Source organism: Petrotoga sp. SL27 (assembly GCF_002924605.1).
Lineage (GTDB): Bacteria > Thermotogota > Thermotogae > Petrotogales > Petrotogaceae > Petrotoga > Petrotoga sibirica.
The window spans coordinates 8,942-66,612 of the sequence record NZ_JAIP01000009.1 but is presented as its reverse complement, the minus strand read 5'-3'; the positions used below and the strand labels follow the sequence as shown (position 1 = coordinate 66,612).

General features: G+C 33.5%; 57 protein-coding genes, 5 tRNA genes and 2 pseudogenes (1 of these 64 cut by a window edge). 31 read left to right on the top strand and 33 right to left on the bottom strand.

The genetic code is table 11. The annotated features are described in order from the left end of the window. The 9 genes from oraE to AD60_RS03395 all read left to right on the top strand — a co-directional run. Positions 1-108, top strand: the end of a protein-coding gene (oraE, locus tag AD60_RS03435; RefSeq protein WP_103876777.1) for a D-ornithine 4,5-aminomutase subunit OraE. It extends 2,091 nt beyond the left edge of the window; the window shows 108 of its 2,199 coding nt (coding positions 2,092-2,199); the start codon falls outside the window, past its left edge; it ends in the stop codon at positions 106-108. Between the two features lie 90 nt (positions 109-198). Then, positions 199-1,311, top strand: coding sequence for a DNA polymerase III subunit beta (gene dnaN / locus AD60_RS03430; RefSeq protein ID WP_103876778.1), 1,113 nt, complete (start codon positions 199-201; stop codon positions 1,309-1,311). 3 nt (positions 1,312-1,314) lie between these two features. Then, entirely contained in the window at positions 1,315-1,803 is a 489-nt protein-coding gene (ispF, locus tag AD60_RS03425) for a 2-C-methyl-D-erythritol 2,4-cyclodiphosphate synthase (protein ID WP_103876779.1), read from the top strand. Beyond that, the gene (gene nfi / locus AD60_RS03420; RefSeq protein ID WP_103876780.1) at positions 1,793-2,452 is read left to right on the top strand and encodes an endonuclease V; all 660 of its coding nucleotides are present in this window, start codon (positions 1,793-1,795) and stop codon (positions 2,450-2,452) included. Before ispF ends, nfi begins: the two co-directional genes overlap by 11 nt. An 11-nt stretch (positions 2,453-2,463) precedes the next feature. Then, the gene (locus AD60_RS03415; RefSeq protein WP_103876781.1) at positions 2,464-3,603 is read left to right on the top strand and encodes a sugar MFS transporter; all 1,140 of its coding nucleotides are present in this window, start codon (positions 2,464-2,466) and stop codon (positions 3,601-3,603) included. A gap of 30 nt (positions 3,604-3,633) precedes the next feature. Then, positions 3,634-5,133, top strand: coding sequence for a YifB family Mg chelatase-like AAA ATPase (locus tag AD60_RS03410; RefSeq protein WP_103876782.1), 1,500 nt, complete (start codon positions 3,634-3,636; stop codon positions 5,131-5,133). Then, a complete protein-coding gene (locus tag AD60_RS03405) occupies positions 5,130-5,990 on the top strand; it encodes a thermonuclease family protein (RefSeq protein WP_103876783.1) in 861 nt (286 codons plus the stop codon). Before AD60_RS03410 ends, AD60_RS03405 begins: the two co-directional genes overlap by 4 nt. Further along, positions 5,983-6,552, top strand: coding sequence for a GNAT family N-acetyltransferase (locus tag AD60_RS03400; protein WP_103876784.1), 570 nt, complete (start codon positions 5,983-5,985; stop codon positions 6,550-6,552). The genes AD60_RS03405 and AD60_RS03400 overlap by 8 nt, the downstream gene beginning before the upstream one ends. After that, positions 6,549-7,196, top strand: coding sequence for a hemolysin III family protein (locus tag AD60_RS03395; protein WP_103876785.1), 648 nt, complete (start codon positions 6,549-6,551; stop codon positions 7,194-7,196). Before AD60_RS03400 ends, AD60_RS03395 begins: the two co-directional genes overlap by 4 nt. 3 nt (positions 7,197-7,199) lie before the next feature. Here the strand turns inward: AD60_RS03395 and AD60_RS03390 are convergent, their stop codons facing one another. The 4 genes from AD60_RS03390 to AD60_RS03375 form a co-directional block, all read right to left on the bottom strand. Next, the gene (locus tag AD60_RS03390; protein ID WP_103927328.1) at positions 7,200-8,084 is read right to left on the bottom strand and encodes a bifunctional enoyl-CoA hydratase/phosphate acetyltransferase; all 885 of its coding nucleotides are present in this window, start codon (positions 8,082-8,084) and stop codon (positions 7,200-7,202) included. Between the two features lie 26 nt (positions 8,085-8,110). Next, positions 8,111-9,478, bottom strand: a complete 1,368-nt coding sequence (locus AD60_RS03385; protein ID WP_103927327.1) for an MATE family efflux transporter — start codon at positions 9,476-9,478, stop codon at positions 8,111-8,113. A gap of 179 nt (positions 9,479-9,657) precedes the next feature. After that, positions 9,658-11,820: a Tex family protein gene (locus AD60_RS03380; RefSeq protein ID WP_103876788.1), complete on the bottom strand. Its 2,163-nt coding sequence runs from the start codon at positions 11,818-11,820 to the stop codon at positions 9,658-9,660. Positions 11,821-11,876: 56 nt separating this feature from the next. Continuing rightward, positions 11,877-12,947, bottom strand: coding sequence for an aldose epimerase family protein (locus AD60_RS03375; protein WP_103876789.1), 1,071 nt, complete (start codon positions 12,945-12,947; stop codon positions 11,877-11,879). A gap of 292 nt (positions 12,948-13,239) precedes the next feature. On the opposite strand from AD60_RS03375, the gene AD60_RS03370 reads away from it, so the two are divergent. Continuing rightward, the gene (locus tag AD60_RS03370) at positions 13,240-13,428 is read left to right on the top strand and encodes a hypothetical protein (RefSeq protein ID WP_134080038.1); all 189 of its coding nucleotides are present in this window, start codon (positions 13,240-13,242) and stop codon (positions 13,426-13,428) included. A gap of 303 nt (positions 13,429-13,731) precedes the next feature. Here the strand turns inward: AD60_RS03370 and AD60_RS03365 are convergent, their stop codons facing one another. The 12 genes from AD60_RS03365 to frr all read right to left on the bottom strand — a co-directional run bounded on the left by AD60_RS03365 (position 13,732) and on the right by frr (position 23,931). Further along, positions 13,732-14,313 (bottom strand): hypothetical protein, encoded by a 582-nt coding sequence (locus AD60_RS03365; protein ID WP_103927326.1) that lies wholly within the window; start codon positions 14,311-14,313, stop codon positions 13,732-13,734. Then, positions 14,310-14,720, bottom strand: a complete 411-nt coding sequence (locus tag AD60_RS03360) for a hypothetical protein (protein ID WP_103927325.1) — start codon at positions 14,718-14,720, stop codon at positions 14,310-14,312. Before AD60_RS03360 ends, AD60_RS03365 begins: the two co-directional genes overlap by 4 nt. After that, the gene (locus AD60_RS03355; RefSeq protein ID WP_103927324.1) at positions 14,701-15,150 is read right to left on the bottom strand and encodes a hypothetical protein; all 450 of its coding nucleotides are present in this window, start codon (positions 15,148-15,150) and stop codon (positions 14,701-14,703) included. The genes AD60_RS03360 and AD60_RS03355 overlap by 20 nt, the downstream gene beginning before the upstream one ends. Before the next feature lie 28 nt (positions 15,151-15,178). After that, on the bottom strand, positions 15,179-15,604 hold the full coding sequence (locus tag AD60_RS03350) for a hypothetical protein (protein WP_103927323.1): 426 nt from the start codon (positions 15,602-15,604) through the stop codon (positions 15,179-15,181). Next, entirely contained in the window at positions 15,582-16,730 is a 1,149-nt protein-coding gene (locus tag AD60_RS03345; RefSeq protein WP_103927322.1) for a type II secretion system F family protein, read from the bottom strand. Before AD60_RS03345 ends, AD60_RS03350 begins: the two co-directional genes overlap by 23 nt. Positions 16,731-16,744: 14 nt before the next feature. Continuing rightward, positions 16,745-17,383: a hypothetical protein gene (locus AD60_RS03340; RefSeq protein WP_103876796.1), complete on the bottom strand. Its 639-nt coding sequence runs from the start codon at positions 17,381-17,383 to the stop codon at positions 16,745-16,747. After that, positions 17,380-18,183: a patatin-like phospholipase family protein gene (locus tag AD60_RS03335; protein ID WP_103876797.1), complete on the bottom strand. Its 804-nt coding sequence runs from the start codon at positions 18,181-18,183 to the stop codon at positions 17,380-17,382. The genes AD60_RS03340 and AD60_RS03335 overlap by 4 nt, the downstream gene beginning before the upstream one ends. A 2-nt stretch (positions 18,184-18,185) precedes the next feature. Continuing rightward, positions 18,186-20,816: an alanine--tRNA ligase gene (gene alaS / locus AD60_RS03330; protein ID WP_103876798.1), complete on the bottom strand. Its 2,631-nt coding sequence runs from the start codon at positions 20,814-20,816 to the stop codon at positions 18,186-18,188. Between the two features lie 428 nt (positions 20,817-21,244). Next, a complete protein-coding gene (locus tag AD60_RS03325) occupies positions 21,245-21,640 on the bottom strand; it encodes a prepilin-type N-terminal cleavage/methylation domain-containing protein (RefSeq protein WP_103876799.1) in 396 nt (131 codons plus the stop codon). A gap of 9 nt (positions 21,641-21,649) precedes the next feature. Next, complete coding sequence (locus AD60_RS03320; RefSeq protein ID WP_158248360.1) at positions 21,650-22,495, bottom strand: phosphatidate cytidylyltransferase; 846 nt, start codon at positions 22,493-22,495, stop codon at positions 21,650-21,652. Positions 22,496-22,652: 157 nt separating this feature from the next. Next, a complete protein-coding gene (gene uppS / locus AD60_RS03315) occupies positions 22,653-23,351 on the bottom strand; it encodes a polyprenyl diphosphate synthase (RefSeq protein ID WP_103876801.1) in 699 nt (232 codons plus the stop codon). A gap of 16 nt (positions 23,352-23,367) precedes the next feature. Beyond that, positions 23,368-23,931: a ribosome recycling factor gene (gene frr, locus AD60_RS03310; protein ID WP_103876802.1), complete on the bottom strand. Its 564-nt coding sequence runs from the start codon at positions 23,929-23,931 to the stop codon at positions 23,368-23,370. Positions 23,932-24,071: 140 nt separating this feature from the next. On the opposite strand from frr, the gene AD60_RS03305 reads away from it, so the two are divergent. Next, a complete protein-coding gene (locus AD60_RS03305) occupies positions 24,072-26,114 on the top strand; it encodes a metallophosphoesterase (protein ID WP_103876803.1) in 2,043 nt (680 codons plus the stop codon). Positions 26,115-26,136: 22 nt separating this feature from the next. Here the strand turns inward: AD60_RS03305 and rsxA are convergent, their stop codons facing one another. From rsxA to rsxC, 6 genes and pseudogenes are all read right to left on the bottom strand, one after another. Continuing rightward, a complete protein-coding gene (gene rsxA / locus AD60_RS03300) occupies positions 26,137-26,712 on the bottom strand; it encodes an electron transport complex subunit RsxA (RefSeq protein WP_103927321.1) in 576 nt (191 codons plus the stop codon). Further along, positions 26,709-27,329 (bottom strand): electron transport complex subunit RsxE, encoded by a 621-nt coding sequence (gene rsxE, locus AD60_RS03295; RefSeq protein WP_103927320.1) that lies wholly within the window; start codon positions 27,327-27,329, stop codon positions 26,709-26,711. The genes rsxA and rsxE overlap by 4 nt, the downstream gene beginning before the upstream one ends. A 4-nt stretch (positions 27,330-27,333) precedes the next feature. Further along, positions 27,334-28,032 carry an RnfABCDGE type electron transport complex subunit G gene (locus AD60_RS03290; RefSeq protein WP_103927319.1) on the bottom strand — a complete coding sequence of 233 codons (699 nt, stop codon included), beginning with the start codon at positions 28,030-28,032 and terminating at the stop codon, positions 27,334-27,336. A gap of 95 nt (positions 28,033-28,127) precedes the next feature. Further along, the gene (locus AD60_RS10695; protein WP_370445630.1) at positions 28,128-28,505 is read right to left on the bottom strand and encodes an FMN-binding protein; all 378 of its coding nucleotides are present in this window, start codon (positions 28,503-28,505) and stop codon (positions 28,128-28,130) included. A 321-nt stretch (positions 28,506-28,826) separates the two neighbouring features. Next, positions 28,827-29,789, bottom strand: a pseudogene (locus AD60_RS10690) (RnfABCDGE type electron transport complex subunit D); the annotation flags it as partial. A 1-nt stretch (position 29,790) separates the two neighbouring features. Continuing rightward, positions 29,791-31,113 (bottom strand): electron transport complex subunit RsxC, encoded by a 1,323-nt coding sequence (rsxC, locus tag AD60_RS03280; RefSeq protein WP_103927317.1) that lies wholly within the window; start codon positions 31,111-31,113, stop codon positions 29,791-29,793. Positions 31,114-31,442: 329 nt separating this feature from the next. Between rsxC and AD60_RS03275 the strand changes: the two genes are divergently transcribed. Both AD60_RS03275 and AD60_RS03270 read left to right on the top strand, forming a co-directional pair. Further along, positions 31,443-32,717, top strand: a complete 1,275-nt coding sequence (locus AD60_RS03275) for an RNA polymerase sigma factor RpoD/SigA (RefSeq protein ID WP_103066969.1) — start codon at positions 31,443-31,445, stop codon at positions 32,715-32,717. Between the two features lie 87 nt (positions 32,718-32,804). Beyond that, positions 32,805-32,879: transfer RNA gene (locus AD60_RS03270), tRNA-Glu, on the top strand. A 103-nt stretch (positions 32,880-32,982) separates the two neighbouring features. On the opposite strand, the gene AD60_RS03265 is transcribed toward AD60_RS03270, so the two are convergent. From AD60_RS03265 to rpmH, 6 genes are all read right to left on the bottom strand, one after another. Continuing rightward, a complete protein-coding gene (locus AD60_RS03265) occupies positions 32,983-33,810 on the bottom strand; it encodes a hypothetical protein (protein ID WP_103927316.1) in 828 nt (275 codons plus the stop codon). A gap of 111 nt (positions 33,811-33,921) precedes the next feature. Continuing rightward, positions 33,922-34,575, bottom strand: a complete 654-nt coding sequence (gene jag, locus AD60_RS03260) for an RNA-binding cell elongation regulator Jag/EloR (protein ID WP_103927315.1) — start codon at positions 34,573-34,575, stop codon at positions 33,922-33,924. An 8-nt stretch (positions 34,576-34,583) separates the two neighbouring features. Further along, a complete protein-coding gene (gene yidC, locus AD60_RS03255; RefSeq protein WP_103927314.1) occupies positions 34,584-35,972 on the bottom strand; it encodes a membrane protein insertase YidC in 1,389 nt (462 codons plus the stop codon). Between the two features lies 1 nt (position 35,973). Next, positions 35,974-36,243 carry a membrane protein insertion efficiency factor YidD gene (yidD, locus tag AD60_RS03250; protein WP_103927313.1) on the bottom strand — a complete coding sequence of 90 codons (270 nt, stop codon included), beginning with the start codon at positions 36,241-36,243 and terminating at the stop codon, positions 35,974-35,976. Further along, positions 36,240-36,596: a ribonuclease P protein component gene (gene rnpA, locus AD60_RS03245; protein WP_103927312.1), complete on the bottom strand. Its 357-nt coding sequence runs from the start codon at positions 36,594-36,596 to the stop codon at positions 36,240-36,242. The genes yidD and rnpA overlap by 4 nt, the downstream gene beginning before the upstream one ends. After that, entirely contained in the window at positions 36,596-36,730 is a 135-nt protein-coding gene (gene rpmH / locus AD60_RS03240; protein WP_103066975.1) for a 50S ribosomal protein L34, read from the bottom strand. Before rpmH ends, rnpA begins: the two co-directional genes overlap by 1 nt. Before the next feature lie 306 nt (positions 36,731-37,036). On the opposite strand from rpmH, the gene AD60_RS03235 reads away from it, so the two are divergent. Both AD60_RS03235 and AD60_RS03230 read left to right on the top strand, forming a co-directional pair. Continuing rightward, positions 37,037-37,918 (top strand): DUF89 domain-containing protein, encoded by an 882-nt coding sequence (locus AD60_RS03235; RefSeq protein ID WP_103927311.1) that lies wholly within the window; start codon positions 37,037-37,039, stop codon positions 37,916-37,918. A 55-nt stretch (positions 37,919-37,973) separates the two neighbouring features. Next, positions 37,974-39,485, top strand: a complete 1,512-nt coding sequence (locus AD60_RS03230) for a 5'-nucleotidase C-terminal domain-containing protein (protein WP_103927310.1) — start codon at positions 37,974-37,976, stop codon at positions 39,483-39,485. A gap of 39 nt (positions 39,486-39,524) precedes the next feature. Here AD60_RS03230 and mutL read toward each other — a convergent pair whose 3' ends face one another. Further along, a complete protein-coding gene (mutL, locus tag AD60_RS03225) occupies positions 39,525-41,390 on the bottom strand; it encodes a DNA mismatch repair endonuclease MutL (RefSeq protein WP_158248359.1) in 1,866 nt (621 codons plus the stop codon). 127 nt (positions 41,391-41,517) lie between these two features. Between mutL and AD60_RS03220 the strand changes: the two genes are divergently transcribed. From AD60_RS03220 to AD60_RS03180, 9 genes are read left to right on the top strand one after another with little or no spacing between them, the layout of a single operon-like run. Then, positions 41,518-42,675, top strand: coding sequence for a glycosyltransferase (locus AD60_RS03220; protein WP_103066979.1), 1,158 nt, complete (start codon positions 41,518-41,520; stop codon positions 42,673-42,675). Further along, complete coding sequence (locus AD60_RS03215; protein WP_103066980.1) at positions 42,672-43,091, top strand: Mini-ribonuclease 3; 420 nt, start codon at positions 42,672-42,674, stop codon at positions 43,089-43,091. Before AD60_RS03220 ends, AD60_RS03215 begins: the two co-directional genes overlap by 4 nt. After that, entirely contained in the window at positions 43,064-43,792 is a 729-nt protein-coding gene (gene rlmB / locus AD60_RS03210; RefSeq protein ID WP_103066981.1) for a 23S rRNA (guanosine(2251)-2'-O)-methyltransferase RlmB, read from the top strand. Before AD60_RS03215 ends, rlmB begins: the two co-directional genes overlap by 28 nt. Before the next feature lie 28 nt (positions 43,793-43,820). Then, positions 43,821-44,309 carry an OmpH family outer membrane protein gene (locus AD60_RS03205; protein WP_103067036.1) on the top strand — a complete coding sequence of 163 codons (489 nt, stop codon included), beginning with the start codon at positions 43,821-43,823 and terminating at the stop codon, positions 44,307-44,309. Positions 44,310-44,314: 5 nt separating this feature from the next. Further along, positions 44,315-45,025 (top strand): LPS export ABC transporter ATP-binding protein, encoded by a 711-nt coding sequence (gene lptB / locus AD60_RS03200; protein ID WP_103927309.1) that lies wholly within the window; start codon positions 44,315-44,317, stop codon positions 45,023-45,025. A 5-nt stretch (positions 45,026-45,030) separates the two neighbouring features. Next, positions 45,031-45,558: a TIGR00725 family protein gene (locus tag AD60_RS03195; RefSeq protein WP_103927308.1), complete on the top strand. Its 528-nt coding sequence runs from the start codon at positions 45,031-45,033 to the stop codon at positions 45,556-45,558. Beyond that, positions 45,555-46,958 (top strand): glutamate--tRNA ligase, encoded by a 1,404-nt coding sequence (gene gltX / locus AD60_RS03190; RefSeq protein WP_103876824.1) that lies wholly within the window; start codon positions 45,555-45,557, stop codon positions 46,956-46,958. The genes AD60_RS03195 and gltX overlap by 4 nt, the downstream gene beginning before the upstream one ends. A gap of 7 nt (positions 46,959-46,965) precedes the next feature. Continuing rightward, positions 46,966-48,165: a bifunctional phosphopantothenoylcysteine decarboxylase/phosphopantothenate--cysteine ligase CoaBC gene (gene coaBC, locus AD60_RS03185; protein ID WP_103876825.1), complete on the top strand. Its 1,200-nt coding sequence runs from the start codon at positions 46,966-46,968 to the stop codon at positions 48,163-48,165. Continuing rightward, entirely contained in the window at positions 48,098-49,306 is a 1,209-nt protein-coding gene (locus AD60_RS03180; protein ID WP_103876826.1) for a L,D-transpeptidase family protein, read from the top strand. Before coaBC ends, AD60_RS03180 begins: the two co-directional genes overlap by 68 nt. 21 nt (positions 49,307-49,327) lie before the next feature. Here AD60_RS03180 and AD60_RS03175 read toward each other — a convergent pair. The 4 genes from AD60_RS03175 to AD60_RS03160 all read right to left on the bottom strand — a co-directional run bounded on the left by AD60_RS03175 (position 49,328) and on the right by AD60_RS03160 (position 49,651). Next, positions 49,328-49,402: transfer RNA gene (locus tag AD60_RS03175), tRNA-His, on the bottom strand. A gap of 8 nt (positions 49,403-49,410) precedes the next feature. Next, positions 49,411-49,486: transfer RNA gene (locus AD60_RS03170), tRNA-Arg, on the bottom strand. Next, positions 49,487-49,562: transfer RNA gene (locus AD60_RS03165), tRNA-Gly, on the bottom strand. It lies immediately after the preceding tRNA gene. Between the two features lie 13 nt (positions 49,563-49,575). Continuing rightward, positions 49,576-49,651: transfer RNA gene (locus tag AD60_RS03160), tRNA-Pro, on the bottom strand. A gap of 237 nt (positions 49,652-49,888) precedes the next feature. Between AD60_RS03160 and AD60_RS03155 the strand changes: the two genes are divergently transcribed. The 7 genes and pseudogenes from AD60_RS03155 to AD60_RS03130 all read left to right on the top strand — a co-directional run bounded on the left by AD60_RS03155 (position 49,889) and on the right by AD60_RS03130 (position 57,519). Further along, entirely contained in the window at positions 49,889-50,659 is a 771-nt protein-coding gene (locus AD60_RS03155) for a DUF4912 domain-containing protein (RefSeq protein WP_103876827.1), read from the top strand. A gap of 2 nt (positions 50,660-50,661) precedes the next feature. Beyond that, positions 50,662-52,257 (top strand): annotated as a pseudogene (locus AD60_RS03150) (glycoside hydrolase family 57 protein); the annotation flags it as partial. Positions 52,258-52,260: 3 nt separating this feature from the next. Beyond that, on the top strand, positions 52,261-52,890 hold the full coding sequence (locus tag AD60_RS10685) for a 2-oxoacid:acceptor oxidoreductase family protein (RefSeq protein ID WP_370445629.1): 630 nt from the start codon (positions 52,261-52,263) through the stop codon (positions 52,888-52,890). A gap of 1 nt (position 52,891) precedes the next feature. Next, positions 52,892-53,185 (top strand): 4Fe-4S binding protein, encoded by a 294-nt coding sequence (locus AD60_RS03145; RefSeq protein ID WP_103876831.1) that lies wholly within the window; start codon positions 52,892-52,894, stop codon positions 53,183-53,185. A gap of 26 nt (positions 53,186-53,211) precedes the next feature. Further along, entirely contained in the window at positions 53,212-54,381 is a 1,170-nt protein-coding gene (gene porA, locus AD60_RS03140) for a pyruvate ferredoxin oxidoreductase (RefSeq protein ID WP_103876828.1), read from the top strand. 13 nt (positions 54,382-54,394) lie between these two features. Continuing rightward, entirely contained in the window at positions 54,395-55,375 is a 981-nt protein-coding gene (locus AD60_RS03135) for a thiamine pyrophosphate-dependent enzyme (RefSeq protein ID WP_166667785.1), read from the top strand. 149 nt (positions 55,376-55,524) lie between these two features. Next, entirely contained in the window at positions 55,525-57,519 is a 1,995-nt protein-coding gene (locus AD60_RS03130) for a peptidylprolyl isomerase (protein WP_103876830.1), read from the top strand. Positions 57,520-57,671 lie beyond the last annotated feature (152 nt).

Genomic DNA, 57,671 nt, shown 5'->3' with positions numbered 1-57,671 from the left:
TTAGCGACAAATAATTACATGGACGCAGGCTTTGGAAGAGGTACCAAAGGGAATCACGTTGCCACTTTTTTGGCTAAGAAACTAAAAGAAAGAGAGGAAAGAGAATAATTTTTAATTAATTTATTCTTGCTTTAAATCTTTTTTTAGTGTAAAATTAAAATAGTGAAACCCTAATTCTTCCAAAGGGAGGAAAATTTGATGTCTTTTGAAATAGATACGAGGGTTTTAAAAAATGCTGTCCAATTAACCAGTAATGCTGTTTCAAGAAAAACGGCTAACCCTATTTTGAAAGGAATAAAGTTGGCTGTAGAAGAAGATGAGTTACATATTTATGCCACAGATTTGCAGACTGGTTTTCACAAATGGATGAAGATTAAAGATAGCGATGAAAATTTTTCCACTGTGGTAGAACAGACGATTTTTTTGGAAATATTATCAAATCTCACTTCTGATACAATTACGATCACTTTGGATGGGGTTTTGAAGATTTCAGGTGGAAATTCTGTATTTCGATTACCTACCATGGATCCTGAGGAATTTCCCTCCTTGGCTTTCGACGTTAAAGGAAATTCTATTACATTGGATAGAAAAATCATCACTAACATGATCGATAAGGTTATTTTTTGCGCACTAAAAGATTCTTCTTCCCTTTCACGTAATTTAAATGCCGTTTACTGGGACTTTAGGCAAGGTGGGTTTTTGAATTTAGTCGCCACGGATTCATATAGATTAGCCCTATCTGAAAGTAAACTGGAAGATGATAATGTTCTTTCACCATTTCTTTTATCCTTAAAAAGTATGGATGAATTAAAAACGATACTTTCATCTGCAAAGACAGAGAAGATAAAAGTAGTTCAAAGTGGCTCTCAAGTTCTCTTTGATTTTGAAGAAGATAATAACCGGCTTATTTTTAACGTTATAGATGCCGAGTTCCCTAATTATTTGGGTATAATTCCCCAGAGTTTTATAACAAAGATCAGAGCTAAAACCTCAGAATTTTTGGCTATTATGAAAAGGATGTCTATCACAGCGGGAAGTGAGGAATATACTTTATTAAATATTGAAGATGGGAAAATAATATTTTATGCGAGTTCACCGGATGTTGGTGAGGCAAAAGAATCAATTGATGTTGAGCAAGAGGGAAGAAATCTTGAGATCGCTTATTCACCTAGATATTTCAGGGAAGTGTTAGAAAGAATAGAGACTGTAGAATTTGAGTTTGATATATCGGATGAGGAAAAACCTACCATTTTAAAACCTGTAGAAGACAACAGTTACATGTTTATAATAATGCCAAAAAGGAAAAGTTGAAACATGTTAAAAATTGGCTTTGGTTACGATGTTCACCCATTTATTGAAAATAGAAGATTGATATTGGGTGGAGTTGTAATATATCATCCAAAAGGTTATGGATTGTTGGGTCATTCGGATGGAGACGTGTTTTTTCATGCAATAATTGATAGTTTGTTAGGGATGTGCGGTTTGGGGTCGATAGGGGAATACTTTCCTGAAAGTAAAGAATTTGAAAATATCAGTAGCTCAATCCTATTAGAAAAGACTATAGATTTGATTAATAAAAGATATATTGTTAAGATAAATAATATAGATGCGGTAATCATATCTAATAGTGTGAAGATCAGTTGTATATCTGATCAAATAAAAAATAATACCTCCAGTATCTTAAATTTAGAAGTGAGCCGAATAAACTTAAAAGGCAAGAGTGGCAATGGTCTGGGAATAGGTGGAAAAGACGAAGGTATAGAAGTTTATTGTACCATATTAGGTGAGGTTGATGAAATATAAATTCGTTCATAGCTTCGATATGTCTCCCAAAGAAATGATCAAAATTCAGAAACAGTTAGCTAAAGAGGTTAAATTAAGTCATTTCTCTGATGTACCAAACTTAGTAAGCGGTGTTGATCTTTCCTTTCAAGAAGACGAAGGATTAGCTGTTATAGTAACTATGGATTTTAAAAAATTATCGGTGATCGATGTAACATATGCCGTGGATAAGGTTACCTTACCATATATTCCTGGACTTCTTGCTTTTAGAGAGCTTCCTATCTTTTTGAAGGCTTGGGAAGAACTTGAAATTGAACCTGATATAGTTTTTTTTGATGGCCAAGGCTATGCCCATCCTAGAAGGATGGGCATAGCTACTCATGCATCTTTTTTTATTGAAAAACCTACTATAGGAATCGCTAAATCTAAGTTAATTGGCAAATACGAAGAACCTGGAAAGAAAAAAGGTGAATTCACATTTTTGTACCATAAAGATGAGAAAATAGGAATAGTGTTGAGAACAAGAGATAATGTGAAACCCGTATTTGTATCTCCGGGTAACTTGGTAGATTTCGATAACGCTTTGGATTTTACTTATCATTTTGCTACGAAGTATAAAATTCCTGAGATAACTAGAAAGGCACACTTGTACACCAAAAGTTTAAAATAGAGGTGACGTTGTTGACCCAAAAAAATACTAGAAATTTTATATACCTCTCAATGATTGTATTTTCTATGGTTATGAACACTCTTGCTCCTCTCATGACTTCCATTCAAGAAAGATTTTCTGTTTCCATAACTATTTCTTCTTCGTTACCGTTTATAAGTACCTTTGGTACTATGCTATCTAATTTTATAGGTAGTTTTTTTATCGCCCAGATAGGTTATAAAAATTTTTTGACAGGTGGTTTTATTGTTCAAATTTTGGGTTTGTTTTTATTTGCAACTGCATTTAATTTTCCTATGGTTGTATTATCAGTTTTCTTATTGGGGGTAGCCACAGGAGCTACTTTTATGACTTTAACCTCTGCTTTTTCTCACCTAGACAGAGAAATCCAAAATTTTGGATTTTTAAATGCAAGTTTTGGAATTGGAGGTATAATAGCCCCCCTTTTGGTCAGCTTATTTTTAGTTATGAACTTAGATTTTAGATTTGTGTATTTTATTCACTTAATTTTAATTTCTTTACTTTGGGTTTTTGTTTTAATTTATAAACCGATTCAAAACATAAAGTATGAGGCGATTAAATTTAAGGAAGCCACAGGTATAATAAGAAAAAGATTTGTTTATTTATCATTGTTGATATTTTTATTCTATTCCGGAAGTGAAATTGGCATAATAACATGGAGCGGAAACCTTTTCCATAATGTTTTTAACTATTCTAAAGAATTTTCATCTGTAATTATAAGTTTGTTTTGGGTAGTTTTTACATTCGGTAGGGTTATTACCGAGTTTTTAAACAGAAAATTAACGGAATTAGGTACCATTTTGTACTTCTCTATTTCTCTTATAATGAGTCTTGCATTGTTACTAATATTTCGACACTTTATTTTCTTTCTTTTCATTGGTTTTAGTCTAGCTGCTATTTTTCCAAGTATTCAAAAATACACCAATCAAAATCTCCCAAAGAGAATCTTAGGGATGTACAATGGGTTGGCTTTTGGTTCTACTGGGATTGGGGCTATGATAATAGCAACTTCTATGGGGGTAATTGGTGATATTAATTTTAATATCTCCTACGCCATTCCTTTTTTAACTTTTGCTGTCATCATTTTTATCACCCAAAAATTGGGTAAGGAAAAATTAGATAATGGAAATTGAAATTAAGAAGCGTACCCAAAGGGGGGGAAGATGAAATATTCTAAGATAAAAACTGGTTGCATAGACGGTTTTAAAGTAGAAAATATCTTAGTAGAAATCGACGTAAACTCTCGTTCTACCCAACAAACATTTAAAATAGTAGGGATGCCCTCCACATCAGTTTTAGAAAGTGAGAAGCGAGTTACTAGTGCCATTAGAAATACTGGGTTTACCATCCCCAACGGATCTATAGTTGCGAATCTTTCACCCACCTCTATGAGAAAAGATGGTTCACATTTTGATTTACCAATTGCCGTATCCTTGTTGGAGGCTTCAGGCCAGATAAAAGAATTAAGTGAAGATTACTATATATTTGGTGAACTTGGTTTGAATGGAGAAGTTAGACCAGTTTCTGGGATATCTCTTTTCTTGATGTACATAAAAGAAAGAAATCAACAAGCAAAATTCATAATTCCACGTGGAAATCAGGGGGAGAGCAAGTTTGTAGCAAAGAATGAGGTTGTTGTTATAGATAGATTGAAGGATATCGAAAATATATCTCTGGGTATCTTGGATGAATACTCCCCTAAGTATGAGGATATTGTACAACAATCCTATAATTTAGATTTTCATGAAATCAAAGGTCAGATCTTTGCCAAAAGGGGAATAGAGATAGCAGCCAGTGGGTTTCACAACGTTTTAATGAGAGGATCTCCCGGTTCAGGAAAGACAATGATCGCAAAAAGGGTTCCAACAATATTACCAGATATGACTAAGGAAGAAATTATCGAATCTACAATGATTTATTCAGTTGCTGGATATATGAACACGATAATCGACAAAAGACCCTTTAGATCTCCTCACCATACGGCCTCAAGTGCTTCAATAATAGGAGGAGGAGCCGTTCCAAAACCGGGTGAAATAAGCTTGGCTCATAATGGAGTTTTATTCATGGATGAATTCCCTGAATACCGTACAGATGTAATTGAGTCCCTAAGGCAGCCTCTAGAAGATGGAGAAGTGACAGTAACAAGGGCAAAATCTGTTGCTAATTTTCCTGCCAGATTCATGCTTATAGCCTCCCAAAACCCATGTCCATGTGGATATTACGGAGACAAAGAGATAGAATGTACATGTAGTTTGAACCAAATCTTAAATTACAACAGAAAAATCTCAGGGCCCATATTGGATAGAATAGATATAAGAATAGATACACCGAGGGTAAGAATAGATGAACTTATGTCCAAAGAAGATGGAGAGAGCTCCGAAAAGATAAAAGAAAGAGTTTCAAAGACTTTCCAAATACAGATAAAAAGGCAAAACAAATTGAATGGAAAACTTAGTAATAAAGAATTGAAGAAATTTGCTGCTCTTTCTGAAAAAGCTGAAGACTTTCTAAAACAAGCTGCAATTAATTTGAAATTAACCGCAAGGTCTGTAAACAGGGTAGTACGAATTTCTCGAACAATAGCGGACACTTTTGATTCAAAGAATGTGGAAATAAGTCATGTTTCTGAAGCTCTGAATTACAGGGGGAGAAAAATCATATGAGAAAAATATCTTCTTTTTTTCTGTTACTTTTGTTGCTATTAAGCTCAGTTTATGCTAATTCACAAGAATTAATAACAATACCAGATATAGAAAACCTAGAAAAATCAAAAGTTTCTTCTATATTGGATGGAGACACAATTAACACTTACCAATACGATGAAAGTATCAGGTTGATAGGGATAGACGCTCCAGAGACCAAAGCCGGTAGTAAGCCCATTGGTGAGTATGGCTATAAGTCGTACCAATTTGTTAGGGATAGACTAATAAATATTGCAAAAAGAAACGTATATTTAGAGTTTGATGATGATAAGTTTGATAATTATGGAAGAGTTTTGGCTTATGTTTATTATGAGGATGAAGAAGGTAACTTAGTATTATTAAACGAAGAAATATTAAAAAATGGATTAGCAAGACCTTTGTTTTACGAAGACACTTCAAAAAAGCAAGAAATATTTGTTAAAGCTTATATCCAAGCGTATGAAGATAGAAAAGGGATCTTTGAAAATTACGATGATGAAAGCATAGTGGTGGAATCTGATGCCTTAACTCAAAAGGATTTAGGTAGAATGAGGTGGGTGAAGGTCAAAGTAAAGGATGTTATAAAAGAAGGCGAAAATTATTACAAAATTATCTCTGAAGGCGAAGATTTTTACTATGGAATAAGAAAACAGGAGTTTGATGCTTTTTTTGATGGTTACGATATCTATGATTTAGTTGGGGAAGAAGTTATGTTCTGGGGAGAAATATGGTTTGATAAGCGAACTGGGCAATACGAAATACTGGGAAGGGCTCCTTTTGAGATAAAAAGATTTGTGAATGGAGTGCAGGGAGAAGAAGGGGATAAACAGTATGGGTAAATATTTTAAAAAAGTAGTAGGAGAAAAATGCTTTTTGTCACCAGTTAATCCTGACGATTTTGAAAAATACACGGAATGGTTAAATGACCCAGAAATATCAGAAAACATGATGGTAGAGGATAATATTATTTCTTTGCTTAAAGAAAGAGACATTTTAGAAAAAATGGCTAAGGGCAACGATGTTTTTTTTGCCATAGTGGATTTAGAAACGGAAGAGCTGATAGGTAATTGTGGGTTGCATGACATTAATAGAATTAATCAATCGGCTGTCCTTGGAATTTTTATTGGGAATAGAGAATATCTGTCTAAAGGATATGGTACCCAAGCCATTAAGTTGCTTTTGAATTATGGATTCAACGTTTTAAATTTAAATAATATCATGTTGGAAGTTTTTGAATATAACAAAAGGGCAATAAGATCTTACCAAAAAGCTGGATTTAAAGAAATAGGTAGGCGAAGGCAAGCAAAGTTTTTTAAAAACAATAGATTCGATATAATATTTATGGACATTTTGAGAGAAGAATTTCTTGAAATAAAAGATGCGAAAGGAGCATTAGGGTGAAAGATTTGGACAATATCGAAAAATTTACCACTGGTGAAGAAATATCTAATGCCGTTATACACGGTATAGGGGCACTGTTGAGTATAGCTGCTTTAGTGTTATTGGTAGTTTTTTCAGCGATTCATAGACAACCTTGGAGTATATTTAGTTCGGTTATATATGGTTCATCGTTGATCATTCTTTATTTATCTTCAACACTATATCACAGCTTTCAACGTAAAAAAATAAAAGATCTTTTTGAGATCTTCGATCATTCGGCAATTTATATTTTAATAGCAGGTACTTACACACCTTTTGCACTAATTACGTTGAGCGGAAGGCTAGGTTGGATTATATTTTCTGTGGTATGGGTTTTGGCAGCTATAGGCATTATTTTTAAAATATTTTTCGTTAAAAGATTTAGGATTCTTTCAACAATTTTATACATAGCCATGGGATGGTTAGTTGTATTTGCTATGGAACCTTTAGTTACAAACTTGGATTTCTGGGGAGTCTTTTGGTTGGTCATAGGAGGCATTCTTTACACAGTTGGGACCATATTTTACCTGTGGAGAAAAATCCCATACCACCATGCTTTATGGCATTTGATAGTACTTGCAGGAAGCATATGCCACTTTTTCTCAGTGTTTTTTTATGTTATATGAGTCTCAGGAGTTTAAAACTCCAAGTGCCAGAGCTGCCAATTTCGATTGATCGTTGTCGGCTCTTGATACTAATACTATGGGAGCCTTTGCTCCCACTACAATCCCTGCCACGTTTCCTCCTGAAAAATATACAGCAGATTTTCCTAACAAGTTCCCCGAATGGATATCTGGAACAATTAAAATATCTGCTTTACCTGCAACCTCACTGTTTATATTTTTAATCTTGGCAGCTTGTTCGTTTATAGCGTTATCAAGGGCAAGAGGACCATCGACAACACAACCTTTTATTTGGCCTCTCTTGTTCATTTGGGCCAATATAGCGGCATCTACTGTCTCGGGCATATCGGGATTAACTACTTCAATCGCCGCTAATAAAGCTACCTTGGGAGTTTTTATTTCAAGGTTCTTGGCTACTTCAAGGGCGTTGTATATAATTTGAACCTTTTGCATTAAATCTGGGTGGATTATCATTCCACCATCGCTTATCAAAAGTAATCTATCCAAATAAGGTGTTTCTACTACAGCAACATGAGAAAGCAAATTTCCTGTTTTTAATCCCCATTCGTTGTTTAAAACAGCTTTTAACAACTCAGAGGTTTTTATCTTACCCTTCATAAGCAGATCAGCAGCTCCACTTGAAACGAGGCGAACTCCTTTTTCTGCTGCTTCATGTGGAGTTTCTGCGTCTATAATGTCAAATTCCTTTCCAACAATTTCCAAATTTTTTTTAATTTCTTCTTTATTTCCAACCAGGACAGGGTTTGCGAACCCTTCTTCACTCGCCTTTGATAAAGCCTTCAAAGCTTCAATATCTTCAGCACAGACAAGAACGACGTTCTTTGTTGGTTTGGACTTTACTCTGTTCAACAATTCTTCAAAGTTTTTCATGAAAGAGTCCTCCTTTGTTGACTATACTAAGCATTTCTTTGAGAAGCTTCTTCAATTACAGGTTTTTTCCAGTTCCCAAAAACTAGAAAACCTAAGGCTAATACAAGAGCAGAGAAATTACTTATTATCATAGCGATGAAAACACCTATGTACCCGTGAGTCTCAGCTAAGAAAAAAACCAAAGGTACCCTTATTCCCCACAATCTTACCATATCTATAATGGTCGATTGTATCGTATGTCCTGTACCTCTTAAAGTACCAAGAAAGACAGAAACTAAGGAGAAGAAAGGAAGTGAGAAAGAAACATATCTAAAAAATTCCTCTCCAACTTTAATTACTTCAGGATCGTTTATGAAAAATTTCGTTATATTGTGACCAAATAAAAACATAACCATTGAAGCACTACCAACGATCAGTAAAGTTGCCAAAGAAGCTTTTCTAACTGTTTCCTCAGCTCTTTCAGGTTGGTTTGCACCTACATATTGACCTGTCATAGTAACCGTTGCCAAAGATATTCCCATAGCGAACATAATTATTAAATTGTTCATTCTATTTCCAATTCCATATCCGCTAATAACGATAGGCCCAAATTGTGCGATAACTCCCATAATTATAGCAAATCCTATAGCTGTAAAAGTTTCACCAATAGAAGAAGGTAAGCCAACCGATAACACTTTTTTTATAAGTTTTGGATCAGGGACAAAATCATTGGAATGTAATTTAAACCCCTTTCTACCTTTGAGCAATACAAATAGAAATACAACAGACATAATAACTTGAGATAACATAGTTGCTAGTGCTGCACCAAATACGCCTAAATTGAATTGAAAAATGAAAAGAGGGTCAAGAGTCACATTCAACAAGATTGATATACCGTTGTATTTCAGGGCTATAAATGAATTTCCCCATCCCCTAAATATACCCGCTACCGTTTGCATTAAAAAAATGAAAGGTAAACTAAATGCCATTATTTTTAGATACGTATTACTAAGTTCGAATATGTTTTTATCCAATCGTAAAAGAGATAATAATTGCTTGCTAAAGATCAACACTATTGCCATAATGGCTAAAGCCACAAACGTCATTACCAAAATAGTTTGCGCTGCCGATTTTTCAGCTCTTCTTTGATCGCCGTATCCTGTATATTGGGCTATCAAAGAGGTTCCAGCGTAGGAAAATCCTGTGGCAAAAGAAAAAAAAACAAATATCAGAGGCCAAACTACGGTAGGAACAGATAATTCCAAAGGGCCTAACTTTCCCAAAAAATATGCATCAGTTATATTATATATCGCATGCATCATATTTGTCAAAATGATTGGCCAGGCTAAGGTAAATAAAGCTTTCCATATGGATGTTTTTAAAACGTCAACTTTTCCTGTATCTTTGATTTTCATTCGTTATCACCTTTAGTGTGAAAATTAATTCGCTATCCTTATTAATATTTTATCAAATTATTTGGGATTTGGGTTAAAATTAAAGGTATATATTTTAAGCTTTGTAGTTAGATATTATTAAAAAATAAATAAGAAAAAGGCGTCCATAAAAAAGGACGCCCAAAATGAAGATAAAGTTTTTATCTTTGAATACTAACTAATCTTAGACCTATTCTTCTTCTTGATTTATCAATGCTTATTATTTCTACTTCCACAATATCGTTTATTTGCACAATATCCGTAGGATGAGCTACAAATTTTTCAGAAAGGTTTGACTTATGAATCAAGCCGTTTTCTTTTATTCCCAAATCTACAAAAGCACCAAAATCAGTAATGTTAGTTATTTTACCTGATAATCTCATACTTTCTTTTAGATCTTCAAATTTTAGGATATCATCCATAAGTTGAGGTTCAGGCATTTCATCCCTTGGATCTCTGCCGGGCTTTTGAAGTTCCTTCAGTATATCGATCAATGTATATTCCCCAATTTCCAATTCTTTCGATATTGATTTAAGATTTTCTTTTTCGTTTAAAAGTTGAGAAACTTTTAATTTTAATGGGTCCAATTTTTCTTTGATTTTTAGATCATCCAAGGTGTAGCCAAGTATATTTATTAATTTCTCGGCTGGTTCATAACTTTCTGGGTGTATGCCCGTCATTTCTAGCGGGTTTTCCCCATCTATTATTCTCAAAAATCCTGCACTTTGTTCAAAAGCTTTTTCTCCAAAGCCTTTTACCTTGAAGAGATCGGCTCTTTTTTGGAATGGGCCATTCTTTTGACGGTATTGGACAATTTTCTTTGCTAGGCTACTGGTTATTCCTGAAACGTATTCTAATAAAGAATATGAGGCTGTGTTTAAATTAACACCAACGAGGTTAACCACGCTTTCCACAGTTGCGTCGAGCTTCTCTTTCAACTTTTTTTGGTTGACATCGTGCTGATACTGGCCTACACCTATTGATTTGGGGTCTATTTTCACAAATTCCGCAAGAGGATCTTGTATTCTTCTTCCTAAACTTATAGCTCCTCGGACAGTTACATCATATTCCGGGAACTCTTCCTTCGCTAGCCTAGAAGCGGAATAAACAGAAGCTCCAGATTCATCGACGAATATATATTTAAGATCCAAATTATTTTTCTTTATTAAGTCAACGACGAATTGCTGAGTTTCTCGTGAGGCGGTCCCGTTACCTATTGCTATTAGATTTATATTATGTTTTTGAATTAAACTCATCACAATTTTCTCGGAGTTTTCTATATCATTTTGTGGAGGAACGGGGAATATCGTATCGTTAGCGAGAAAATTTCCCATTTCATCCAATACCACAACTTTACATCCCGTTCTGAAACCAGGATCAATTGCTAAGACCCTTTTGTTTTTTAAAGGAGGGGTTAGTAATAATTGCCTGAGATTTTTGGCAAAGAGATCTATGGCCCCTTCTTCTGCTTTTTCTGTTAAGTTTTGTCTTATTTCTCTTTCTATTGAGGGGTTTAACATATTTGTGAAACCATAGTTCAAACCTTTGGATATAATTTCATCGCAGATCTCATTTCCTGTTTCGTATTTAGTTTTTTCTTTATCAAGCCACTCGTCATCAATAATTAATTTTACATTTAAAACTTTTTCTTTTTCGCCCCTGTTTAAAGCTAAAACTCTGTAATTTGGAATTTTTGAAATTTCTTGTGTGAATTCGTGATACATATCGTACTTTGTGGCTTCTTCTATAAACTCTTTCTTTTTTTCAGAGTGAATTTTTCCGAATTTTTCGTAATACTTTCTTAGACTTTCCCGATTGTCTTTGTTATGGGCAAAGGTTTGACCTATTATGTAGGAAATTCCTTCTACCACTTTGTCTATATTATCGTATTCCTCAGATACAAATTCTTCTAATTCATCTAAAGATTTGATATTACCTAACAACACTTTGTTTGCTGCAGGTTCAAGACCAGCTTCTATAGCTTTGTCGGCATTGGTTTTCTTTCTTTTTTTGTAAGGAAGATACAGATCTTCCAATTCAGTCATCTTTTTGGTGTTGATGATCTTTTCTTTTAGTTCATATGTTAATTTGCCTTGCTCTTCGATGCTTTTTAAGACAGTTTTTTTGTAGTCTTCTAAGTGTTGGTAATATTTAAGTAATTCTTCTATTCGTCTAATCTTTTCTTCGTCTAAATTACCCGTTCTTTCTTTTCGGTACCTGCTGATAAAAGGTACGGTGTTTCCCTCATTTAATAATTCTACAGTGTTTTCAGTTTGAAATTGTTTTATGTTCAGATCTTCTGTTATTGTTTTGATTATATCCAATACTTTTACCTCCAAGAAACAATGTATTTTGCTGTTTTTAGAACGCTAAATAATCTCTAATTTACGATAGAAAATTTGTAAATTGTTGTTGAAGAGTAAACTTCTGAGGGTCTTAAAATTGTGGAAGGAAAGTTTTTCTGGTTTGGAGTGTTTGGGAAATGCTGTGTTTCCAAAGCTATTCCAGAATATTTTCCGTAGTGTTTTCCTTCTTTTCCGTATGTATCAACAAAATTACCTGTATATACTTGAATCCCAGGCTCGGTTGTGTATATCTTCATCACTCTTCCACTTGTGGGTTCAACCAACCTTACAGCTAAGGATATTTTGCTATTTTCCTTGTTTAATACGAAATTATGATCTATTCCTTCTAATGGAGAATCTTTCAGATCTTTGAGCACCTCACCGAGAATTTTTGGGACTGTAAAATCAAAAGGTGTGTTTTTGACACTTTTTATTTCTCCAGTGGGGATTAACGTTTCATCTACAGGTGTATAATAATTAGCAAAAAGTTCTAACTGGTGATCAAAAATATTTCCTCTACCTTCTCCTGCTAAATTAAAGTAACTGTGATTTGTCAAATTTATAATAGTGGTTTTATCAGTAGTTGCGGTATAAGAAATCTTAAATTCATTATCGTTGTTTAATGTGTAAGTAACGCTTACACGTAAGTTTCCTGGATAACCCTCTTCACCATCGTGGCTTAAACGCTTGAACCGAACAGAAGGTCCTTCAACGGTTGTAAAAGCTGTAGCTTGAAATATTTGCTTTTGAAAACCCTTGACTCCCCCATGAAGATGGTTTGAATTATTGTTTTGAGCTAAGGTGTAGTTTTTACCTTCAAGTGAGAATTGTCCGTTTTTTATCCTATTTGCATGTCGTCCTATTGTAGCGCCGAAAAATGGATTCTGTGGGTTAGGTTTTTCGTAATCTGAAACCGTGTCGAAGCCTAAAATTATATCTTCAAATTCTCCTTTTTTATCAGGTAAGTACAAAGAAACCAATGTAGCTCCATAATTTGTTACTTGTAAGGTAACTCCCTTTTTGTTTCTTAATGTGAATAGAGTCACCGGGGTCCCTTCTACTGTGTATCCCCATTGATTTTTTTCAATATATCCTAAACTTGACACTCAATATCCCCCTTTTATTTTTCTGGTTGCTAAAATATTATATCATATGGGGGGATACATTGTCAGGAAACTGCATTAGATCATAATTAATTGTCATCGAAATAGGCTAGTCGTTTTTGTGGCGTTTGTATTTGTTTTGTATAGTATACTCAATGAAAGTTTAAAAAACAAAGTTTAAAAAACGTCGAATTCTTACGTATTAAGCGAGGTGAAAGGACGGTGAAAGAAGTACATTTTTTTTGGCATAGTTTTGATTTTATTATTCACTCTGCCTGTTTGTGTAGTTCTACCAGTGGAGCAAGGTGAAAACTCAGTAGAAGAAAACATAATAGTAACAGCAGGAAGAGAAGGGATAAATATATTCGATGTAAATGATCCAAAGCATTTGTCCCGCTTTAATTTGGACTATAGAGCAAGAAATGTTTTTGTAAAAGATAAATATTCATACTCGTCGGGGGCGAAAAATGGATTAGTGATATGAAATTCATAGAGAGGCCAAAACTACGGGACCAAAATGACGAAATTAAAGGATTAGAAAGGAGCAAAGCTAAAGCGTAAGACTAAAACACTGATAAATAAAGGAAAAGAAAGGGATGTAGTGACACTTTTGAAAAACAGATAAAGCAAAAAACGCCTTTTTTCAATTATTCATACCTGTTTTAGAATTCTTACGTTTTTGTAACTGTCAAACTCAGGAGAAAGAGAAAATAAAAATTTACGTTAAGTTAATATTTCTTGCAGATACTATTAGTGGAGATGGGAAAATTAAAGAAATTTGAATTGACTAGAGAACACATAGTTTTTTATCTTCAGTTAGAATTAAAATTCCATCATTAAAAATTGCCAATACTAAATCTTCCCCCAATTTATCGCCAGCTGAAAGCTTTATGAGTTCATCAAAAAAATAAACAAACCCTGTATTTCTTCCCTTTGAATCTATTACAAAACCTGAGAATTTTACACCTTCTTTTTGATATTTAGGCAGGTTATCTTTTTGTGACCATAGATCTAATAAGTCAATTTTTAAAGGTTTGAAGATGTTTGAGCTTTTTATGTATAATTTATTATTACTAACATCTTTAGAGATGTACTCAAAATTAGGGTATGAAAAAGATGTTGAGATATCAAAATTATTCACAAGCTCAAGAAAAGAATTGGTGTTTCTTTTTATAGTCATACTTTCCAACAAAAGGTCGGTAGATAAAATATTTTCTAGCTCTTTTTGTAAGGGTTCTGATGTGAAGTTACTTTCTACTTCTGAAATGGTATGGAGAGAGAATTTTAGCGTTGGTGCTTCAATTTGATAATTTTTTATATATATCAAAGTTATAATCAACAAAAGGATAATGAATAGATACGGTTTCATTGTTTGACTCCTTGTTCTTTAATTTCAAGAATAACGTAATATGTGGCTCCCATATTTATTTTAGTCAATTCAGATATGGAATACTTGCTCTTTATTTTTTGAGTTGGTTCTATAAAGGTTGCAACTTTTGCAGATAGCCCACTGGTCAAGGAGTAGTTAAATTCTATCAGATAAAAGTTGTTATCTGTTAAGAAGTCAAAAAATTCACGTATATCAGTTCTTTGGTTGGAGACTTTGTAAAGGTAGTTGTTGTAATTATAATTTAAGTTGTTTTGCATCCTTTTGATATTCAGATATTCTTGATATTTGCCATAACTTTCAACAACTAGAAGAACCAAAAGTAAAATTATGGTTGCTATTAGTGTGTATTTCAGAAATTTTCTAACGTTAGATTCTAATAGGAACAATTCTTTTATCCTCCAAATATTTTCTTGCTAGATCTTTCAATTCTTGGTTATTAAAAAAGTATGTTGGTTTTTCGTCAACAATTATTCCCGAAAATGCGAATTCTTTGGTTTTAATGAACTCATAATTGTAAAAATCTGTGCCTAAAACGTATCTACCCTCTTTGAATTCCAACACTTTTTTCAAAAGAATGGATTGAACCGGTATAATAGTGTCAAAGAATAAAGATCTTTTTGATTTTTTATAATCACTAGTATCGATTACCAAAAAATATTCTTTATCGGAAGAATGTATCTTTTTAAAAGTAATTTTTTTATCAGTTATTTCTTGGAAGTATATTTTTCTCAGTTGAAATTCATTTTCAAATGGTTTAATAAAACAATCTATATGATTTATACATACTTTTTTCCCTTTGTATTTGAGTTTAATCATAACATTCCCCCAAAGACTTGAAGATAGATCATGGATTGGTGAGCGCTCCCGTGACTGGAACAACGTTGAATATGGTTTTGCCTTCGCTGTTTACAATTCTACCTCCCCTTCCTGCTATTTTTCCGAAACTCCATAATAGATTCTGGCTAGTTGGACCTTCTATTCTAAATCTTATATCATAAGTCACGATTTTTAATTTCCCCTGTACTATTTGAGAGCTAATGATTCCGTTTAAGTTGTTATCTTCGCCGTAATGGGTGGATGCGCTTCGTGTTTTATACACCACCTCTGTAGCTATATATCTTTCTGTAAGAGATGAAAAGTATTTTTGAAGCGGATATACGGTAAAAAAAACTACAGAAGAGAACAAAATTATTTCGATCCCCAAAGAAACTAGTACTTCCACAAGTAAAAAGCCTTCCTTATGGGATTTAGAATGTACTCCCCATTTCAAAATTCATCCCTCCCAAGTAGACATTGGAGTAAATTTCAAATGCCAAACTCAAAATTATTACAGATAAAAATATTATAAGCACAGGTTCGATCATTTTCATAATTTTATCTGAAGCGCTTTTAAAAGATGAATAATAATAGTTTTCTAAGAAGTCAAATACCTCTTTATAATTTCCTTTCCTCTTTGAGACGCTCATTGTTAAAGAAAATTCTTTAACGTCTTTGATTTTTGAAAAAACCTCCGTAAGATCTTTCCCTTTTTCTATATCCAAATAGGCTGTTAAGAAAGTGGATGATATATACTGTGAATTCGTATTAGAAAGGACTATTTCTAAGGCGTTGTATATTGTGAGACCACTTTTTAAAAGTAAGTTAACGTTCCTTGTGAATTCATGAAGTATGTAATTCTTGTACAAGAACTTTAAAAACGGTATCTTTGTCCAAATAATGTCGTTCCACTTGCCTATCCAGAAAGTTATCAACCCGAAGAAGAAAAATATCAACAAACTTATCAACATGTAAGTTGATAAGTTGAGATTAATATCGTATCCTAAAAGAGTAGAAAACTGTGGAATAACCCAAAAATTTAGAAGAAAAAGCAAAACTAAAATTGATGAAAGGATTAGGAGTGGATAAATTAATGATTTTTCGGCGGTAGACTTGGAAAGTTTGACGTTGTTATAGTAATTTTTTAAATTGGATAAGTTTTTTCTTAAAATTAGCGTTGTCTTTGAGATGTTTATTGTATGCCTAAAGTAGTTATCTATTTCTGGAAAATCAAATGCTGTTTTGTAGTCTAATCCTTTTTTCACTAAAAAGTATCCTTTAAAAACGACGCCTCTTATGAACTTATCAACCTGTTCGTTGAAAACTAAAAATTCCATTGCTTCAAAGAGAGTCAAGCCCGAGTTTACAAGGAGGTACAGATTATCAACAAGGCTGCTCATTTGATCAGTATTGAATTTTTTAGTATCGAAATAAAAGTTATCAACATCAATGTTGATAACTCTAATATTGAGGTTAGTTAGAAGATCATAAATTTCTTCTTTATTTTTTACAAGTAATAGACATTCATATCTTTTATTTGATGATCTTTCCTCAATTTCCAACTTGTAAAGTTTTTTCACTTTTCCCCTTCTTTTTATGTTTTGAATTGTACCTTATTTTTTGATTTGATTTCTTCCATGATCAATTCGTAAAAGTATCTGCTTCTCATAACCTGAATAGATTTGTATAATCTTTGTATGGTTGAGGATTTGTGATAATTGTAGGGAGATTCATAGATTTCTATTTCTTCACCTTGATATTTTAATAATGAGTAGCAGGGTGTTCTTGAAAAGGAAGCGGTATTGTACCATCCTTGAAACGGTGGTCTAATACCAGGTAAAAGGGTAGAATAAAAAAGACTTTCTTGAATGGTGTTAATCTTTTTAGTTGATATTTCTTCAGTTTTTAAATTTATCAGTTCGATCTCTAAAGGAAAATTTAATTTGGTGTCTTCTTTTAATTGAAATTTATACTTTCCAAAATTTGAAGAAAGTTTGAGACAATTTTTTATGTTTCCAACAAAAAAGTAATCTTTGTCTAGGGTGTTTAAGTAAGGCTTTAAACTCTTTAAAGTTTGATGAAGGATCTTTTCTTTTTTGAGTTGAAAACAGGTGATACAAAATCCTGTGATACCATTTGTGATGATTGTATCGTAATAGGATAGATCTAAATCTTTCAAATTTTCAGCTGCTTTAATTCCTTGCCATCCAAATCCTCCACTTACTAAAATCATGATATTTTCTCCAAGATTTCTTCTTTTCTTTCTAAAACAGCTTTTCTCCCAGTATCTATTAAGGCTTGTGTTTGTGTGAAATCTAAAGTATTAAAGTCTTGTGTGGGCAATTCGATAAGTACGTTAGCAAACTTTTCCGTTAAATTATCGTATATATTTTCTCTTATTGAATCTATCCTATCAAAAGCTTGAGAGGCATTTTTTATTTCCTGGTATTTTATCTTCTTTGTTAAGAGTTTTAGGGCGATGATTTTATCTGCACCAAGTTTTTTAGCTGTTAGGATAGGTAGCTTTTCCAAGGATCCACCATCTATGTATTTGTTACCGTTTATTTTAACGGGCTTGAATGCACCAGGCATCGCCATACTAGCTTTTAAAGCCGGGAACAAAGGTCCTTCATCAAAGATTACCAAATCTCCACTTTCCATTTTTACGGTGGTACAATAGAATTTAATTTTCAAATCTTCAAAGGTAATATCTTTAAATACCTTTTTTAAAATATAAAAATAAAGAAAAGAGGGTAAAGTTGATGGAAGCAAGTTTGCACCAATGCACGTCAAAATAGGAGGTATTTTGCGCGATGCAGGTACTTTATTAATAAAAGTAGCTTTTTGTAACCTTAAAGCATATTCATATAGTAATTTGGAGTCCCCTAAAAGGGCATACCCAGCACCTACAAGTGCACCAATACTTGTACCAACAACGATATCAAATTTAATTCCCATTTTTTCAAGTTCTAACAGTGCTCCAACGTGGGCAGCACCTTTAGCCCCACCTCCAGATAAAGCTATCGCAAGCAATCTTAAACCTCCATAAAATTGCTTATGTGTTCTATCACTTCTTTTACCTTCTTAACATATTTTCCTCCGGCTTGTGCGAAAGTTGGTCCACCGCCTCCACCACCACCTAAATAGGAGGCTATTTTTCTTGCAATGTTTCCGGCGTGAAATTTTTTAGAGATGTCTTTGGATACCTTTACTACCAAACTTACTTGATCGTTGTTACTCTTGTTGAAAAGGATCACAACGCCTCTACCCAACTTTTGAAGTAGGATATCGGCTGTGTTGGCATGAACGTCTTTTTCCAAGTTTTCTAACTGAGCTACTACCACCTTTTCGCCTTCAATGATTTGTGGGGTTTGGGCTAATCTTTCTATATTTTTTGTGGCTAATTGAAATTGAAGTTGTTTAATTTCCTTTTCCTGATTTTTGATAGTTTTTAAGATGGATTCGATTTTATCTAGAATCTGATCCCTTGATGAATCCAACATGTTAGATAAATTAGTTATAATACTTTCCATTTCTGTAACATAGTTAAGGCTTTCAAAACCTGTAATAGCTTCTATTCTTCGAACTCCTGAAGAGATGGAAGATTCCTCCAGAATTTTGAAGATTCCTATTTCTCCTGTGTTGGAAACATGTGTGCCTCCACAGAGCTCTCTTGAGAAATCGTCTATTTCCACAATTCTTACCACTTCTCCGTATTTTTCTTCAAATAAGGCTATAACATCCATATTTTTTGCTTCTTCTAAGCTTTTTAGGTATATGTTTACAGGGATAGCTTTTTGTATTTGTTCGTTTACAAGGTATTCGATTTGCTTTATTTGATCTTGGGTCAAAGGTTCATAATGTGTGAAATCGAATCTTAATCTTTCCGGAGCTACATATGAACCAGCCTGCCTTATATGTTCTCCAATTACTTTTCTTAGTGCAGAATGTAAAAGATGTGTTGCCGTATGGTTTTTCTCTGTGGCTTTTCTCTTTTTTTCATCAACTTTTAGAAATACTCTTTCTCCGTTTTTTATACTGCCTTTTTTTATTTTTACTAGGTGAGATATTATCTCATTTCTTATAGGTGTAACATGTATAACTTCAGCTTGGAATGATTCATTGTAGATAATACCCTTATCAGAAACTTGCCCTCCCCTTTCTGCATAAAAAGGTGTTTTTGAGAAAAATAGTTCAATTTCTTCACCTTCTTGAGCTTGTTGGACAATACTGTCTCCTTTGAGTATAAGCTGGACTTCTTCAGTCGAACTTAGTTTATCATAACCAATAAATTCAGTTAGAGTCAAAAATTTATCGATTTCTTTGTAAATTTGTTTAGTTGTATCATACTCCACTTTACCCGAAGCTGCTCTTGCCATCTCTCTTTGTTTGTTCATCAGTTCTGTGAATTCTTTTTCATCAACTTCTATCCCTTTTTCGGATAATATCTCTTTTGTGAGATCCAAAGGAAATCCGTATGTATCGTAAAGTTCGAAAGCGATTTTTCCAGATAATGTGGCTTGGTTGTTTAAGTTTTGAATTATGTTGTTTAATCTTTCCATCCCTTTTTCCATCGTTTCAAAAAACTTTTCTTCTTCCATAGAGGAAATATCTTTAATTAAACCTTCTTTTTCGATAAGTTCCGGATAGATTTTTCCCATTTTTTTAATTACTGTTTCAAGAATACTGTTTAAAAATGGCCCTTTTGCTCCTAACAAAGCTCCGTGCCGTACAGCCCTTCTTATTAATCTTCTTAAAACATAGCCTCTTCCTTCATTTGATGGTATAATTCCTTCAGATATTAGAAATGCAATTGCTCTTGAATGATCAGCTATTACCTTTATTGATACATCTTTACCTTTATTTTCTCTGAATTTTACACCAAAGATTTGTTGTATTTCTTCTATTGTTTCCTTGAATAAATCGGAATCAAAATTATCATATTTACCTTGAGTAACTGCACAGATTCTTTCAAAACCCGCCCCAGTATCAATGTTTTTTCTTGGTAAAGGAGAAAGGTTTCCGTTTTCATCGGAATAATATTCAGTGAAAACTATGTTCCAAATCTCGACAAAACGCCCACAATCGCATGCAGGAGTACAGTTTTCTTGATCAGGGCAATTTTCGGTATACCCTGTGTCAAAGTATATTTCTGAACAAGGACCACATGGGCCGGTTGGACCCGCAGGTCCCCACCAGTTTTCTTCTTTACCGAATCTTAGTATTTTATTTTCCGGTATCTTGATATCGTCTTTCCAGATATTAAAAGCTTCATCATCGGTTTCATACACAGAAGCCCATAATTTTTCGGCTGGAAGTTCTAATTCTTCTGTTAAAAATTCCCAGGCCCATTTTATAGCCTCTTTTTTGAAATAATCCCCAAAAGAAAAGTTCCCTAACATCTCAAAAAAGGTGTGATGTCTGGGGGTTCTTCCAACATTTTCTATGTCGTTTGTCCTTAAACATTTTTGACACGTAGTTATTCTCGTATATGTGGGTTCAACTTTTCCCCAAAAGATTGGTTTAAAAGGGACCATTCCAGCCACTGTAAACAACAATTGGGGATCGTTGGGAATCAAAGAAGAACTAGGTAACCTTGTATGACCTTTTTTTTCAAAAAAATACAAGAACTTTTCCCTAATTTCATCAGAGGTGAAGTATTTCATATATTAAATCCTCCTAATTTTTTCAATTCATACTTGACTTTGAAAAATCTGAAACCTACTTTAAACCTTACTTCTAGGATTCGAAAATTTTTAAAATATCTCCATCATTCTTAGCTCCCCTTCACCCAAACATTAAGGGGTAAACCCCTTAAGATCCCCGAACACATTTGCTTCGCAAATAAGAATGAGGATGTTACTTCAGCATTATAAAGAACTATTTTGCACAAAGCTGCAAAAGGTAAACCCCTTAAGATCCCCGAACACATTTGTTTTGCAAATGAAAATATGGAAATTGTTTCTAAAGCATTATAAAGAACTATTTTGCACAAAGCTGCAAAAAGTCTCTGCTCTGTAACCCTTTTAAATCAGAATCTTATTTTTGAAAATCTTTTTATTTATAAAGGGACTGTTTTCTTTTTTTAACCTAATTAATATTTAACTACTAAATAAGCTGTATTATTATCTATAAGTATATTGTTGTTAATATTATTAAGCTCAGTTGCGGAAGGTGTACCATTCGTGTATTTTATTTTGATTTCTAAAGGGTTAGTCGAATCTAATTCTATATATTCTGGTTGAGAAGTTAAATAGCCCTCTAACAAGAGATCATTAATTGTTAATCCTTCTAGGTTGGGGTTATAAATACCATAGTTCATTACGGCAACTTGAACATTTTGCATTTCAGTTACTACTTTAATTGCGTTAGCTCGATTGATAAGTCCTCTAACTGATGGAATGGCAATACTTGCGAGGATCGAAATGATTCCCAAGACTATTAAAACCTCAACTAGTGTGAACCCTTCCTTAAATTTTTTGTTTTTCATTTTTTCCCCCTATATCCAAAGTATTCTCAACAAAAAATACCACATTGGGGTTACGATCAACAGACCATCAATTCTGTCGAGCATCCCCCCATGACCTGGTAGGATTTCCCCTGAGTTTTTTACATTATAATACCTTTTAATAGTTGATTCTGTTAGATCTCCAATGGTATCGAAGAAACCCACCATCAATGCAAAGATAATGGCCTGCAAAAAGGTTATTTTTTGAATAGCTCCAAAAAAAATCCCAATGGAATCAAATATAAGTATATAAGCAAAAGTGAAAAAGATGCCACCTAAAAATCCCTCCCAACTTTTTTTGGGTGAAAAATGTGGAGAAAGTTTATGTTTACCGAAACTCAATCCAAAAAAATATGCCCCAGCATCATAAGCCCATACTGCAGTTAATGCTAAAATCGCCATCCCTGGTCCATAGTTCAAATGAATCAAATAAAAGTTTGAAAGAAAAAAAGATACGTAGATAATGCTTAAAGCAGAAGATTCTATAAACCTTTTTGTGTATGTTATCTCTTTAACTAAAAGCATAATCGAAAATACAGACGCTACAAAAGCTAAGAAAAATATTCCTTCGCTTTCAAAAGGTAAAATTCCTCTATATTCAGCCTCTAAAGAGAATCCATATATAAGACTGGATGTTCCTACAATAAAAGTTAGTAAAAGCTTGATGAAACTATTTTTGACATCGCTTGTAAATAGTTCAATCAATTCAAAGGAAGCTAACATCACTATTGTTGTAACCAATCCTAAAAGGGTGGGATATGTTAGATAAGAAAAAATAACTATTGGTCCAATAATTACACCTGATAATACTCTTGTCCAAAGTTCTTTTTTATTCAATAGTTTTCCCCCATATCTTTGAATAATATAGCTCTTAGAAACTCTACAACTTTCTTTAGCTTTTTTGCACAAATCAGCAAAAGTGCTATGCCTTGTGACCCTTTTAAAATCAAGGTCTTATTTTTGAAAATCTTTTTATTTCTAAAGTGCCTACAACTTACTCGATAATTATACCGCCAAAGCGTCTTTCTCTTTTAGCATAATCTAAAAGGGCGTTTAGGTAATCATTATAAGAAAAATCAGGCCATAAAGTTTCTGTAAAGTACAGTTCGGAATAAGCAGATTGCCAAAGTAAGAAGTTACTTAATCTTTGTTCACCTGCGGTTCTTATTATTAAATCAGGATAAGGAACATCCGGTAAATAAAGGTTGTTGTCTATATCTTCTTTTGTAACTGTTGTCTTTTTATCTTCCAAAATTTTATTAACTGTATCTAAAATCTCTTGCCTCCCACTGTAATTCAAGGCAAGGATCAAATTGAAATCTTCATTATTTTTACTTATGTCTTCAATTTCTTTGCAAGTATTTATAAGACTTTCTGGTAGTTTGTTAATTCTTCCTAAAAATCTTACATTTACACCATTTTCTATAATTCGTTTAAGGTTATTTTCAAAGTATCTTATGAATAATTCGAATAAAAATTCTATCTCATTTTGTGGCCTTTTCCAATTTTCTTCTGAAAAGGTGTATAAGGTAAGATAATTAATTCCAAATTCTTTAGACCACTCGATAACCTTTTGAGCGATTTCAGCACCCTTTTGATGACCATAGTTTCTATCAAATCCACTTTTAGTTGCCCATCTTCCATTTCCATCCATAATTATACCAACATGAGTTGGTACCTTCGAAAGTTTCATATTTTATTTTCCACCTTTATGACTCCATAATCTCTTTTTCTTTCCTTTGGAATATTTTTTCTGCTTCTTCTTCTTTTTCTTTCAAGATATCTTGGATTTCGTCTTCAATTTTTTTTGCTTCATCCTCACTTAAAGAGCTATCGTTTTTTGTTTCTTTAACCTTTTTTATATCGTCTCTTCTTATGTTTCTTAAGGCCACTTTTGTTTCTTCTAGCATCTCTTTTACAGCTTTTACTAATTTTCTTCTTTCTTCAATAGTGGGATTTGGAAAAGACACCCTTACTACGTTACCATCATTTATAGCGTGAAAACCAAAATTAGAAGCGTTTATTGCTTTTTCTATGGATTCAAGCATCTTTTTATCCCATGGGGTGATCACAACGGTTCTTTCTTCTCCAACAGTTAAGGTTGCCACCTGGTTGATGGGAGTGGGCACACCATAGTAATCTACTTTTATGTCCTCAAAAATAGCGGTAGTAGGTCTTCCTGTTCTTACTCTTTTTAATTCGTCCTCGAAATGTTCAATAGTTTTTTTCATTTTATCTTCTGCTTCCTTCGCATAAGAACTTTTCTTTGCCATGGCTTCACCTCCGTAGAAAAACTTTAGATATGTTTTTATGCATAGATAAAACGTGATTCAGAAAATATTATATCACACCGAAGGGTTTTTCTAATATGATATAATTAAAAGTAAAAAAACACGAAAAGGGGTGAATTTTTATGAAAAAACATCTTATTGTAACTATTTTTGTTGTTTTGTCTATACTCTTTTTTTCAGCAGATTTAATTTCATCTTATCAGGATAGTTACATATTATCCAACAACTATTTGACAACTGGAATTTCCAAAGAAAATGGATATATCACCTTTTTTAAAAGTAATGAAGCGGCCCAAAGTCTTTTTAAAAACCACAAGATTCTAATTTCTGGCGTAGATTTCCAAAACAGCGTCATAGAAACTTCAAAATATTCAATCTCTTTCATTTATGATCAAAACGACTTCAAAGTGGTGAATACTTATACATTACAAGAGAAAAATCTCTTACTGAGTACTAGGATAACTAACAAAACGGAAACAAAAAAAAGAATCCAATTGAATGAAATAATAGATTACTCAGATACATTTCCTTTTTTTATAAAATCAAAGGTTTTAAATAACTATGTTTTACTTCTTCAACAAGATTATGGGAGCTTTGGATATTTCCCGGTTTATGATCAAACATTTCAAAGAGTTATAGCGAGCAATCAGATGGGTACAAGTATCTCATTTTTTGTCCTTGAACCTGGGGATGCTCTTGAATTTACAAGAGTTATAACGGTTGGTGAAAGTGTTAGCGAAATAGAAAAACAATATTACGATAAATTTGGTATTGATTATACAACAATCGAAAAAAATATAATATTGAGCAATGAAAAGTCCGCTAAGGGTATGAGGGTTGTTTTAGAAGATAAATTGGGAACGATTCAAGATGTCCAACTTGTTGATGAAAAAGGAAAAGCAAAATTTTATCTACCTTACGAGGAAGATTATGAGGATTTCCAAGTTAAGGTAGATTTTGGAAGTTTGAAAACCGAATCTGTCTCTCTTTTAGGGTCAGAAGATCTTTTGGTTCAGGTCCCAGAAAATTACTTTTTCTTTAAGCCTTTTCTCACTGATAAAAGGGAAGATGGTGTGATTATCAATTTCAGGATGGCTGTTCCTGCTAGATCAAATGTAGAAGTTTATGATTCAGGCAGTGAAATCATGGTATTTGAAATAACAAACAAATTTCCTTTAGAATACCATTACATAGAACTTTCTGGTTTGCAACCTAATTCTTTCTATGAATATGTGATAAATGTTGAGGATACTTATACTCTCAATGACGTCAAGACAGAAAAAAAGGCTTTTAAAACCAAGCATTTAGATGAAGATATTGATACTTTTCGATTTATAGTTTATGGAGATACCCAAATCTATGACGAAAGACACGCTTACATTGTTAATAGAATTGTAGAGGATTCTGATCTAAATACAGCATTTATTCTCAAACCAGGAGATCACACGGAAGAAGGCACATCAGAGAAGAGTTGGAGTATATTTTTTGAATCTGCATATCCCTTAAGTTCTCAAATTCCATATTACATGGTTTTAGGTAATCACGAGAGAAACAGTATACTTTATTATAGGGCATTCGAACTTCCGAGTGGAGGGGGAGATTATTCCAAGAGATGGTACTCTTTTGACTATGGAAACTCACATTTTGTCATCTTAGATTCTAATATTTTAGAATCTTCAAATCTATATGAAAAACAAATGAAATGGTTGGAAGAAGATCTTAAAAACAATAATGATAAAAAGTTTATCTTCGTGGCTTTTCATCATCCTTTTTGGACGACAGCTACGGAGTATGGCAACATGGAAGAAAACCTTCCAAACGGTCATTTCAACACAAAAAATTGGCTGCCTATATTTGAAAAGTATGGTGTTGATGTTGTAATAAACGGGCATATACATGCTTACGAAAGGCATTTCAAGGATGGAATTATGTTTATAACCAGTGGTGGGGGAGGGGCTAAACTAAATACAAATCATGGAGCAGATCCATTACCCTGGCATGTAAAGCATGTGCTTGGAAAACTTCACTACGTTATTTTTGATGTTTATGAAGATTCTATCAAGGTTACGGTAAAAGCAGTAGCGAGGGTTGATAATCCTCTTTTCCCGAACCAATACACTCCAATTGATGAAGTAATTGATGAATTCTACATATACAAAAAATGAAAGAGGGATACTTCCCTCTTTTTCATAATCTTACTAAACCTGAAAATCCCATAAAAGCCATGGACAGAAGTCCAGCTGTTATTAGCGCTAAAGCGGTACCTTGGAAAGGTTTTGGGACGTTATTTAGTTGCACTTTTTCTCTTATTGAAGAAAATATTATTAATGCCAGAGAAAACCCCAATCCAGAGGCAAAAGAGTTTATCAAGCTTTCGACGAAGGTGTAATTATTTTGTATGTTTAACAATGCGATTCCCAAAATTGCACAGTTAGTTGTTATAAGGGGTAAGTATATTCCCAAAGCTTCATAAAGGGCTGGGCTTGATTTTTTAATAAAAAACTCAACAAATTGAACAAGTACAGCAATTACAAGAATAAACACGATTGTTTTTAAAAATTCTAACCCAAGTATAATTAGTATCTGATTTAAGAACCAAGTTATTACTCCAGCTATCGTCATGACAAAAATTACTGCGATAGACATTCCAACAGCGGAACTCTTGCTTCTAGAAACTCCTAAAAAAGGGCAAATACCCAAAAATCTAGTTAAAATAATATTGTTAACTAAAGCGGCTGAAATAAACAGAAGGATAAGATTCATTTTTTAACACCTGCCTTCTTCTTTTTGTTCTCTCTGCTTATACCTATCGAATTGAACATTCCAAGTAAAAGTCCTAAAGTTATGAATGCACCAGGTGGAAGTATGAAAAGGTATAAATTAAATGCTTCTCCCCAAATAGGGAAACCAAATATTGTTCCGTTACCCAATAATTCTCTTACCGATCCCAATAATACGAGGGCGCCTGTAAAACCTAAACCGATTCCCAAGGCATCAAATATGGAATCTAAGACCCCGTTTTTCGATGCAAAAGATTCTGCCCTTCCCATTATGATACAGTTCACAACTATCAAAGGTATAAATATTCCCAAAGTCTGCCATAATTCGTAAGTTAGTCCGTGCATTATGAGATCTATCATTGTTACAAAAGAAGCTATGACCACAATATAAATAGGTATTCTTATCTTTTTGGGAACTATTTTTCTGATTAAAGAAATGACGATGTTCGACATCGTTAAGACCGATAAGGTGGCTATTCCCATACCTAAACCATTCTGTGCGCTTGTGGTTGTAGCTAAAGTAGGGCACATTCCTAACACCTGAACAAAGACGGGATTGTTTTTTATTAAACCGTTAGTAAAATTTTTTAAATCAGCCATCTTTTCACATCACCCCTTCCTCTTTTAAAAATTCTACAGCTGCGTTAATAGAATCTGCGACCGCTCTAGGAGTAATTGTTGCACCGGTCATTACATCACTAATTTTTATTACACCTTGTTCTTTGTAAGCATCTATCGAATTAGCCGAGACAGTCACGCCGGCGTCTTTATCAACTTTTACACTTGCATTTAAACCAGATTCTGGAATCAAGCTAAATCGCTTTTTCACAGATTCTTCAGAAATTCGTGCTCCTAGTCCTGGAGTTTCTTGGGAATAATTTATTACTTCTATTTTATTCAAAGCAAGTTGATCATCATCTTTTTTGATGAACGAAATAACGCTAACTACATCTCCTCCGTAGCCTACCCCCGAAACTGTCATGGCATAAATTTCGGTGTTATTTTCAGTAAATTTATAAACCGGGGAATAGACTTTTGCGTTTTTTTGACTTACGTATAAAACTCCATTTTGATCTGCTTTCCATATATATTTTTCTAATTGTTCTTCGTTGGTAGGAATATTAGAAACTAAATATTCACCCGTATTTGCATCTTTTAACACTTCTTCTATTGCGGATAATGTATTATTGAATTCGGATTGTGCTATCATCGGATTGACAAAATTGTACACAACAGACACTAAAAGGCCGGCAGCAACCATAAAAGCGGCTAAGATTAAACCTGTTTTTATATATTCACGCATGTTTTATCTCCCCTTTGGTTGTTCTATACACCTGAACAAAAACGGGGTTGTTTTTTATTAAACCGTTAGTAAAGTTTTTTATAATAGTCATCTTTTCACATCACCCCTTCCTCTTTTAAAAATTCTACAGCTGCGTTAATAGAATCTGCGACCGCTCTAGGAGTAATTGTTGCACCGGTCATTACATCACTAGTTTTTATTACACCTTGTTCTTTGTAAGCATCTATCGAATTAGCCGAGAAAGTCACGCCGGCGTCTTTATCAACTTTTACACCTGCATTTAAACCAGATTCTGGGATCAAGCTAAATCTTTCTTTCACAGATTCTTCGGCGATTTTGTCCCCTAGTCCTGGAGTTTCTTGCGAATAATCTATTACTTCTATTTTATTCAAAACAATTTGACCATCATCTTTTTTGATAAAAGAAATAACGCTAACTACGTCACCTCTATAACCCACTCCAGAAACTGTCATGACATAAATTTCATTTTTATTTTCGGAAAACTTATAAACAGGAGAATAGATTTTTGCGTTTTTTTGACTTACGTATAAAACTCCATTTTGATCTGCTTTCCATATATACTTTTCTAATTGTCTTTTGCTATTAGGAATATTAGAAACTAAATATTCACCTGAATCAGCTTCTTTTAACACTTCTTCTATTGCTGACAAGGTATTATTGAATTCATATTGTACTGTCGTTGAATTCGTAGAATTGTACACAATAGGTACTAACAGTCCAACAGCAATAATAACAACGGCTAAAATTAAACCTATTTTTGCATGTTTTTTCTCGCTTTTGGATGTTCCATATATTTTTGGTTTTAGCCAATCATCTATCAAAGGAACAAATGCATTCATGATAAGGATTGAAAAAGAAACACCTTCAGGATAACTGCCAAAGAATCTTATGATCATGGTCAAAACACCTGCTCCCATTCCGAAAACAAGCTGGCCGTTTACAGACATTGGAGAAGTAACCATATCCGTCGCCATGAACAAAGCACCTAAGATCAAGCCCCCTGCTAAAAGATGGAACAAAGGAGTTCCAAATTTAGTGGGATCAACCATATAAAAGATAGAGCTAAAAATTAAGACCGTTCCTATATAGGATACGGGGATCATCAATTTAATTCTGCCTTTTACGACTAGATATATGAAACCAATAATTAAAGCTAAAGCACTAACTTCTCCGATAGAACCAGGAATTGTCCCGATGAACATATCCCAGTAGGTATAATTTTGGAGTACTGTGTTCATTCCCTCCTGTGAAATTATTCCTAAAGGTGATGCAGAAGTAATAATATCGGGGTTTTGGTAATAAAAAGGTACATACCATGTAGTCATAGCGGTTGGGAAAGATATCACCATAAAGGCTCTTCCAACCAATGCGGGGTTAAAAAAGTTTTGACCTAAACCCCCAAAGACTTGTTTTGCCAAGATTATCGCAACTATCACTCCCAACATAATTTGCCACCAGTTCACTGCTAAGGATAGGTTCATACCCAAGAGTAATCCAGTAACAGATGCAGAAAAATCGGGGATATGATCTTTTTGCTTCCTTATAAAACGAACGATCGAAAAATCCAACATTTCAGCAAAAACCATAGAAAATAACATGATGAAAAGGGCTCGAAAACCAAAGATCCATGTTGAAACAATAACAGCAGGTATCAATGATATCAAAACATCGATCATAATTTTTCGGGTGGTATTGGTAGTTCGAAAATGGGGTGCCGCTTCAGTGCTAAGTTTCAACTCAAACCCTCCTTCTTTGAATGGCTTTTATAACCTTTTTTGTTGTCTTGAATGTTTTAACTAGCTCTATATTTGATGGGCAAATATACGAACAAGCGCCACATTCTATACAATCCATAATTCCATTTTCTTGTGCTATGTCGTTTTTCCTAGCATCAGCAAGTTTTTTTAGATAATAAGGTTGAAGTCCTATAGGGCATGCTTTAACACATGAGGCGCATCTAATGCATGGATATTCATGTTTTTGTGGTATCTCTTCTTTTGTTAAAACGGTTATTGCATTATTTCCCTTAAATGTTGGTAAATCAACATTGGGTAAAGGTAGTCCCATCATTGGACCTCCGTAGATTATTCTGTCGATCTTTTCCTCTTCGACAAGTTCTACATGATTTAAGAGGTCTGAAACCTTAGTCCCAATTCGAAACCAATAGTTACCAGGTTTTTTAACTCCCCCGCTCAAAGTGATCCCACGTTCGACTAAAGGTTTCCCGTTGATTACTGCATCATAAATTGCATAAGTAGTGGAAACGTTAAAAACTAATACGCCTGCATCTATAGGTAATCCTCCTGAAGGGACTTCTCTTTTAGTGATAGCTTTGATTAATTGTTTTTCAGCACCCTGAGGATATTTTGTTTTTAAAATTGCAACCTTGATATTTTCTTTTTTTAAAGCATTTTCCATAATTTTTATTGCTTCAGGTTTGTTCTCTTCAATACCTACATAAATTTTTTGTGGATTAACTACGTATTCTATAATTTTTATTCCTTTTATGATTTCTTCTGTATATTCTCTCATCATCATATCATCGACAGTTATGTATGGTTCACATTCTGCTCCATTGATTATTAAATACTCTACTTTTTTATTTGTGGGCACACTTAATTTTACATGAGATGGGAACATTGCTCCCCCTAATCCCACAATACCAGCTTTTTTAACAATGTTGATTACTTCTTCCTTAGGGAACTTTTTAAAATTCTCATCGTGTTCAATATATTCCCAAACATCTTCCGAAGTTCGTTTTATAACAATTGCGTTATCCTTTCTTCCTGTAGAGGCATTTATAAATGATTCAATCCCAACAACTTCTCCGGTAACAGAAGAATGTATATTTGCTGAAATACTACCAGTGGCCTCTGCTACCAATTGCCCTGTTTTCACTTGGTCTCCTTCTTTTACGATTGGCTTTGCGGGTGCTCCAAGATGGTTAGTTGCAAATAGGTATACAAAATCGGGTAAAGGCAGTTTTTCAAAAGGCTTATCTTTTGTAAAATGTTTTTTCTCGGGCGGATGCACGCCACCTTTAAAAGTTAATATTGGCACAAGGAAACCTCCTTTTTATTTTTTAAGGAACTTATGATTGAAAATCTATGTTAGTAACGAAAATTCCAAAGTTCAAGAAACCATCGATAATTATTATAGCACGAATGATTGTTCTAATTTCAACGACTTATAAAGTTTCCAAAAAAATTATTACATTTATGTATATTAATTGTTTTTTCATATTCATTTAATATTGTCAAGCTATAATATTTAACAGAGAAATAACTATTTGTTTTAAATTAGGATACTTTTTTAAAAGCTTCTCTATGATTTTATCATATAATTTCTTCATTTTTTTATTCTAATTTTTTAATAGAAGGTGAGTTTTTATGATAGAAAATGACAAAAGTGTGGACCTTGAATCGAAAAGTCGAGATTTTTCACAAATCGATAAAAGCTCAAACATGAAAAAATATTCTTTATCTTTAACTATTAAAAAGAGTCCTAATGTACTCACTAATGAAATATTAAGAAAAATCAAAAAAAAGCTAGCTAAAGATAAGAGCACAGTAACCTTTGAAGAAATTGATGAATCTATACCTAGCCAAATGCGTGAGGATTTTACGTTAGAATTTTTAATAACGTTTTACAATGAATTAAAAAAATCTAATATTTCAGTAGTAGACGGCTCTTCAGGTAATTTCTGTGAAGAGGATGAAGAAAAAGAGTTAGAGGTCAACGAAGAGTTTAAAGATTCTGAAGAATACGAAGAGATTTTCGAAGATTTTTCCGATGTTGAAGTCGAGATGTGTGATAATATTTCGTTGCAAGATCCGATTAAAATATATCTGAAAGAGATTAGTAAGAGCAAATTATTAACCCCTTCAAGAGAAAGAAAACTAGCAAGAAGGGCGCAAATGGGAGATAAAAGAGCCAGAGAGGAACTTATAAAAGCTAATCTTCGATTAGTTATTAGCATCGCAAAAAGGTATGTTGGTCATGGATTAGGTTTTTTGGATCTCATACAAGAAGGAAATATTGGTTTGATGAAAGCTGTTGCTAAGTTTGATTGGAAAAAGGGTTACAAATTCTCTACTTATTCTTATTGGTGGATACGACAGGCTATAACAAGAGCGATTGCTGATCAAGGAAGGACTGTAAGAATCCCAGTTCATTTGGTAGAAACGATAAATAGAATGAATAGGGTGGTAAATAAGTATGTTCAAGAAAATGGTGAAGTGCCTGATTTAGAAGAACTTTCTGCTTTGATGGACAAGCCGGTAGATAAGATGAAAGAGGTATTAATTAGTGCCAAGAACATATTCTCCTTAAATGCACCAATTTCTAACGATGTAGATGCGGAAGGTGAAACCGAGGTACTCGATTTTATTGATTCTGATTCACCTACCCCCGATGAAGAGGGGAGAAAGATGATTATTCGTCAAAAAATGGAAATGATCATTGATACGCTTTCGCCTAAAGAAGCCATGATATTAAAAATGAGATACGGCTTCGTAGATGGGAAACAAAAAACGCTTGAAGAAGTTGGAGAATTTTTTAACGTGACAAGAGAAAGAATAAGGCAGATAGAGTCCAAATCTATTAGGAAGTTAAAACATCCTGCTAGAAAAAAGATGATAGAAAATATTATGCAGGAATATTAGAAGTGCTTTTTAAGTCTCAAACCTATTGACAAGGTCATTGATAGTTGATATAATTACTAAGGATTCGAAAAATGAGACGATACCAATGGCCCCATAGGATAACGGCTAGTCCATTGGATTCTCAGTCCAAGAGTCAGGGTTCGATTCCCTGTGGGGCTGCCAGAAATAAATATCGGGTAGGAGATAGATAAACTTTTATTAATCTTCTACCCGATTAAATTTAGTAATTTTAATATAAAGTAATTTGGTTTAAGACAAGACTTAATCACAATTTTTCTGTGGGAATTGTTCCGCATTCAAGAACATGATTGAAAATATTAAAAGAACTATCAACAGCTGATTTCAATGTATAACCTTTTATGATACTACTCATAAAATTAGCTTCAAAAGCTGATACCGCCTCTTCAAAGTACTTTTTTTCTTTAACTTTAACTTCGTATATTTTTCCATCAAAAGATATCACATCTTTCGTTATAATTATCTTATTATCAACTTTTAAATTGCTGATTTTTTCTTTTAATTCTCTATAATCCTTTTTAGAGCTCAAAAAAAGATAATCACATGTAAATTTATCAATTTCATCCAGATATAAATCCCGTATATCAACAAATATTCTTCTTTTTACCTTAGTTAAATCAATTATCTTTTTGTTCCAGGATTTGTAAACTATAAAAAGATTTTTGATGTTGTACAGGTATTCGGTAATGAATTCTGGTTCTACTTTTAAATTAGCATCACGATAATCAAAGTATTCTTTATCTTCTTCTATATTTCTAACTTTTCTTGTATTTCCTCCAGGCTTGTCCATCCAAATAATAGGAATTTCTTTTGATTGAAATATTTTAAGTATTAATTCAATATATTCATCACAACTTAAAAAATCAAATATCGATGGTTTGAGATGAAAATAATCATTCAAATAAGTAGCAACCCTTCCTCCTGGTCCTGCTACCTGAGTTGTTATTTTAATATTATCTTTTATTTTCTTTATAATGTGTTCGATTTCTATACCACCTAAAATACCAATATCAGGAAGATTTTCTCTACTGATTATGGAAAGAGTTTGCTCTTGATATTGGTAAACGGTTTTCAATTACTTTTCCTCCAATCCTGTTCCCTTTTAAAATCATTATTTATTTTTTGAAAAAGGTCTTATTTGTAAAGTGCCTAAATTTGAACTAATTGTCAATGTAAGTAATTTTAATTATTTATGACCATTCTTTGAGGGGTAAATTACTACTTTTCTATAAGGTTCTAACCCCATAGAGACGGTGTGTAATCTTGGATAATTATAATTTATGTACTTATGAATTATTTTCCTTTCAAAAGAAAACATTGGGGCTAATTCTACCTTTTCATTTGTCATTATTGCCTTTTTAGCAGCATTGTCAGCTATTAGTTCTAGGTTTTTTTTCCTATTTCTTCTATAATCTCCTACATCCAACTTAACATCACATTTGGTGTCTGTCATTCTATTGACGTAAATCATGGTTAAATGCTGTAGAGCTCCAAGGTTCCGCCCTTGTTTTCCTATTACTTTACCTAAGTTTTCCCCTTCTAAAAAGATTTTCAATGTCTTATTATAATAATTTATATTGATATCAACATCTTCCTCAAAATAGGAAAGTATATTTTTCAAGAAATCTTTTACTCTATTTACGAGATACTTTTCATTAGGATAAGCTTCGATGATGAGAGGCTTTTTACCTATTCCAAAAATAAATCCCTTGGAAGGTTCTTGAATAACCTTATAAGAAATCTCATCGATACATGAGGCTTTAAAATTTGCTTTTGCTTTTTCTAAAACCGATTCTAAATCAGTTCCTTCAAATTTTGTCGTACCTTGTAATTTAAGCAATTATCATTTCACCTCCTGATAGGCTTCGGACCCAAACCAACTAGTTGTCTAATCGTAATACCTTTGACGTTATAAATCCTATTGTACACAAAAGTTAATAAGGTTTGTATTACCATGTTCAGTGAATAATAAATGAATACTCCAACCGGTAACCCTATTAAAATGAAAGGAAATACAGCGGACATAATTACAGAGGTCCATGCGTTCCTGGCATCTTGTGACATTAAAAGAGCATTTATTAAAGAAGCAATTATCGCAATTAATAGTAAGAAAAAATTAGCTTGAAAACCACCTTGAGAAAGATCTGTCCACAAGAGGAATCTGGGGTTGTATGCGTAACTGCCTTCAAAATAATAGATTACTTGCCACAGTATGATCATAATGGGCAAAGGAATCAAAGAAGTCAAACAACCCCCGGCAGGGTTCACACCTTTTTCCTTGTACAATTTCAGAGTTTCTTCTTGTTGTTTTTGAGGGTTCTTATATTTTTTCCTTATTTTGTCAAGCTCGGGTTGTAACTGCTTCATTTCGATCATGGATTTCTTTTGTCTCCCATATACAGGGAATAATATTGCATTTACTATCAAGGTAAAGAGTATTATAGCCCAACCGAAATTACCTGTTACTTTAAATAGCCACCAAAAAAAGGCTACGAACCAATAAAAGATATTAGAAAAAGGCCCAAATTTACCTAAATCCTGCATTAAATCGATTATAGTAGAGTAAGTATTTCCTTCTTCTATGCCGTCAAACGTTTCTTTTATAAAAATTTTTTTGGTTGGACCTAAGTATGAGATTACTTTTTGATCCGAATAATTTAATGGGAATAAGTATTGGTTTTGAGAGGATTCGATCTCTCCCGGGGTATAGATGGCTAGTGCGGAATCTAAGTTTTCACCTGTTAAAACGGATTTATCAATGTATGAAACAAAGACATTGTCGGTGTATCTTATTCCAGAAGAAAAGGATATGCTAGGTAAAACAACGTATCCATTCAAATTTTTAAATTGAACATCAAAATGATAGTTTGGATCGTTGTAAAACTTATAAATCTTCTGTCCTCCGTTGGGGAAAAAGTAGTTTAATTCGATAAAACTTTGATCTTCCGCCAATCTTATATTATAGGTACTTGGTAAAATTTCTGTCATATTTTGAGTATCTAAAATATCGTAACTATCTCCTGTGTACTCATAAACTAATTCATATTTTTTAGCTCTGCTATCGTAAAGTTCGAAATTTAGAATATGCCCACTTTGGTCTAATTTAAGTCTATATAATTTCATTTCAATGTTAATTTCTTTATTCAGTGAACTCTCTGATACGATTATCTCAGGTATTGCAAAGGTCATAACGTTCAAAAATAATAGTAACATTAAAAAAAATAATCCTTTTTTCAAGTCATACACTCCTTCTGTGTTGTTTATTTTTTACTTGCTTGTGAACAAAAAAATAAAATTTTTCGGGGACAGGGTCATAGCCCCCTTTGTGTAATGGGTTACATCTGATAAAACGCCTAAATCCCAAATACAAACCTTTAAATACCCCGAACTTTTCTACCGCTTCGTAGGTATAAGAAGAACAGGTCGGTTGGTATATACATTTGGGAGGGGTTGCGGGGGATATATGTTTTCTATAAAAATCTATCATCTTGAGAATAAGCTTTTTCATTCTTTAATTTTCCTCACCAAATTTAAAATTTGACCTTTCATTTGGAAATAATCTATTCTTTTAAAATTTTGCGATAATTCTTTTCTTGGAATGAATAGGAAATCGTATCCTATTGGGAAAAAAGTTTTATTGGTTCTATATATTTCCCTTATCAATCTTTTAATTGAGTTTCTTGCGACCGAGTTGCCAAATTTCTTATTTACAATTATACCGATTCTGTTGTAATCCATAGTATTTCGAACGTATATAATAACAAAATTATTGTCAATTAAACGCCCGCCCTTTTCAAAAACGTTTTTGAAATTCCTTTTTAATCGTAAACGTTCTTTTTTCTTGAAAGTTTGTTTTTCCATTATACTGTTAAACGTGCTCTGCCTTTTGCTCTTCTTCTTCTTAAAACATTTCTTCCACTTGATGTTCTTTTTCTAGCTAAAAAGCCGTGAGTTCTTTTTCTCTTTATTCTAGATGGTTGATATGTTCTTTTCACTTCTTCACCTCCAAATCTTATTAAATTAAATGATTGGCTAAAGAAAAGATCGTTTTTCTTTGATAGAAAAATTGAACAACCTATTTAAAAGATAGATATAACAAATATAAACTCAATATTTGGATTTAAAACTATCGAATATATTATAATGATTTAATGTTTTAATGTCAAGAAAGAGAAGTAACAATTTTTATGGACAAATTTTTCTTAACAAAATTCTAAGCAAAACTAATACTAAATTAATTTAACAATGATAAAATTAAAGTAATCTGATAGGAATTTTGGAAGTTCATGGGGTGAACAGAGATGAATGTAGATTATGAATGTATTAATTGCCTTTTAAATCATTCTTCTGAGTTAATGACTAAAATTAATGTTAGTTCTTCGGAGTCATCTGATAATATTTTTGATAATTACAAAAGGGTCATTCTAAAAACATTAGGTGATGTCTCTCCTTCCAATACATCTTATAATTTAGTAAAAACATTTTATGATTCTTTTTATGATGCTTTTGGTGAAAATGATTACTTTCATACAGAAAAAGCTGACTTAAATCAACTTTTTTTAGAGGTCTACGATGATCTGTTGGATTTTTGTTTTTCTAGCAAAGATCCTCTTTATAGTGCATTTAAATTATCACTGATGGGTGAGCTTTTTTGCCACAATTCGGGTAATTCCTTTGGTGAGTTAGAGATAGAAATCCAAAATTTTTTTAATACAAAGACAGTAGCAATAAACGATTTAGAAAAATTCAAAAAAGAATTGGAAAATGCCCATTTTTTGCTTTTTATTCATAATTATGCTGGGGAAATAGTTTTTGATAAGTTGTTTATAAGGGTATTGAAAGAATTAAACCCCAACCTGATCGTTCATTCTGCTTTGAAATCTCGCCCAGTTTACAAATGTGCAACTAAAAAAGATGCTGATCAAATTTTTTTAAAGGAGGTTTCTATTCCTTTTGACAGTGGGTCTAAATATTTAGGCACCGATTTAAGCTTCGTTAGTCAATCTTTCAAAAACATTTACGATGAATCGGATATTGTAATAGCTAAAGGGCAATCTAACTATGAAAGTTTGGTTGAGCAAAATCGCAAAAAATCAATTTATTATTCTTTCGTTGTTAAGTGTGCAAAAATTGCTAATCATCTTGATGTGAACAAAGAAGATTTAATATTTAAACGGAGCTGAGTTATTGGTCTCAATTAATGTGTGACTGAAACCAACTCAAAAGGAGGGGAACAAAATGAAAAGAGTCTTAGGTGTTTTAGTAGTTATGATTTTGGCTTTATCGGTATTTGCTGGGCCTAACCATTTGGTAATTTTTCACATGAACGATACCCATGGACATGTGTGGGGAACGGATGATGGTGGAGGATTTGCCAGGGCAGCTACCCTGATAAACCAAGCAAGAGAAGAAGTGGCTAAAGAAGGCGGAGAAGTACTTTTTCTACATGCTGGAGATGTAAACACAGGGATTCCGGAATCTGATCAGTTGGATGCAGTTCCCGACTTTTTGGTGTTACATTACATGGGTTTGGATGCTATGGTTTTGGGCAATCATGAATTTGACAAACCTTTTGAAGTCCTTGAGAAACAGTATAAAGTTGCGCAATTTCCATTCTTAGGAGCAAATTTTGTCAGTGAAAAACGTGGAGGACCGGTTTTTGAACCGTATGTCATAAAAGATTACGGGGAATTCTCTGTTGGAATAATTGGTCTTGTTACAGAACAAACGAATGTCTTAGAACCAATTTATTTAGGTGAGAATACAATTATTGATGCAGAAGAGACTTTAATGAAATATCTTCCAATTGTCCAAGAAAAAGCTGATATTGTTATAGTTCTCGGACACTTAGGTTATCATGCAGATGGGAAAAGACCTAACTTGTCTGTTGAGTTCACTACTTCGGATGAGTTGGCTGAAAATGTATCGGGAATTGATATTATAATAGACGGACATTCTCACACCTTGTTAGAAACACCTGCAGTAATTAATAATGTTATAGTAGCACAAACTGGAGGCAACGCAGAGAATATTGGAAGGATAGATTTATGGATTGATGGTGGTAGGATAGTAGATTGGAGTGGAGAAGTAATTCCACTCACAGCTGATACCCCTGAAGATCCTTTCATAAAAATGTTTGCAGATGCTTTTTATCAACTTGGATCGGAAGCTTTGAATGAGGTTGTTGGAGTAACAAAAGTATTTCTCGATGGAGAACGTGCGCATGTTAGAAGTGATGAAACGAATTTAAGTAACCTTATAACAGATGGCATGATTTGGAAAACCGGTGCGGATGTTGCTTTAATGAACGGTGGTGGAATAAGAGCCTCAATTGAGACAGGAGAGATAACCTACAGAGACATTTTGACTGTTTTACCTTTTGGAAATACATTGTACGTTTTAGAAGTGACTGGGAAAGATATAATGGATGTTTTGAATTATGCTGCTACAATTCCTGATGGCCAGGGAGCTAAGTTACATGTTGCAGGGCTAACGGCAGAAATAAAAGGTGGAAAAGCTACAAACGTAAAAATAAACGGTAAACCTATAGATTTGAATAAAACCTATAAAGTTGTCACCAACAACTATGTAGCTGCAGGCGGAGACGGTTACACTATGCTTGAAGGTAAACCTGGTTACGATACATACTTTAGAGATGCGGATGCTTTACGTGAATACATTGCTCACTTGGGAACTATAGAAGTTTACACTTCTGAGGAGAGATTGATAGAATTAGATCAAGTTAAGTAAACAAACAAAAAGGGGTGTAAGAAAAAAACTGCACCCCTTTTAAATTCTTTCAAAGTATTTATCTATGGTTTTAAATGTGATTTGGAGCATTATTGGCCTACCATGTGGACAGGTTAATAATTTTTTTTCAAAAATGTTGTTTAAAAGTGTCTCCATTCCTGTAGGGTTATCCTTAGTTTTTACAGCCGCTCTACACGCCATAGTAGCTAAGCTTTTATCAAGTATGTTTGATTGTTGATCAAAATTTGATATTCTTAGTTCATCGGCTATCTCAAATATCAATCTTTCAGCGTCGTCAATCTTCAAAAGGGAAGGGAGGCCCTTCAAAATAATTTCTTTATCTTCTTCTTCCAATTTTATACCCAATTTTTCTAGGTGATCTTTGTTATCTAAAATTATCCCTCTTCTTACTTCGTCTAAAGATATCTTAAGCGGAGTAAGTAGAAGGTCAGAAGTAAGTCCGCCATTTTCGTATAGGTTTTCCTTTAAAATTTCGTATATATAACGTTCATGTGCGGCATGAAAATCTACTAAGAGTAATTTGTCTTCCCCTTCAACGACTAGATACCTTTCAGCAACTATGCCCAAAATTCTTAATTTTTCAACAGAATCAATTTTCTTAACAGGGGTAAACGCCTGATTCTTTTGATATTCAAAACCTTTAAAATCAAAGGTTTTTGATGGTTCATAAAGTTTATAATTATTATCAAAATGGGTATTAGGTTCTTGGAGATCTTCTATTTCAGAGCTATTGAAAAATTCGTCCATATTTTGAAGATAATCTGATTTTGTCTTGTTTTTTAAAAATTCGACTTTTTGTGAATTCTCCTTCTTGTTGTATAAATTTTGAACAGAAAATGAAGAAGTTCTGTTATTTACATCGAGGGTATCGTTACTACTTATGAATTCCATCGTGTAGTGAGTGTTTTCTTTAAGTGCCTCTCTTACAACTTTTTTAAGTAAAGAGGCTACCCTTTGTTCGTCGGTAAATTTTACTTCCAATTTTTGAGGATGGACATTTACATCTACCATATCCGGTGATATTTCTATGAATATTATTCCATAAGGATGAACCGATTTTTCTAGCATCTCTCCATAACCTTTTTCTAAAACGGAGTAGAGTGAAGCTGCCTTAATGTATCTGTTGTTTACAAAAAAGTGTTGGGCGGTTCTGTTATTTCTTCCAACTTTTGGTTGTGAAATAATTCCAGATATTTTGCACAATGAATCATTGTGTTCGATTTCTATGATATCATCTCTTTTTAACTCAGGATATATCTTTAAACATTTTGTAATTAGATCCATATCTGAAGAAAATTTGTAGATTTCTTTATTGTCTCTAATATATGTTAAGTTAATGTTGTTGGTGAAAGCAAACTTTTCTATAACCTCTGTCACGTATCTTCCTTCTGCAGAATCACTTTTAAGAAATTTTCGGCGTGCAGGGATGTTGAAAAAAAGATCCATAATCTCTATTTTGGTTCCATCTGATGAATTAACTCTCTTTTTTTCTATTATTTTTCCGGCTAATATATCTAACATTGTTCCAACTTCTTTTTCAGGTGGTTTAGAGGTTATTTTCATTCTAGAAACTCTTGAAATGGAAGAGAGTGCCTCACCTCTAAAACCAAATGTTTTTAGTTGATAAAGATCTTCTATTGAAGAAATTTTGCTTGTGGCATGAGGAAGTATAGATAATTCTAATTCCTCTTCTGTCATTCCAATGCCGTTATCATCAACTCTGATTAACGATTTCCCGCCATCAAGTATTTCAACGGTGATATTATCTGCTTGGGCATCTAAAGAATTTTCTACCAATTCTTTAACTACTGAGCTTGGCCCAGATACAACCTCTCCTGCCGCTATTTTCATTACCACTTCAGGATTAAGTACTTTTATTCTCATAAAAAAACACCTCTTCAAAGTATAACAGTTCATTTATTATTATATCATCTTTAAAAACTCAACCTCAAAAAATAGTGAATTTTTGTTATAATAATACATGTATGAATTTTATAAGGGGGAAATGCAATTGAATATAGGAATGTTTTCCGATACTTATTTACCACAGAAAAATGGAGTTGCTACAGCTATAAAACTCTATAAGGATGAAATGGAAAACCGAGGGCACAATGTATATCTATTTGTTCCAAAATATAAATTTGATTATAAAAGAAACGATGATAAAATCTTTGAATTTCCTGCTGTTAAGTTTTTCTTTGAGAAAGAGCAGAGGATTGCACTACCTTTTTCTCCAGAAATTTTTAAAATTAAAGAGTTAAGCTTAGACATAATACATTCTCATGATCCTTTTTCTATGGGGATTCTTGCAAGAATTGTTTCACGCATGTTAAAGTTAAAACACGTAGCGACTCACCATACCATGTATGACTACTATTTGCACTATCTACCACCCATAGTTAGACCACATCCTGAATTTGTTCAAAAGCTTATAAAAAATTGGTGTTTAAAAACGGATAAAATAATTGCTCCTACCGACAATATAAAGGAGAGGCTCGTTGAATATGGTGTACCTTCCGAACATATTGTGACCATTCCAACTGGGATAGACCTAGCTTCTTTTGATAAACCTATTAACTGGGATTTGAGAAAAGAATACCCACAAATAGAAGAAGGTGACAGAATTCTTCTATTTGTAGGTAGGTTGGGGAAAGAAAAGAACATAAGTTTTCTTTTGAAGGCGTTTAAAAAAGTACTTTTTGAGGAAACAAAGTTAAAATTTGTTATTGTTGGTGGAGGACCTGAAAAAGAAGCATTAGAAGAGTTAGCTAAGGAGCTAAACATAGCTGATAATGTTATTTTTACAGGTTCACAACCAAGAGAAAAGGTAATAGATGCCTACAAACAAGCTTATTTATTTATTTTTGCTTCGTACACTGAAACACAGGGATTAGTTATTCTAGAATCGATGGCTGCGGGTACGCCGGTAGTCGCTTTGGGTAAATTAGGTGTTTATGATATACTTTCTCAAGAAGATGCAGGTGGAATTATGATCAAAGATTTAAATGAAGATGATTTTTCTCATGAAGTACTGAAACTATTGAGAGATTCATCATCATACGAAGGATTAAAAGAAAAAGCTAAAATTTTTGTGAAAAATAATTATTCTATTGAAAAGTGTGTAGATATGATTTTGGAATTGTATAAAAGGGAGATAGTAAGTGTATGAAAGAATTCGAGGAAATTATGAATCTCCGACTTGCGGATCTTCGTGAAATACCAATCGAGAACTTTTCCTACATTGGAGATGCCGTGATAGGTTTGATCTACAAGGTTAAATTGTTGGAGGATGGAAGGATAAAGACAAGAGATCTTTATGAAAAGACAAAAGATTTCTTAAGTGCAAAAGCTCATTCTAAGTTTGTTGATATGGTGTATGACTATTTAACTCCGACAGAAATGCAGTATTACAAACGTGCGGAAAATTCAAATGGTGCTAAGAAAAGAGGCAATGACAACGATTATAGGAAATCTACGGGATTTGAAGCAGTTATTGGATACCTTTTTTTGACTAAAAGTTACTCAAGAATCAATGAATTATTAGGAGTGATCGATAATTGTATCTATACGGAAAAAACATATTAAAAGAGATCATAGAGACACGTTATCCTGTAAAACATATTTTTTTCAGTAGTTCCAAAACGGAAAGAGGGTCTTTAAAAAAAATTGTAGAAGATGTTGCAAATTTGGGATATTCATATAGCTTTTCTTCCAACGAAGTATTGGAAAAGATGGCTTTAACAAACAAGCATCAGGGTATTATCATTGATATTGGAAATGATTTTAAATATGAAAATTTGGATATTATAGAAGGGAAGGAAAACCTATTTCTAGTGATCTTAGATCAAATACAAGATCCGCATAATTTTGGTGCTATTGTAAGAACTTCGGTAGCTGCGGGGGTTGACGCCATTATAATACCAACAGATAACGCCGTTGAAGTTACCCCTGTTGTTATAAAAGTTTCTTCTGGTCAAATATTTAAGATACCAATAATTAAAGCAACCAATCTTTCCAATACAATAGAAACATTAAAGAAGGAAAATGTTTGGGTTTATGGAGCAGATGTTGAGGGCAAACCTTATTATGAAATCGATTGGCAAGGAAATATATGTCTGGTTTTTGGAAATGAAGGAAACGGCATTCGAAAAAACGTTAAAAACCATTGTGATCAATTAATAAGCATACCTATGCTTAACAACGTTGAGTCTTTAAATGTATCTGTTAGTGCTGGAATTATACTTTTTGAAGCCAAGAAACAAAGAATTTTTAATAAACCATTATAAATTTCAAAATTTTATGGAGGTGTATGTTGTGAGTAATACAACAAAAAAAGTTGTTTCTGTTATGGTGTTCGCCATTTTGGTTGTGGTTATATCTTTTTCCCAAACGGGTACATATCTAAAAATTGGTTATGTAAATTTTGAAAAGACAGTAGAAAGTTATTATAAATGGAAAGATTTGGAAGCCAGGTACCAAATCGATCTAAATTATTATCAAGGCAAAATTAACGAAATGGAGCAACAATTCAAGGATTTACAGAGTTCAGGAGCATCACAGGAAGTACTGCAACAAAATCTTCAACAATTACAAACTCGTGTAAATCAATATCAACAGGAATTGCAAAATGAGTATCAGCAGAAAATGGCAAATATTGCTTCGGAAGTAACAGTGAAGATAGCTCAGTATGCAAAGGAAAATGGGTACGATTTGATTTTAAATGAACTTGGTGTAGTTTATTACGATCCAGAATTAGATTTGACCGATAAAATTATTCAATATTTGAATGAAAATAAAAATTAAATAATATGGAAAAGGTTATTGTTGATTGTATAAACATTAATAAAAAATATGGAAAAAAGGTTGTGTTGGATAATGTTCAATTTCGATCAAAATCCGGTTTAATTACGGGATTACTTGGGCCAAATGGTGCAGGGAAAACAACCCTTTTTAAAATAATTTTGGGTCTAGTCGTTCCCAATTCGGGGAATGTTCTTCTTGATAGCAAAAATATAACCCATCTACCTATACACAAAAGGGCTTTAAATGGATTGGCTTATCTGCCTCAAGAACCATCTGTTTTCAGAAACTTATCTGTTAAAGATAATCTTAAAATGATTGCCGATCTTCTTAAGATTGAAGATGCAGATCAAAAAATTAAGGTTATAATGGAAGAGTTTGGATTAGATAATTTAATGCATCAAAAGTCTTATTCTTTATCAGGTGGAGAAAAGAGAAAATTAGAATTTGCTAGAACCTTGATAACGGATCCAAAAGTAATCCTTTTAGACAAGCCTTTTGTTGGTATTGACCCCATAACCGTTAAAGATATACAAGAGATAATTAGAAAACTTGCGAAAACCGGGATTTCGATAATTGTTACGGATCACAGTGTTGATGAAATTGCTCAGGTAGTTGACGAACTTTATGTGTTACACAAAGGTGAGGTAATAGCCAACGGTATTCCACAAGAGGTTTTAAATGATACGAAAGTCAAAGAAAATTATTTGGGTTGGTGATCGATTTGAACATCGGGGTTATTGGATATTCAGGTAACATCTTTAAAGAACCAGTAAAATCTTTAAATTCACTATGTAATGATGTCGGTAGAATTATAGCAGAGAATAATTGGGTTTTAGTGAACGGTGGACGTGATGGAATAATGCAATTAGTTTCAAAGGCTGTAAAAAATAGGGGAGGATATGTTATCGGTTTTTTACCTTGGCAAGTGGAAGGGAACGATTATCTGGATTTTTCTATAAAAACTGGGCTTGATCTTAATATGCGATCTTTTGTTTTATTAAAAAATGTAGATGTGGTCGTAAGTATAGGAGGAGAAATCGGCACAGCTATAGAAATTTTGGGGGCTTATTTCTATAAAAAACCGATATTGTTAATGAAAAATTCAGGGGGATGGACAGATAGAATAACCGAAGTTTTGATAGAAGGTAAGTTTCTTGATAACAGAAAATTAGTAGAGTTAAAACAAGTACCATCTATAGATGAATTGGAAAGAGTTTTGAAAAGTATCGAAGAGGTGAAAAATAAATGATCAGAGTAAGATTTGCTCCAAGTCCCACGGGTCATTTACATGTTGGGGGGTTGAGAACAGCCTTGTTTAATTGGTACTTTGCCAAGAAAAATAATGGGAAGTTTATTCTAAGAATTGAGGATACCGATGTTGAACGTTCAAAAAAAGAGTACGAAGATGCGATTTTAGAAGAAATGAAATGGATTGGTTTGGATTACGATGAAGGCGTGGATAAATCAGGGGAATATGGACCATATAGGCAAAGTGAAAGGTTAAACATATATAAACGTTATATAGAACAACTGCTAAATGAAGAAAAAGCTTATTTTTTTGTTAGTAAAAGTGATGAAGTAATTTTTGAAGGTAATAACCTCCCTGACAAGTACAAAAACAACAACGAGTATTCAGTGGTTGTAAAGTTTAAGGTTGATAAAGATAAAAAAATATCCTTTTTGGACGAAATTAGAGGAACTATACAATTCGATACCACCCATATAAAGGATTTTGTTATTCTAAGATCAAACGGAATTCCGGTTTACAATTTCACGGTTGTGATAGATGATCATCTAATGAAAATAAGTCATGTTATAAGGGGAGAAGACCACATCTCTAATACGCCCAAACAAATTTTAATATATAACGCTTTATCTTTCGAACTTCCGAAATTTGCCCATTTGCCTTTGATTTTAGGTGAAGACAAGTCTCCTTTGTCGAAAAGACACGGAGAGGTTTCTATTACTTATTTCAGAAAAGAAGGATATCTTCCGAAAGCGATATTGAATTACTTAAGTTTGTTAGGTTGGAATGCCAACGAACAGATATTTGATTATACAGAAAAATATCAGGAATTTGATTTGAAAAAAGTTTCAAGAAATCCTTCCATTTTTGATTACACTAAACTTCTGTGGACAAATGAAATGCACTTGAGAAATGATACAATAGAAGAAATACACAAAAGTTTTAATGAATGGGTTAACTATACACACGTAAAGATATACAAAGAAGATTCTTTTGTGAAAAAAATTATAGAAGCATCCAGGGCTAAGGTTCAAACATTAAAACAACTTTATGAATTTTCCAAAAATTTTTTTGTTGAAGAATTCGAATACGAAGAAGAATTTATCGAAAAATACATGAAAAAATCTTGGTTCAAAGAAGTACTCAAGGTAACGATAAGAAAATTCTCTGAGATTGATGAGTACAATCTTGTAAATGTAGAAAGTACTTTAAAAGGGATAGCTGCTCTAAATATCACTAGTAGAAAAAATGTTTTTCAAGCAATAAGGGGCTCTCTTTTAGGAAGGTTAGTAACTCCCGGTTTGTACGAATCTATAATTATTTTAGGGAAAAATGAAAGCATTAAAAGGTTAAAAAGAGCTTTGGAATTCTCAAGTACTTTGGATATTAATACAAGAAGGTGAGTTCTCAGTGTATCCTTACTTGAAAGGGAAAAACATTTTACTTGGTGTAACAAGTGGAATCGCCATCTATAAAGCGGTCGATCTAATTTCTAAGATGAGACAAATTGGATGTAACCCTAAAGTTATCATGACAAAAAATGCCCAAAAATGGATATCCGATCAGATTTTTTCCGCAGTAGGTAACTGTGAGGTTTACTACGAAACTTTCGATGTTAAAAACGGTTGGATTCCCCACACAGAGCTTTCTAGATGGGCTGAACTGTTTATCGTTGCCCCTGCGACCGCAAATATAATAGCCAAAATATCATATGGAATTGCCGATGATCTACTTTCTTGTACCGCTTTAGCTTATTCGAAAACTCCTAAAATAATTGTTCCTACAATGAACGTTAGGATGTATGAAAATCCCGTTAATAAAAGGAATTTAGAAATATTGAAACAAAATGGTTGGTCTATAATAGAACCTGAAGAAGGTTACTTAGCAGACGGAGAAATTGGTAAAGGAAGGTATCCGAATAATAGTGAGATATTAGAATATAGTGAATACCTACTTTCCAAAAAGGATTTCATGAATAAGAAAGTTTTAGTAACAGCCGGACCCACGATTGAAAAAATTGATCCTGTAAGGTTTTTGTCAAACAGGTCCAGTGGAAGAATGGGTTACGAATTAGCCATAGAATTTGCAAACAGAGGAGCTGACGTTACGTTAATATCTGGACCCACCAACTTAGAACCACCGACAACTATAAACAAAATCGTAAGGATAGAAAGTGCAGAAGAATTAAGACAAAAGGTATTAGAACATTTTGAAGATAGTGATATAATAATTATGACAGCGGCAGTAAGTGATTTAAGAATAAAAAACTATTCAGAGCAAAAATTAAAAAAAGATAAAATAGTTAATCTAGAAATGGAAAAAAATCCTGATATAATAAAAGAGTTAGGAAAAAGAAAGAGAGATGGTCAAATACTTGTTGGATTCGCTGCAGAAACGGAGAATTTAAAAGAGAATGCCATGAAAAAATTAAAAGAAAAAAATATGGACATGATAATTTTAAACGACGTTTCAAGAAAAGATGTAGGGTTCGAAAAAGAGGAAAATGAGGTAACTATTTTTACCAGTAAGGAGGAACATCGACTTGAGAAAAATCACAAAAGGATTATCGCTGGTAATATTTGCGACGTTATTTTCAGTACTTTTTTCTGAAAATTATTTTCATTTATATACCGTTGAATATGACCAAACTCAAAACATTGTGAAAATGAATTTAGAAAGTTATATAAATACTACGCAAAAACCAAATGTATATATATATGATGGGGGAGATAGAAAAAAGTTAACTTTGTATGAAAAAGAAAACGGCTATTTCACTTTCTACGTTAATTTAAACGCTTTTAAAGGTGATTATTATTCATTCTTAGTATCCTCTATAGATAAAGAAGGGGAATATGTTTCACAGTTTTTTGCAAGTTTTTTAGAAAAAGGTTTATTCGCTCCAAATATTGAAGTTGAAATAACAACCTCTGTTGTAGAAAATGGGTATCAATATTATTTGAATTATTATCCAGAAGAAGATTTGGAATTGGTGAAAGTACAGTTAGAAAATACTGTTTTTGAAGATCCGGATGAGTTCTTAAGATTGTTGGGTAACTTTGAAGATGGGTTCCATGATGCTATTTTTGCTTTTAGAAATAGATATGGAATACTTTTTGAGCGAAAAGTTACCTTTTTGAAATTGGCACAAGTTGTTGCTACCGAGAATGTTTTAAAACCAAAGCAAAGATATGAAGTAAATGGGTACCATATCGTACAAAAAGGTGAGAGTTTATACAAAATTGCTGAGAAATACAATATTCTTCCTGGGGATTTAGTTAACATGAATGATCTAAAGGATCCTTCTTTAATATATCCAGGGCAAGCTTTAGAGATAGGAAAAGTTAAATACGAAGAAAGTCCTTTACGCTTAGAAATAAACCTTTCGCAGAATAAGATGTACTTATATTTTCATGATCAGTTGTTGAAAACTTATATCGTTGCCGTTGGTATGAGTGATTACACACCGCCGGGATACTATCGTATTTCATACAAAGAGAAAGACCCTGCGTTGTATTGGTATGATGAATATATACCTCCAGGGTCCCTAATGAATGGAATGGGAACTAGATGGTTACAACTCTCAAACCCTCAATACGGGATTCATGGTACAACAAAGCCATGGGAAATAGGTAAAAGGATATCTCATGGATGTATAAGGATGTTCAACTTTGATGTTGAAGTGATAGACTTTTTGGCATCTCTAGGAACCGAGGTGTATGTATATAATGGAGAAAATAAAAAAGAATCCTAAAATAAATAGGATTCTTAGGGCTGGGGTGGCTGGTGGGATTTGAACCCACGACATCCTGAGTCACAGTCAGGCGTTCTTCCACTGAACTACAGCCACCAACAGTGTGGTGCGCCTGGGGGGATTCGAACCCTCAACCCTTGGATTAGAAATCCAATGCTCTATCCATTGAGCTACAGGCGCTGGAGCGGCCGACGGGAGTCGAACCCGCAACCCTTGGCTTGGAAGGCCAATACTCTACCAATTGAGCTACGGCCGCATTAAATTGTTAATGGTCGGAGCGACTGGACTTGAACCAGCGACCTCCGGTGCCCAAGACCGGCGCGCTCCCAACTGCGCTACGCTCCGCTGCCTTACTTTTCAAAATATATAATATCACAAGGAATCTATTTTGTCAATATTTAATTTCATTTTAATTCTTCTAAAAATCAAATCTCTACTGTTCAATTTTTTTATGATAAAATTATATCAACTGGATAAATATTAAAATTAAAGTTACTAAAAACTTTAAAAATAAAAAACCTGAACCTAAAAGGGGAATGGGACGTTTTTAAACGTTGCAGCAATTAGGATGGGAGGTGTTTTATGAAAGTAAAGGAATCGGATAAAAAACTGTTAAATACTTTTAAGGCAGATGAACCTACAATTCAGGAATTGAGAAATATCGCAAAAAATTTAGGAGTTAAATTAAAACGAAATATGAATAAAAAAGAGATTTTAAAAGTGGTTAGAAAAGAGATTAAAAGGTTAGAAGAATCTTTAGATAACAAAATTGAAGAGGTTTCAGATTATACAAAATCACCAAAAAGTCCACAAAAACTTCCAAAATCGAATGAATCAAAAGAACTTCCTCAAAATTATGAAAGGGAAAAACTAAAGATAATGCCAGTCAATCCCAACTGGGTATATGTTTACTGGAACATTTCTGAAAAAAGCAGAAAAAAACTAAAAAAATTATCAAAAAACTCTAATATTACTATAAGGGTTATAAAAAAATCAGCAGAGAAAGAAGAGACAGAAAAAGAAGTTATTGAAACAGATTTAAAATTAGACCAAAACGGCAATACTTATTTCCATCTCCCACAAGATAATTCCGCCTATGTTGCTTTCTTTGGAGTAAAAGATAAAAAGGGTGAGTTTACTCCTTTAATACAATCCATCGAAATTACAACACCTTCTTCATCCATTAAAAGTTCAGATAAAGAAGAATGGATTTTTATAGAAGATGGAAAAATTATCAAAGAAGATAAAAAAGAAGAACCTGGCTTTTGGAAAATTGAAAAGCATCCGGGCAGTAGTGAAACAATGTTTACAAACAAAAGAAAATTCAACGATACCAATTTTGGAAGTGATTGATTATTAGGAGTAAAAAAGGAAAAATTTTATTCGTATTGCATGCTCATCTGCCTTATGTTCACCATCCGGACTATGAAAATTTTATGGAAGAAAGATGGCTTTTTGAGGCGCTAACTGAGACATATATTCCTTTAATAAAAATTTTCAAATCTTTAGAAAAGGATAAGATACCATTTAAACTTACAATAAGTTTCTCTCCAACGTTGATGGAGATGCTCAATCTAAATGATTTAAGAGAAAAATATCACAAATATTTGTTAAATTTGATAGAATTAACCGAAAAAGAGATAATTAGGACAAAAGCTGAAGATCATAAGACGTATCATCTAGCCGAACATTATAGACAAGAGCTAATAGAAGATTTAGATATTTTTTATGAAGAATATAATCAAAATATATTAAAAGCTTTCAAGGAATTTAAAGATAAAGGTTACATTGAAGTGATAACATCTAATGGCACTCATGGGTATCTACCTTTTTATCGGGATTATCCAGAGGCTATTAGGGCTCAAATAAAATCTGCCGTGTTAACTTTTAAAAAATATTTTGGTGAGTATCCTATAGGAATGTGGCTGGCAGAATGTGCTTATTTTAAAGGGCTTGACAAATATTTATCAGACGAAGATATACGATACTTTTTCTTGGATACACATGGTTTTACTTACGCGGACAGTAAGCCAAGGTATGGTGTGTATAGACCCATAATCACTCCGAATAATGTTTTTGTGTTTGCCAGAGATCCTGAATCGAGTGAGCAGATATGGAGTTCCGAAGTTGGTTATCCGGGTGATTCAAGATATCGTGAATTTTACAGAGACATAGGTTATGACAGAGAAGATGACTACATTAAGCCACACATAGATCCAAGTGGAACAAGGTGTAATACCGGAATAAAATATTATCGTATCACCGATAAATCATTATCTTTAGACAAAAAAGAAATATACGATCTTAGAGAAGCAAGAAACGCTGTAAAAGAACACGTCAAAGATTTTTTATGTAAGAAGACTTCGCAAATTAGGAAGTTATCGGCAATTTTAGATGAAGAAGAAACAATAATTGTAGCTCCCTTTGATGCAGAACTTTTTGGTCATTGGTGGTATGAAGGTCCCAAGTTTTTGGAAGAGCTTTTTAGACAATCTTACGGAAGCAAATATTTAGATTTTTCTGTACCTTCTGAGATTCTACAAACAGTTAAAAAAGTTCAAATAACTTATCCTGGCGAAACTTCGTGGGGTGCCGGTGGTTACCATGATGTTTGGCTTAATGAGAAAAACGATTGGATTTATAAGCATATTCATGAGATAACTGAAAGAATGAAAGAAAAAGCCAATATTTTTAAGTGTCCCTCAAGTTTACAAAAAAGGGTTTTGAATCAGATGATGAGAGAGGTTCTTCTTGCACAGGCTAGTGATTGGCCTTTTATAATGACTACCGGAACCACAGTAGAATATGCAAAAAATCGAGTTAAATGCCATATTAATAGATTTTTAGATCTTGACAAGATGTTAGAAAAGCGACAAGTTAATGAAGAAAGTCTCTCATTTTATGAATGGATAGATGATATCTTTAAAAATATTGATTACACAATATTTTCGAGTGTGCAGAACAAACTAATTTATTTAAAATTATTACATGAAGGGAGGATAAGAACCTTGCCAGAAAAATACTTTGAGATAAGATGGCATGCAAGAGCAGGACAAGGAGCAAAAAGTGCTTCTCAATTTTTAACGGAAGCCGCAGAAGAAGCTGGGAAGTATTCTAGTTCATTTCCAGAATATGGAGCAGAAAGATCCGGCGCTCCGATGAAAGCTTTTAACAGGATTGCGGATGTCCCTATAAGGATTAAAAGTAACATAGAGACCCCCGATGTGGTGGTTGTCATAGATGACACACTTTTAAAAAATCCTGAAGTAACATCTGGATTAGCTGAGGATAAATTGTTGTTGGTCAACACATCTAGAAGCATTGAAGAAGTAAGAAAATTATCAGGGTATAAAGGAAGAATTGGTGTAATACCTGCTACGGAGATAGCATTGGAAGAAATAAAAAGAGGCATACCTAACACCGTGATGATAGGAGCTTTAATAAGAGCTACCGATATAGTACCTTTAGATGCCGTTAAAGAAAAAATCAAGGCTGCTTTCTCCAAAAAGTTCTCTGATGAAGTAGTAAGAGCCAATATTAGAGCACTGGAGAGAGGGTACCAGGAGGTGAAACTTAGTGAGTGATATGAAAGGATGGAAAGATATCCCTATTGGTGGTGTAATTGATAAACCTGCTACGGCAAGAGAATACAAAACAGGTGAATGGAGAATTCAAAGGCCGATAATAAATAGAGAAAAATGTACTAACTGTATGCAATGCTGGCTTTATTGTCCGGATATGGCTATAGGTGGTAGGCTTGATGGCAAAAAGATGAAATTAGGAGAAGTGAATTTAGACTATTGTAAGGGCTGCGGTGTATGTGCAGCTGTATGTCCAGTTAACGCCATAGAAATGAAACCTGAATCAGAATTTATTTAGAGAAAATGTGAAGGAGGTTAAAATATATGCCCGTAAAACTAACAGTTACTGGAGCTGCTGCTGTTGCACATGCTATGAGGCAAATCAATCCAGATGTAGTTGCAGCTTATCCAATAACTCCTCAAACACCAATTGTTGAATATTATGCTGGATTCGTATCCGACGGTATCGTAGATACGGTACTGATTCCTGTGGAATCCGAACACTCAGCGATGAGTGCAGTAGTAGGTTCGGCAGCATCTGGGGCTAGAACTATGACAGCCACTGCTGCAAATGGGTTGGCATTGATGCTAGAAATAGTTTATATAGCTGCTTCTTACAGGCTCCCTATAATAATGCCTGTAGTCAATAGGGCATTATCAGGGCCCATTAATATTCACTGTGATCATTCCGATGCAATGATGGCAAGAGATTCTGGATGGATTCAATTCTTCACTGAAAACCATCAAGAAGCCTATGATTTTACAATAATGGCAACTAAATTGGCTGAAAAAGAGAATGTATTGTTGCCTGTTATGGTGAATTTAGATGGTTTCATTACCTCTCATGGAGTGGAAAGCTTCGAGATGTTAGATGATGGAGTGGTAAGGGAGTTTGTTGGAAGTTGGAACCCGAAATACTCTCTTTTAGATACTAAAAATCCTGTTACCTTTGGTCCATTGGACCTTTTTGATTATTACTTCGAACATCATCGTCAACAAGAGGAAGCTATGACAAATGCTTACAAAGAGCTTCCCAGAGTATTTGAGGAATTTGAAAAGATATCTGGAAGAAAATACGATTTTCTGGATTTGTACAAAGTAGATGATGCTGATTATATAATGGTTGTTATGAATTCTACTGCATCTACAGCAAAGTATGTTGTAGACCAGCTTAGAGAAGAAGGACATAAGGTTGGATTGGTGAAGCCTCAGGTCTTTACTCCTTTCCCTAAGAAGGAGTTTCAGCAAGTTTTAAATGGAAGAAAGGGTGTAGTTGTTTTAGATAGAGCAATGTCTTTTGGGAAAGAAGCCCCCTTGTATTCCTTAGTAAAATCTTCTTTGTATGAGGTTGCTTCTCGACCCTCTTTAGGTTCTTATGTTTATGGTTTAGGAGGAAGAGACACAACCCCTGAAATGATAAGAGAAGCATTTGAAGATGTTCTTCAAGGTAATCTTATAGCTGATGAACAAAGATACCTGGGTTTAAGAGAATAATCGGAGGTGAATAATTGTGCCTAATATTAGAGATATAGTAGGATACGTTGAAACACATGATTGGGGTTTTACACAAGGCCATAGATTGTGTCCGGGTTGTAATGCTCCGATGGTTGCAAATTGGGCTACTTTGGCTGCAAAAAGTATGGGTTATGAACCTGTAGTGGCAGCTGCCACAGGTTGTCTAGAAGTTTCTTCTACGATATACCCATTTACTTCTTGGAATGTACCTTATATACACAATGCCTTTGAAAATGTTGCTGCAACAATATCTGGGGCAGAAGCCGCTTACAGATCTCTTTTAAACAGAGGGAAAATAGACAACGATAAGATAAAATTTATCGCATTTGCTGGTGATGGTGGCACTTACGATATAGGCTTACAAGCATTATCTGGAGCAATAGAAAGAGGGCACGATTTTGTTTACATTTTGTATGATAACGAAGGATACATGAACACAGGTAACCAAAGATCTGGATCTACCCCTCCAGGTGCCGATTCAACCACTGCTCCAGTCGGTAAATCTATACCAGGGAAGTTACAGTTGAAAAAGAGTATAGTTGATATAGTAGCCGGTCATGAAGGTGTTTATGCTGCAACGGCTGCAACGGCTGAACCTTGGGATTTCATGAGAAAAATGCAAACAGCGTTGGAGTTCAAAGGGCCTTCCTTCATTGCTATGCTGGCACCATGTGTAAGATTTTGGAGAATTCCTGACGATTCAGGTCCAGAAGTAACAAAGTTAGCTATTGAAACTAAATATTGGCCATTATGGGAATACAATATGGGTGTTTACAAAGTTACCAAGAAGCCTAAAACATTCAAACCAATAAAAGATTACGTAGCAAAATTAGGTAGATACAGCAAACTTATGAAAAGGCAAGATGCTAACGAAATACTGGAAGAACTACAAAATTATGTTGATGCTAAATGGGATAGATTGTTGGCTTTGGAGGAAATTTCTAAAGATAAACCTATTAGAACAAAAATATAGAGGCTTTAAAGGGGATATTAATTTATCCCCTTTTTTAAATAATAAAAGATTAAACATTGAGCAAATCCAAAAAATGTGGTAAAATTAGAATCAAAGTCATTTCATTTTTAAAGATAGTAAAATTTTAAGCAATTAGGAGGCATTAGTGGATGAATAATTGGTTTAAAAAGCATGAAAGACTGATCACTATAATAGTTATAGCAGGTTTTTTAGCAGGTATAGTTTGGTGGTCTGTGGCAACTTATGTATCATCTCGGACCCCTGTGACTACTTCACAAAATGGAAACACCCTGAGGAAAGAAGACTCTGTTTTAGTTATCACTAAAGAAGGCATAGAATTGGATTATCCTTATTGGATTATGAAGAGTGAAGTAGATAACATAACTCAGCAGCAAGCGCAGATCTATCAACAGTATTACGGTCAACAGTTGGATCCGGTTTTTGATTATTTATCACTTGATAATCAGGTGGTAGATCTACTCTTTGACGAAAAAATTGTTAGATATTACGCCGAACAAAACAATCTTTTCCCCTCTAACGATGAAGTGAATAATCAGATAAATACACAGGTTGATCAATATATATCTCAGTACAAATCTGATGAATCAAATTGGAATAATATGCTTCAGTACTACGGTAGTGAACAAAATATTCGAAACATCTTAATTTCGGGTTTACAACAAACAGTGGAGACAGATTTAATAAATAATGCGGTTAAAGATGCAGTTGCTTCGGTTCCCAGAGAAGATGCTTTAGCTTATATCGAACAAAACTTTGAAAGTATAAAGAATGATTATGAAGAAGTTAGAGTACAGCATATACTTTTTTCAGATGAGGCAACCGCCAATAGCATCAAGGAAAAGATTGAAACAGGTGAGATAACCTTTGAAGATGCCGCTTCTTTGTATTCAAAGGATACTTCTAATGCTACTAATTCTGGAGAGATTGGATGGATAAAACACGGGCAGTATGAAAAAAGTTTTGAAGATGCAGCTTTTAATGGACAAGTTGGTGAAATTATTGGACCTGTACAAACGTCTGAGGGTTTCCATTTAATAAGAGTACTTGATAGGAAAATATTTGAAAAACCCGAAGATATATTTTTGTATGATGATGTATATGCTGAAGTAGAAAGCACAGTTCAAGGTCAAAAGTATGATAATTGGTTGTCTGATTATAAAGAAAGTGAAAACTTTGGAAGGAATTATTACGATACAAAATTGATGTATATGTACGAGTTAACGAAAGCGGGTACAGATGTAGAAAGATTAGAAGAATTAGCGAAAGAACTAGAAAGTATTGTATTCGAAGGTGATGAAATTTCAATGGAAGTTGATTCTGATTATTTGGCTATATATACAATGGTTGTAAGTCAGTTAATGGGTTTATACAGTGATCAAACTACTTCCATAAATCAATATCTTAGCTTATCTGAATTTGTGGATCCAGCTATTGTTTCACTAGGTTTGGATGCTATAAATAACAAACTCGAAGAATTGAACGCTCAATCAACTACGGATGAAAGTACTTCTTTATCGAGTGAAATATCGAAATATCAAGATGCTAAAAGTTATTTAAGTTCCAAAGAATCCCTTGAGGCTTTGGGAGTACGTACTACAGAAGATGCAAGTGTTATTAGATCAGAATTACAAACTAAATCACAAGATTACACTGAAAAGTTAAAAAAGGTATTAGCCGATCTTTACGCACAGTATCCTACTTCTAAAACAATAGTTCAAATTTATTATCAGTTGAACCCTCAAGATCCCAAAGTAAAGGTTAGCTATTCGAAGTTACAGTTAGATCAGTTGAAACAATATTCCTATTATTTAGGATCTCAATATTTATTTACTCTATTCCAACAACAAATCACTGAGATTTTGGTAAATGTTCAAACAGTTGTTGATTCTACGCAAGCAGCAACCGATACTAAATTAGAAGCACTCGATGTTGGATTAGATTTAAGTGATTTGTTAGGGCTAAAGGAAATTAAATTGTCTTATTTGGAAATAATAAAAGAGATCGATCCCAACTATTACACCAATATTGATAGTATGATAGAAAGTTTGCAAAAAGAAATACAAGAAGCGAATAATGCTTCTACAGAAACATCTCAAATCGCAACTCAGTCGAATATTCAATAATCGGAATGAAAAAAAGGGAGGTATAACCTCCCTCGTATAATATGTATGGATATGAAACTCAAAAAATGGTACTAAAAATTTGTTTTTTGCTCTTTTTTATTATTTCTTTTGTAAAGAGATGCCCTAATGCTAAAATAGTATCAGGATGATTA

What these genes read in the sequence shown, in the direction of transcription:
- AD60_RS03235 (WP_103927311.1), top strand. Translation starts at nt 37,037, where the DNA reads ATGAATGTAGATTATGAATGTATTAATTGCCTTTTAAATCATTCTTCT.
- AD60_RS03215 (WP_103066980.1), top strand. Translation starts at nt 42,672, where the DNA reads ATGAAAGAATTCGAGGAAATTATGAATCTCCGACTTGCGGATCTTCGT.
- AD60_RS03305 (WP_103876803.1), top strand. Translation starts at nt 24,072, where the DNA reads ATGAAAAAACATCTTATTGTAACTATTTTTGTTGTTTTGTCTATACTC.
- ispF (WP_103876779.1), top strand. Translation starts at nt 1,315, where the DNA reads ATGTTAAAAATTGGCTTTGGTTACGATGTTCACCCATTTATTGAAAAT.
- mutL (WP_158248359.1), bottom strand. Translation starts at nt 41,390, where the DNA reads ATGAGAATAAAAGTACTTAATCCTGAAGTGGTAATGAAAATAGCGGCA.
- alaS (WP_103876798.1), bottom strand. Translation starts at nt 20,816, where the DNA reads ATGAAATACTTCACCTCTGATGAAATTAGGGAAAAGTTCTTGTATTTT.
- AD60_RS03230 (WP_103927310.1), top strand. Translation starts at nt 37,974, where the DNA reads ATGAAAAGAGTCTTAGGTGTTTTAGTAGTTATGATTTTGGCTTTATCG.
- AD60_RS03410 (WP_103876782.1), top strand. Translation starts at nt 3,634, where the DNA reads ATGAAATATTCTAAGATAAAAACTGGTTGCATAGACGGTTTTAAAGTA.
- AD60_RS03355 (WP_103927324.1), bottom strand. Translation starts at nt 15,150, where the DNA reads ATGATTAAACTCAAATACAAAGGGAAAAAAGTATGTATAAATCATATA.
- AD60_RS03275 (WP_103066969.1), top strand. Translation starts at nt 31,443, where the DNA reads ATGATAGAAAATGACAAAAGTGTGGACCTTGAATCGAAAAGTCGAGAT.
- AD60_RS03390 (WP_103927328.1), bottom strand. Translation starts at nt 8,084, where the DNA reads ATGAAAAACTTTGAAGAATTGTTGAACAGAGTAAAGTCCAAACCAACA.
- AD60_RS03155 (WP_103876827.1), top strand. Translation starts at nt 49,889, where the DNA reads ATGAAAGTAAAGGAATCGGATAAAAAACTGTTAAATACTTTTAAGGCA.
- AD60_RS03400 (WP_103876784.1), top strand. Translation starts at nt 5,983, where the DNA reads ATGGGTAAATATTTTAAAAAAGTAGTAGGAGAAAAATGCTTTTTGTCA.
- frr (WP_103876802.1), bottom strand. Translation starts at nt 23,931, where the DNA reads ATGGCAAAGAAAAGTTCTTATGCGAAGGAAGCAGAAGATAAAATGAAA.
- gltX (WP_103876824.1), top strand. Translation starts at nt 45,555, where the DNA reads ATGATCAGAGTAAGATTTGCTCCAAGTCCCACGGGTCATTTACATGTT.
- nfi (WP_103876780.1), top strand. Translation starts at nt 1,793, where the DNA reads ATGAAATATAAATTCGTTCATAGCTTCGATATGTCTCCCAAAGAAATG.
- AD60_RS03365 (WP_103927326.1), bottom strand. Translation starts at nt 14,313, where the DNA reads ATGAAACCGTATCTATTCATTATCCTTTTGTTGATTATAACTTTGATA.
- AD60_RS03290 (WP_103927319.1), bottom strand. Translation starts at nt 28,032, where the DNA reads ATGCGTGAATATATAAAAACAGGTTTAATCTTAGCCGCTTTTATGGTT.
- AD60_RS10695 (WP_370445630.1), bottom strand. Translation starts at nt 28,505, where the DNA reads ATGACAGTTTCTGGAGTGGGTTATAGAGGTGACGTAGTTAGCGTTATT.
- rnpA (WP_103927312.1), bottom strand. Translation starts at nt 36,596, where the DNA reads ATGGAAAAACAAACTTTCAAGAAAAAAGAACGTTTACGATTAAAAAGG.
- AD60_RS03130 (WP_103876830.1), top strand. Translation starts at nt 55,525, where the DNA reads ATGAATAATTGGTTTAAAAAGCATGAAAGACTGATCACTATAATAGTT.
- dnaN (WP_103876778.1), top strand. Translation starts at nt 199, where the DNA reads ATGTCTTTTGAAATAGATACGAGGGTTTTAAAAAATGCTGTCCAATTA.
- AD60_RS03405 (WP_103876783.1), top strand. Translation starts at nt 5,130, where the DNA reads ATGAGAAAAATATCTTCTTTTTTTCTGTTACTTTTGTTGCTATTAAGC.
- AD60_RS03385 (WP_103927327.1), bottom strand. Translation starts at nt 9,478, where the DNA reads ATGAAAATCAAAGATACAGGAAAAGTTGACGTTTTAAAAACATCCATA.
- AD60_RS03340 (WP_103876796.1), bottom strand. Translation starts at nt 17,383, where the DNA reads ATGATTTTAGTAAGTGGAGGATTTGGATGGCAAGGAATTAAAGCAGCT.
- yidD (WP_103927313.1), bottom strand. Translation starts at nt 36,243, where the DNA reads ATGAAAAAGCTTATTCTCAAGATGATAGATTTTTATAGAAAACATATA.
- rsxE (WP_103927320.1), bottom strand. Translation starts at nt 27,329, where the DNA reads ATGGCTGATTTAAAAAATTTTACTAACGGTTTAATAAAAAACAATCCC.
- porA (WP_103876828.1), top strand. Translation starts at nt 53,212, where the DNA reads ATGCCCGTAAAACTAACAGTTACTGGAGCTGCTGCTGTTGCACATGCT.
- rsxA (WP_103927321.1), bottom strand. Translation starts at nt 26,712, where the DNA reads ATGAATCTTATCCTTCTGTTTATTTCAGCCGCTTTAGTTAACAATATT.
- uppS (WP_103876801.1), bottom strand. Translation starts at nt 23,351, where the DNA reads ATGAAACTTTCGAAGGTACCAACTCATGTTGGTATAATTATGGATGGA.
- lptB (WP_103927309.1), top strand. Translation starts at nt 44,315, where the DNA reads ATGGAAAAGGTTATTGTTGATTGTATAAACATTAATAAAAAATATGGA.
- AD60_RS03145 (WP_103876831.1), top strand. Translation starts at nt 52,892, where the DNA reads ATGAAAGGATGGAAAGATATCCCTATTGGTGGTGTAATTGATAAACCT.
- AD60_RS03325 (WP_103876799.1), bottom strand. Translation starts at nt 21,640, where the DNA reads ATGAAAAACAAAAAATTTAAGGAAGGGTTCACACTAGTTGAGGTTTTA.